At 68.6% G+C, this 54511-nt stretch carries 59 protein-coding genes, 1 tRNA gene and 3 pseudogenes (1 of these 63 running past the window's edge); 25 read left to right on the top strand and 38 right to left on the bottom strand.

The annotated features are described in order from the left end of the window. The first annotated feature begins 48 nt into the window (after nucleotides 1-48). The 3 genes from J7E87_RS21050 (at nucleotide 49) to J7E87_RS21040 (ending at nucleotide 1656) form a co-directional block, all read left to right on the top strand. Nucleotides 49-636 carry a TetR/AcrR family transcriptional regulator gene (locus tag J7E87_RS21050; RefSeq protein WP_215096016.1) on the top strand — a complete coding sequence of 196 codons (588 nt, stop codon included), beginning with the start codon at nucleotides 49-51 and terminating at the stop codon, nucleotides 634-636. Beyond that, nucleotides 633-1013, top strand: a complete 381-nt coding sequence (locus J7E87_RS21045; RefSeq protein ID WP_215096015.1) for a hypothetical protein — start codon at nucleotides 633-635, stop codon at nucleotides 1011-1013. Before J7E87_RS21050 ends, J7E87_RS21045 begins: the two co-directional genes overlap by 4 nt. A gap of 160 nt (nucleotides 1014-1173) precedes the next feature. Further along, a complete protein-coding gene (locus tag J7E87_RS21040) occupies nucleotides 1174-1656 on the top strand; it encodes a hypothetical protein (RefSeq protein WP_215096014.1) in 483 nt (160 codons plus the stop codon). Between the two features lie 669 nt (nucleotides 1657-2325). On the opposite strand, the gene J7E87_RS21035 is transcribed toward J7E87_RS21040, so the two are convergent. After that, on the bottom strand, nucleotides 2326-2514 hold the full coding sequence (locus tag J7E87_RS21035) for a hypothetical protein (protein ID WP_215096013.1): 189 nt from the start codon (nucleotides 2512-2514) through the stop codon (nucleotides 2326-2328). Nucleotides 2515-2591: 77 nt separating this feature from the next. Between J7E87_RS21035 and J7E87_RS21030 the strand changes: the two genes are divergently transcribed. Further along, nucleotides 2592-2894, top strand: coding sequence for a histidine phosphatase family protein (locus tag J7E87_RS21030; protein WP_215096056.1), 303 nt, complete (start codon nucleotides 2592-2594; stop codon nucleotides 2892-2894). Nucleotides 2895-3066: 172 nt separating this feature from the next. Here the strand turns inward: J7E87_RS21030 and J7E87_RS21025 are convergent, their stop codons facing one another. The 8 genes from J7E87_RS21025 to J7E87_RS35920 form a co-directional block, all read right to left on the bottom strand. Further along, entirely contained in the window at nucleotides 3067-4245 is a 1179-nt protein-coding gene (locus tag J7E87_RS21025; protein ID WP_215096012.1) for a hypothetical protein, read from the bottom strand. 412 nt (nucleotides 4246-4657) lie between these two features. Beyond that, the gene (locus J7E87_RS21020; protein ID WP_215096011.1) at nucleotides 4658-5005 is read right to left on the bottom strand and encodes a hypothetical protein; all 348 of its coding nucleotides are present in this window, start codon (nucleotides 5003-5005) and stop codon (nucleotides 4658-4660) included. Between the two features lie 53 nt (nucleotides 5006-5058). After that, nucleotides 5059-5349, bottom strand: a complete 291-nt coding sequence (locus J7E87_RS21015) for a hypothetical protein (RefSeq protein ID WP_215096010.1) — start codon at nucleotides 5347-5349, stop codon at nucleotides 5059-5061. Beyond that, on the bottom strand, nucleotides 5349-6398 hold the full coding sequence (locus J7E87_RS21010) for a major capsid protein (RefSeq protein WP_215096009.1): 1050 nt from the start codon (nucleotides 6396-6398) through the stop codon (nucleotides 5349-5351). Before J7E87_RS21010 ends, J7E87_RS21015 begins: the two co-directional genes overlap by 1 nt. A gap of 14 nt (nucleotides 6399-6412) precedes the next feature. After that, nucleotides 6413-6829, bottom strand: a complete 417-nt coding sequence (locus J7E87_RS21005) for a head decoration protein (protein ID WP_215096008.1) — start codon at nucleotides 6827-6829, stop codon at nucleotides 6413-6415. 102 nt (nucleotides 6830-6931) lie between these two features. Further along, nucleotides 6932-7327 (bottom strand): hypothetical protein, encoded by a 396-nt coding sequence (locus J7E87_RS21000; protein WP_215096007.1) that lies wholly within the window; start codon nucleotides 7325-7327, stop codon nucleotides 6932-6934. Between the two features lie 30 nt (nucleotides 7328-7357). Continuing rightward, nucleotides 7358-7585 carry a hypothetical protein gene (locus tag J7E87_RS20995; RefSeq protein ID WP_215096006.1) on the bottom strand — a complete coding sequence of 76 codons (228 nt, stop codon included), beginning with the start codon at nucleotides 7583-7585 and terminating at the stop codon, nucleotides 7358-7360. Nucleotides 7586-7662: 77 nt separating this feature from the next. Continuing rightward, on the bottom strand, nucleotides 7663-9696 hold the full coding sequence (locus tag J7E87_RS35920; RefSeq protein ID WP_215096005.1) for a hypothetical protein: 2034 nt from the start codon (nucleotides 9694-9696) through the stop codon (nucleotides 7663-7665). On the opposite strand from J7E87_RS35920, the gene J7E87_RS20985 reads away from it, so the two are divergent. Beyond that, a complete protein-coding gene (locus J7E87_RS20985) occupies nucleotides 9695-10108 on the top strand; it encodes a hypothetical protein (protein WP_215096004.1) in 414 nt (137 codons plus the stop codon). The genes J7E87_RS35920 and J7E87_RS20985 overlap by 2 nt on opposite strands. A 111-nt stretch (nucleotides 10109-10219) precedes the next feature. Here J7E87_RS20985 and J7E87_RS35195 read toward each other — a convergent pair. The 5 genes and pseudogenes from J7E87_RS35195 to J7E87_RS20970 all read right to left on the bottom strand — a co-directional run. Next, a pseudogene (locus J7E87_RS35195) lies at nucleotides 10220-10408 on the bottom strand (IS256 family transposase); the annotation flags it as partial. Beyond that, nucleotides 10409-10516, bottom strand: a pseudogene (locus J7E87_RS35190) (XRE family transcriptional regulator); the annotation flags it as partial. Nucleotides 10517-10768: 252 nt separating this feature from the next. Continuing rightward, on the bottom strand, nucleotides 10769-11731 hold the full coding sequence (locus J7E87_RS20980; RefSeq protein ID WP_215096003.1) for a peptidase: 963 nt from the start codon (nucleotides 11729-11731) through the stop codon (nucleotides 10769-10771). 4 nt (nucleotides 11732-11735) lie between these two features. After that, complete coding sequence (locus J7E87_RS20975) at nucleotides 11736-12281, bottom strand: hypothetical protein (protein WP_215096002.1); 546 nt, start codon at nucleotides 12279-12281, stop codon at nucleotides 11736-11738. 48 nt (nucleotides 12282-12329) lie between these two features. Next, the gene (locus J7E87_RS20970; RefSeq protein ID WP_215096001.1) at nucleotides 12330-12872 is read right to left on the bottom strand and encodes a WxL domain-containing protein; all 543 of its coding nucleotides are present in this window, start codon (nucleotides 12870-12872) and stop codon (nucleotides 12330-12332) included. A 142-nt stretch (nucleotides 12873-13014) separates the two neighbouring features. Between J7E87_RS20970 and J7E87_RS20965 the strand changes: the two genes are divergently transcribed. Both J7E87_RS20965 and J7E87_RS20960 read left to right on the top strand, forming a co-directional pair. Continuing rightward, nucleotides 13015-15069: a S8 family serine peptidase gene (locus J7E87_RS20965; RefSeq protein WP_215096000.1), complete on the top strand. Its 2055-nt coding sequence runs from the start codon at nucleotides 13015-13017 to the stop codon at nucleotides 15067-15069. A 986-nt stretch (nucleotides 15070-16055) separates the two neighbouring features. Then, nucleotides 16056-16697, top strand: coding sequence for a carbonic anhydrase (locus J7E87_RS20960; protein WP_215095999.1), 642 nt, complete (start codon nucleotides 16056-16058; stop codon nucleotides 16695-16697). Nucleotides 16698-16800: 103 nt separating this feature from the next. On the opposite strand, the gene J7E87_RS20955 is transcribed toward J7E87_RS20960, so the two are convergent. Then, nucleotides 16801-17778 (bottom strand): L-threonylcarbamoyladenylate synthase, encoded by a 978-nt coding sequence (locus tag J7E87_RS20955; RefSeq protein WP_215095998.1) that lies wholly within the window; start codon nucleotides 17776-17778, stop codon nucleotides 16801-16803. Nucleotides 17779-18458: 680 nt separating this feature from the next. On the opposite strand from J7E87_RS20955, the gene J7E87_RS36525 reads away from it, so the two are divergent. Then, nucleotides 18459-18644 (top strand): helix-turn-helix domain-containing protein, encoded by a 186-nt coding sequence (locus tag J7E87_RS36525; protein WP_374195200.1) that lies wholly within the window; start codon nucleotides 18459-18461, stop codon nucleotides 18642-18644. A 16-nt stretch (nucleotides 18645-18660) separates the two neighbouring features. Further along, the gene (locus J7E87_RS20945) at nucleotides 18661-19011 is read left to right on the top strand and encodes an STAS domain-containing protein (protein ID WP_215095997.1); all 351 of its coding nucleotides are present in this window, start codon (nucleotides 18661-18663) and stop codon (nucleotides 19009-19011) included. Nucleotides 19012-19089: 78 nt separating this feature from the next. Here the strand turns inward: J7E87_RS20945 and J7E87_RS20940 are convergent, their stop codons facing one another. The 4 genes from J7E87_RS20940 to J7E87_RS20925 all read right to left on the bottom strand — a co-directional run bounded on the left by J7E87_RS20940 (nucleotide 19090) and on the right by J7E87_RS20925 (nucleotide 21117). Continuing rightward, complete coding sequence (locus J7E87_RS20940) at nucleotides 19090-19452, bottom strand: ANTAR domain-containing protein (protein ID WP_308312992.1); 363 nt, start codon at nucleotides 19450-19452, stop codon at nucleotides 19090-19092. Between the two features lie 201 nt (nucleotides 19453-19653). Then, nucleotides 19654-20070 (bottom strand): CBS domain-containing protein, encoded by a 417-nt coding sequence (locus tag J7E87_RS20935; RefSeq protein ID WP_215095996.1) that lies wholly within the window; start codon nucleotides 20068-20070, stop codon nucleotides 19654-19656. A gap of 70 nt (nucleotides 20071-20140) precedes the next feature. Beyond that, nucleotides 20141-20701: a hemerythrin domain-containing protein gene (locus tag J7E87_RS20930; RefSeq protein ID WP_215095995.1), complete on the bottom strand. Its 561-nt coding sequence runs from the start codon at nucleotides 20699-20701 to the stop codon at nucleotides 20141-20143. A 212-nt stretch (nucleotides 20702-20913) separates the two neighbouring features. Then, nucleotides 20914-21117 (bottom strand): cold-shock protein, encoded by a 204-nt coding sequence (locus tag J7E87_RS20925; protein ID WP_037908938.1) that lies wholly within the window; start codon nucleotides 21115-21117, stop codon nucleotides 20914-20916. Nucleotides 21118-21716: 599 nt separating this feature from the next. Between J7E87_RS20925 and J7E87_RS20920 the strand changes: the two are divergent. Together J7E87_RS20920 and mihF are read left to right on the top strand one after the other, a co-directional pair. Continuing rightward, nucleotides 21717-21844: pseudogene (locus tag J7E87_RS20920) on the top strand (XRE family transcriptional regulator); the annotation flags it as partial. Nucleotides 21845-23133: 1289 nt separating this feature from the next. Then, complete coding sequence (gene mihF / locus J7E87_RS20915) at nucleotides 23134-23448, top strand: integration host factor, actinobacterial type (protein WP_215095994.1); 315 nt, start codon at nucleotides 23134-23136, stop codon at nucleotides 23446-23448. 20 nt (nucleotides 23449-23468) lie between these two features. Here mihF and J7E87_RS36520 read toward each other — a convergent pair whose 3' ends face one another. Continuing rightward, nucleotides 23469-23828 carry a DUF5133 domain-containing protein gene (locus tag J7E87_RS36520; RefSeq protein ID WP_215095993.1) on the bottom strand — a complete coding sequence of 120 codons (360 nt, stop codon included), beginning with the start codon at nucleotides 23826-23828 and terminating at the stop codon, nucleotides 23469-23471. 437 nt (nucleotides 23829-24265) lie between these two features. On the opposite strand from J7E87_RS36520, the gene J7E87_RS20905 reads away from it, so the two are divergent. Then, entirely contained in the window at nucleotides 24266-24685 is a 420-nt protein-coding gene (locus J7E87_RS20905; protein WP_215095992.1) for a CBS domain-containing protein, read from the top strand. A gap of 340 nt (nucleotides 24686-25025) precedes the next feature. Here J7E87_RS20905 and J7E87_RS20900 read toward each other — a convergent pair whose 3' ends face one another. Next, a complete protein-coding gene (locus J7E87_RS20900; RefSeq protein WP_215095991.1) occupies nucleotides 25026-25352 on the bottom strand; it encodes a plasmid stabilization protein in 327 nt (108 codons plus the stop codon). Between the two features lie 737 nt (nucleotides 25353-26089). Here J7E87_RS20900 and J7E87_RS20895 point away from each other — a divergent pair. The 5 genes from J7E87_RS20895 (at nucleotide 26090) to J7E87_RS20875 (ending at nucleotide 29430) form a co-directional block, all read left to right on the top strand. Further along, entirely contained in the window at nucleotides 26090-26407 is a 318-nt protein-coding gene (locus J7E87_RS20895; RefSeq protein WP_215095990.1) for a hypothetical protein, read from the top strand. Continuing rightward, on the top strand, nucleotides 26404-27633 hold the full coding sequence (locus tag J7E87_RS20890) for an NRAMP family divalent metal transporter (RefSeq protein ID WP_215095989.1): 1230 nt from the start codon (nucleotides 26404-26406) through the stop codon (nucleotides 27631-27633). The genes J7E87_RS20895 and J7E87_RS20890 overlap by 4 nt, the downstream gene beginning before the upstream one ends. Beyond that, nucleotides 27633-28058 (top strand): hypothetical protein, encoded by a 426-nt coding sequence (locus J7E87_RS20885; protein WP_215095988.1) that lies wholly within the window; start codon nucleotides 27633-27635, stop codon nucleotides 28056-28058. Before J7E87_RS20890 ends, J7E87_RS20885 begins: the two co-directional genes overlap by 1 nt. After that, on the top strand, nucleotides 28045-28437 hold the full coding sequence (locus J7E87_RS20880) for a hypothetical protein (RefSeq protein WP_215095987.1): 393 nt from the start codon (nucleotides 28045-28047) through the stop codon (nucleotides 28435-28437). The genes J7E87_RS20885 and J7E87_RS20880 overlap by 14 nt, the downstream gene beginning before the upstream one ends. Nucleotides 28438-29025: 588 nt before the next feature. Then, entirely contained in the window at nucleotides 29026-29430 is a 405-nt protein-coding gene (locus J7E87_RS20875) for an actin depolymerization factor/cofilin-like domain-containing protein (RefSeq protein ID WP_215095986.1), read from the top strand. A gap of 12 nt (nucleotides 29431-29442) precedes the next feature. On the opposite strand, the gene J7E87_RS20870 is transcribed toward J7E87_RS20875, so the two are convergent. From J7E87_RS20870 to J7E87_RS20830, 9 genes are all read right to left on the bottom strand, one after another. Next, on the bottom strand, nucleotides 29443-29904 hold the full coding sequence (locus J7E87_RS20870) for a helix-turn-helix domain-containing protein (protein ID WP_251017719.1): 462 nt from the start codon (nucleotides 29902-29904) through the stop codon (nucleotides 29443-29445). Between the two features lie 91 nt (nucleotides 29905-29995). After that, nucleotides 29996-31489, bottom strand: a complete 1494-nt coding sequence (locus J7E87_RS20865) for a terminase large subunit domain-containing protein (protein WP_215095985.1) — start codon at nucleotides 31487-31489, stop codon at nucleotides 29996-29998. Further along, complete coding sequence (locus tag J7E87_RS20860) at nucleotides 31486-32019, bottom strand: hypothetical protein (protein WP_215095984.1); 534 nt, start codon at nucleotides 32017-32019, stop codon at nucleotides 31486-31488. Before J7E87_RS20860 ends, J7E87_RS20865 begins: the two co-directional genes overlap by 4 nt. 26 nt (nucleotides 32020-32045) lie before the next feature. After that, nucleotides 32046-32948 (bottom strand): hypothetical protein, encoded by a 903-nt coding sequence (locus J7E87_RS20855; RefSeq protein WP_215095983.1) that lies wholly within the window; start codon nucleotides 32946-32948, stop codon nucleotides 32046-32048. 2 nt (nucleotides 32949-32950) lie between these two features. Then, a complete protein-coding gene (locus tag J7E87_RS20850; RefSeq protein ID WP_215095982.1) occupies nucleotides 32951-34285 on the bottom strand; it encodes a hypothetical protein in 1335 nt (444 codons plus the stop codon). A gap of 130 nt (nucleotides 34286-34415) precedes the next feature. Beyond that, nucleotides 34416-34829 carry a DUF488 domain-containing protein gene (locus J7E87_RS20845; protein WP_215095981.1) on the bottom strand — a complete coding sequence of 138 codons (414 nt, stop codon included), beginning with the start codon at nucleotides 34827-34829 and terminating at the stop codon, nucleotides 34416-34418. A 221-nt stretch (nucleotides 34830-35050) separates the two neighbouring features. Beyond that, on the bottom strand, nucleotides 35051-35230 hold the full coding sequence (locus tag J7E87_RS20840; RefSeq protein ID WP_215095980.1) for a hypothetical protein: 180 nt from the start codon (nucleotides 35228-35230) through the stop codon (nucleotides 35051-35053). A gap of 213 nt (nucleotides 35231-35443) precedes the next feature. Continuing rightward, nucleotides 35444-36565, bottom strand: a complete 1122-nt coding sequence (locus J7E87_RS35915) for a ParB/RepB/Spo0J family partition protein (RefSeq protein WP_215095979.1) — start codon at nucleotides 36563-36565, stop codon at nucleotides 35444-35446. 456 nt (nucleotides 36566-37021) lie between these two features. Continuing rightward, entirely contained in the window at nucleotides 37022-37213 is a 192-nt protein-coding gene (locus tag J7E87_RS20830) for a hypothetical protein (RefSeq protein ID WP_215095978.1), read from the bottom strand. Between the two features lie 533 nt (nucleotides 37214-37746). Between J7E87_RS20830 and J7E87_RS20825 the strand changes: the two genes are divergently transcribed. Next, entirely contained in the window at nucleotides 37747-39375 is a 1629-nt protein-coding gene (locus J7E87_RS20825) for a helix-turn-helix domain-containing protein (RefSeq protein WP_215095977.1), read from the top strand. A gap of 93 nt (nucleotides 39376-39468) precedes the next feature. Here the strand turns inward: J7E87_RS20825 and J7E87_RS20820 are convergent, their stop codons facing one another. Together J7E87_RS20820 and J7E87_RS20815 are read right to left on the bottom strand one after the other, a co-directional pair. Continuing rightward, complete coding sequence (locus J7E87_RS20820; RefSeq protein WP_215095976.1) at nucleotides 39469-40428, bottom strand: recombinase family protein; 960 nt, start codon at nucleotides 40426-40428, stop codon at nucleotides 39469-39471. Between the two features lie 122 nt (nucleotides 40429-40550). After that, on the bottom strand, nucleotides 40551-40811 hold the full coding sequence (locus J7E87_RS20815; RefSeq protein WP_308312989.1) for a DNA-binding protein: 261 nt from the start codon (nucleotides 40809-40811) through the stop codon (nucleotides 40551-40553). A gap of 125 nt (nucleotides 40812-40936) precedes the next feature. Here J7E87_RS20815 and J7E87_RS20810 point away from each other — a divergent pair, with 125 nt between their 5' ends. After that, nucleotides 40937-42499, top strand: coding sequence for a tyrosine-type recombinase/integrase (locus J7E87_RS20810; RefSeq protein WP_215095975.1), 1563 nt, complete (start codon nucleotides 40937-40939; stop codon nucleotides 42497-42499). A 95-nt stretch (nucleotides 42500-42594) separates the two neighbouring features. Here J7E87_RS20810 and J7E87_RS20805 read toward each other — a convergent pair. After that, nucleotides 42595-42669: transfer RNA gene (locus J7E87_RS20805), tRNA-Val, on the bottom strand. Between the two features lie 203 nt (nucleotides 42670-42872). Here J7E87_RS20805 and J7E87_RS20800 point away from each other — a divergent pair. From J7E87_RS20800 to J7E87_RS20780, 5 genes are all read left to right on the top strand, one after another. Further along, entirely contained in the window at nucleotides 42873-43664 is a 792-nt protein-coding gene (locus tag J7E87_RS20800) for a DUF4097 family beta strand repeat-containing protein (protein ID WP_374195204.1), read from the top strand. A 140-nt stretch (nucleotides 43665-43804) separates the two neighbouring features. Next, a complete protein-coding gene (locus J7E87_RS20795) occupies nucleotides 43805-45103 on the top strand; it encodes a hypothetical protein (RefSeq protein ID WP_251017718.1) in 1299 nt (432 codons plus the stop codon). Nucleotides 45104-45610: 507 nt separating this feature from the next. Continuing rightward, a complete protein-coding gene (locus tag J7E87_RS20790; protein WP_215095972.1) occupies nucleotides 45611-46177 on the top strand; it encodes a DUF4383 domain-containing protein in 567 nt (188 codons plus the stop codon). 62 nt (nucleotides 46178-46239) lie between these two features. Beyond that, a complete protein-coding gene (locus tag J7E87_RS36185) occupies nucleotides 46240-46884 on the top strand; it encodes an FCD domain-containing protein (RefSeq protein ID WP_308312988.1) in 645 nt (214 codons plus the stop codon). 165 nt (nucleotides 46885-47049) lie between these two features. Beyond that, a complete protein-coding gene (locus J7E87_RS20780; RefSeq protein ID WP_215095970.1) occupies nucleotides 47050-47259 on the top strand; it encodes a zinc ribbon domain-containing protein in 210 nt (69 codons plus the stop codon). Between the two features lie 33 nt (nucleotides 47260-47292). Here J7E87_RS20780 and J7E87_RS20775 read toward each other — a convergent pair whose 3' ends face one another. The 3 genes from J7E87_RS20775 to J7E87_RS20765 all read right to left on the bottom strand — a co-directional run bounded on the left by J7E87_RS20775 (nucleotide 47293) and on the right by J7E87_RS20765 (nucleotide 52121). After that, on the bottom strand, nucleotides 47293-48069 hold the full coding sequence (locus tag J7E87_RS20775; protein WP_215096053.1) for an HAD family hydrolase: 777 nt from the start codon (nucleotides 48067-48069) through the stop codon (nucleotides 47293-47295). A 137-nt stretch (nucleotides 48070-48206) separates the two neighbouring features. Then, on the bottom strand, nucleotides 48207-50957 hold the full coding sequence (locus J7E87_RS20770; protein WP_215095969.1) for a phosphoribosyltransferase: 2751 nt from the start codon (nucleotides 50955-50957) through the stop codon (nucleotides 48207-48209). Then, nucleotides 50958-52121: an HpcH/HpaI aldolase/citrate lyase family protein gene (locus J7E87_RS20765; protein ID WP_215095968.1), complete on the bottom strand. Its 1164-nt coding sequence runs from the start codon at nucleotides 52119-52121 to the stop codon at nucleotides 50958-50960. Nucleotides 52122-52298: 177 nt separating this feature from the next. Between J7E87_RS20765 and J7E87_RS20760 the strand changes: the two genes are divergently transcribed. Beyond that, nucleotides 52299-53132, top strand: a complete 834-nt coding sequence (locus J7E87_RS20760) for a TerD family protein (protein ID WP_215095967.1) — start codon at nucleotides 52299-52301, stop codon at nucleotides 53130-53132. Between the two features lie 7 nt (nucleotides 53133-53139). Here the strand turns inward: J7E87_RS20760 and J7E87_RS20755 are convergent, their stop codons facing one another. Both J7E87_RS20755 and J7E87_RS20750 read right to left on the bottom strand, forming a co-directional pair. Continuing rightward, a complete protein-coding gene (locus J7E87_RS20755; RefSeq protein ID WP_215095966.1) occupies nucleotides 53140-53877 on the bottom strand; it encodes a Tellurium resistance in 738 nt (245 codons plus the stop codon). Between the two features lie 109 nt (nucleotides 53878-53986). Next, a protein-coding gene (locus J7E87_RS20750) for a DUF475 domain-containing protein (RefSeq protein WP_215095965.1) crosses the window boundary here: on the bottom strand, nucleotides 53987-54511 show its 3' portion. 609 nt of this gene lie beyond the right edge of the window; 525 of the gene's 1134 nt are visible here — the last part of the coding sequence; its start codon lies off the right edge, out of view — the gene reads right to left on this strand; it ends in the stop codon at nucleotides 53987-53989.

Below are 54511 nucleotides of genomic sequence, written 5' to 3'. Positions count from 1 at the left end.
ATCCGCAACCCTTGATAAGCAAACGGGTCGACCCGTAAGGTAAATGCCATGAGCTCTTCTCCGCCCTCCAGGGGCCGCCCCAGGGATCCCCGCTCGCACGAGGCGATCGTCAGCGCGACCGCGGAGCTGGTGGTCGAGGTCGGCTACGCCGCGGCATCCATCGGGGCCGTGGCGGCGCGCGCCGGTGTCGGCAAGGACACGATCTACCGGCGCTGGTCGGGCAAGCCGGAGCTGGTCTTCGAGGCCGTGTTCACGACCACCGACCGAGCTCCTCTACCGGACACCGGAACGCTTTCCGGGGACCTGGCCGTACTGCTGCAGGGCCTGGTCGAGGAGTTCCACGCGCCTGCCGCCGCAGCGGCGCTCCCGGGGCTGCTCGCTGACTTCGCCGCCGACCCGGTTCTCAAGGCGCGCATCCGCAGCGAGTTCCTGGCCCCGTCGAAGGAACGGCTGCTGAGCATCTTCGAACGCGCCATGCTGCGTGGGGAGATCGCGGCCGGAACACCGGTGGACCTGGTTCTGGACACCCTGGCCGGAGCGGTGTTCTTCCACATCGGGCTGGTCGGAGAACACCCGACCTCGCAGCTGGCCGGCCGGCTGGCCGCTGTCGTAGCCAAAGGAATCGAGATCCGATGAACAGCTGGCTTCTCGCAGCAGGCGTCACCGCATCCGGCGTGGCCGCAGTACACATCATTGCCGGGAGGCGGGACGTCGTGCGCCCACTGCTTTCCTGCGGGCTCGCAGACGAACCCAAGCGCGTCCTGCACGCCGTATGGCACATGGTCACCGTGGACCTGGTGCTCTCCGCATCCGCCTTGGTCTACCTCGCGCTCGCGAACGGTACGTCAGGGACCGACCTGGTCGCGTGGTTCGTGGCCGCGCACTTCCTCGCCTATGCAACGGCCTTCCTGGTCATCACGCTGTCGGTCGGCTGGTCCAAGCCGCTGCTCCGGCTGCCGCAATGGATGCTGCTCCTGCCGGTCGCACTGCTGACGGTGGCGGGCGCCGCATAGCAACACCGTGAAGAGATTCCCGCGATGCGCGCAGGGGGTACAGCGGCGATGCGCTGCCCGTTGGGGTTGTTCTGGCCGAAAGCGGCCCCCGCGAGCGGAGACGAGCCACCCCGACCGCACCACCGAACCGGATCGCGCACATTCCCCCGAGCAGGAGACCATGCCATCCAACTCTCGACCCCGTGCGCGAGCACTCGTCCTGGCCGGATCGCTGAGCCTGGCCGCCGGCGTCCTGCACGCCGTGCTGCCGCTCTACGACGGCGCAGGCTTCCGCTACTTCGGTGCCGGCGAACACCTCGCCCAACTGGCAGAACAGGGTTCGCCCATCCCCACCGCCACCGCGATCGGCATAGCCGTACTTCTCACGGTCGCGGCAGCGTACGCATGGTCGGCAGCCGGCCTGCTGCGTCCCTTGCCCAAGCTCGCGCCGGTACTGATCACGATCGCCGCGATCTACCTGCTCCGCGGCCTCGCCCTACTGCCCGAACTTCCCCTCATCGCATTCTCCCCAACTACGCTCCCTGCGCGGGAACTCGCCTTCTCGGCCTTCGCCCTGGCCACCGGACTGCTCCACGCCGCAGGACTGCGCGGCAGTCCGTCCCTGCTTCCCGAGCGGATCCAGCGGCGCCTCGCCCCCACGTAAGAAGGCTTGGCACCCAGGCTGACGCCGCAGCGGAGACGCGCAGGCGAGCACCGGTACGTAGGACAGCACACGGGCAATGACATGGCTCGGCCTTCCTAGTTCGTGATCGCGCCACAGGTCAGTTTGACGATCGCGCCGATCATCGCGCCGGTGGTCCGAGGCCACGGACGCGGCCGTGTCGGCGACCTCCGCCAGCCGGGGCAGACGACCAAGCCGAAGACACTTCCTGACCTGGGACGATGAACCTTGCTGAGGGGTTCTGTCGGTCCAGGCGGAGGGCACTTTCTACGTGCAGCCGCGTCCGGGCATCAGGATCCGGAAGGTAGACGATGCCGCGCGGCTTCAGGCCAACAGCCTGCAAGCGCCTTTCGATTGCTGGCCTCTGGGACTCCAGGTCGATGATGGAGTATCCGTCTATGTGACCGGACCTGACGGCGTCATGAATGCATGTCAGGTACTTATTAGCGACGATCTCATCGAAACCGACTCAGGGTGATGTTCATCCAGGCCAGGGGCTGGCGGGTGGATGATGTGGCACAGGTCGGACATCGCGACCGGGGCAGTGGACTCGTCGATCAGGCGCAGAAGCTCACGCTCGTCGTTACTCAACGTCATGAAGCCAGAATAGTGCCGCCGGGTATTCCGGTGGCGTCGGCCACGATCTGTACGTCACCCTCGACTGTGACCATCTTCTACCTGGTGCAGCATGCGGAGAAGGAACGCCAACTCGGCGATCCTGGCTTGACCGTCCTCGGTCTTCAGCATGCTGCCCGAACAGCAAAGTGGCTGCAGCACGTTGGGATCGGGGCCGTGTTTCAGCAGCCCGATGAGGCGGGGCCGCGAGACGGCGCCGTTCATCACGGTGGCGTCCGGACTCCAGGTCCAGGAGGATGCTCGGCTGCAGGAACGGATGAAACTGGGCCGACGACCAGCCCATCGAAGAGTTTCTCGCTGACTGGGCAGCAACGGTCCAGGACCGGGACTTCGTCCCCCGGTCCGGAGACTCATCGCTTCACGCCGGCGCGCGATTCCTCTCGTGCTTGACCGACTTGGCTGCGGAACGCGGGCCGGTTGCGATTGTCACCCACGGCGGGGTCACCGTGGAGCTGCTTCGCACACTGGTCGGTGACGAGGTGTTGCCGGACAGCTTGCTGCACGACGGAGTCCCCTCCTGCGCGATCACCACGCTCGACGACACGGCCGTCGTGGACATCGCATCGCAGGCACACCTTCAATAGGGCTTCTACTGCGGTTGAATGCGTGATGTCGTTATGGCGGTGTAGGGATGAGTCCGGTGCTCGCGAGGCTGCCGTCGAGAACGTCATGGCGGTACTGGATCTGGCGCAGGTGGGCCGTGTGTCCTGGGAACCGGCCTCTCCCCGGCGTCGCACGGTCCGGCGGTGGTTCGGGTCAGACCTTCGACCGCTTCCGGACCCGGCGCACCCGGCTGTCAGCGCCGGCGCTGACCGTGCGCGCGTCACGGCCGACGTGCGTGTTCATCGCTGACCGCAGCCGGTGCCGGAAGGTGAAGCCCGGGGCCGGTCCTGCTTTCGCGGATCGCGCCCGCACGTCGGCCTTCGTGCACAGCACGTCCCACACCCGGTCCGGGCACGCCCCGCGCCGCCAAAGGAAGTCGCAGTACGGGACGTGCGTGATCTCCAGGTCCAGCCAGCTGTCCTTCGTCAGCACGCCCTCCCACTCGGACAGGCGGAGCTTCAGGTAGCCGCGCGGCCGACCGGACTTGTCGACGCTGGTGATGCCGAGCACGCGCACGAAGCCCGGGGTGCGTTCCAGCACGACCACCGGACGCTCCTTGTACGTGTTGTCGTCGTAGGTGAGCTCGGCCGTCCACACATCGCCGACGGCCGGTGGCCAGGAGGCCACACCGGGGGGCGCGGGACGGGTCGGCGGCCCGGTCCTCAGCCAGCGCACCAGCCGGACGGCCGCGGCCACCGCGCAGCCGGCGGACAGCCCCACCAGCGACCACCACAGGGCGGCGAGCAGCAGCGTCCCCGCGGTGGCGTCGTCCGGGACGGGGACGAGGGTGCCGCCGGTGCGGTGGATCCAGTACCCGGTCACGACGGCCAGGAGCGCCTTCCACAGGGCCGTCCGCAGCAGGATCAGCGGGAAGTAGCCGTGGTCCACGATCCGCATCAGACCCAGTACGGCGGCGGTCGTCGCGTAGACCACGGTCATCCCTGCCATGGGCTGCTTGTCGACCTGCGTGTCCAATGGCGCCATGACGCCCGCCACGACGCAGCAGAGGCCCACCGCGCGTGCCGCGACCAGCATCCGGTTCCCCTTGAGCCGGGCGGGCGCCGCCATCCGGACCATCGGCCGGGCGACCAGTACGCACAGCACGATCAACGCCACGCATATCCAGGTGTTCCTGGTGCCGGTGAAGCCGACGCGGAGCACCGGAAACATCAGCAACCACATCGCCCAGGAGCCGAGCCCCACCGCCAACGGCGCCCCTACCGAGTATTCGGGTGTCAGCCGCTTCGACCTCAGCCGCGGCGGCTGCATCCCTCCCATCAGCGGCGTGCTCAGACACACCAGAAGTACGGCCCCCGCCAGAATCGCCTGCACGTTCCCCCGCTCTCGTCGCTGGGAGCAGCATGGCCCGCAACCGGCGTGCCCGGCGTCGTTTCGCTCTTGCGGGCCCGCGCGGCAGGTCGGTCTGGTAAAGCGCCTGGGTCGGCCCGCGCGGGGCTGTCGTCGAGCATCCCGCAGGGACCCATGGACCGTCAGCCCCGCCGACACCACGCTTTCAACGTCCGTAAGCAGTGAACCGCTTGCAAGGGCCGAACTGCGCCTTGCTGTGGACAGGCTCTTGCCCGTTGCCTCCTGTGACCACGCCGCCCTGGTAGACGGCCGGCCACGCTACCTCCGCAACGGCACCTCCCCCTGTTAGCCCACCTGGCCGAGACCTCCGACAGCGGCGCGCAGCAGGGGACTGGATTGAGTGCCAGCCCATAGGGAGTGAGACTGACGGCTGTGACTACCGGTAGCGGCGCTCCGGCACCAGGCATGTCGTGGCCAGCGCCTCCTCCCCATCGTCCTCGCCCGAGGGGTCGCCCGGCGCTGGGCTCTGCCGTATCCCTTCAATCTGCCGCTCGATGCCGCGCAGGTTCTCCTGCAAGTCCATGGTCACCACGCCATCGACGGTGACCTTCAGCGGATCGCCGAGCAGCTTCGCACGCCGCTCGCCGAGCACCTCCAGCGCGACCGCCCGCACCGACCGCAGCCGGAAGAACCGGCGCTCCAGGTCAGCCGGGTCCGTGTCCGGGCCGAGCTGCGCCAGCAGCCACGACCGCTGGAACTCGTCCACCTGGTCCTCCTTCTCCATACGAGGTACGGCCCGGCACCGGGGAGCCTCCTGGTGCCGGGCCGTACGAGCGATCACGCCGACGCCGACGAGCGAGCCCGCCGCGGTGGCGACTTCTTCGCGCCGCCACCCCCGCCGGCCTCCTCCTGTTCCGGCTCCTGGTCGCTGTTCCCTGCGGTGGGGTCGGGCTCCGCCACCGCTATCGGCTCCGGCTCGGAGTCGTCGGGCGGCGCGTCCCAGGCGTCCGGGTTCGTCACCAGAGTGGCGACTTCCGGATCAGGGCACTCACCGGGCAGCAGGATCAACTCCTCCCGCGTGGACGGGTCCTGTAGGTACACGGCAGCGATCAGACGAGGCACCGGCATCACAGCACCTTCGCCACGATGTGCGCGTCCGGGGTATGCAGCACCGGCATGCCGACCGCGCCACCCTTGGTGTAGATCTGCACCGGGTCATCCTGAACACCGCGGGTGATGATGATGCCCGGCGCGTCCTCCCGGATGATCTCCGGGTTCGTGCCGCGCGACAGGACCAGCGCCTCGGCCGTCACACCGAGCTGGGTCTGCCCCCACTTCTCACGGTCCGGCGGCACCAGAATCCACAGGTCCTCCGGCAGCACCTTGCGCGGCTTGCCGTCCACCCGCACCTGCGCCTTATAGAACGTGATCGGCGGCAAGCTGTAGTTGCCGCGCACCACGTTGATCTGCTGCGGGGTGAGCGTCGCCGTCGGCGTCGTCGAGGGGTTCACGCTGCCGTAGTACGCCGCCCGGTAGGCGTTGTTCGCCGCCAGGTACGAGAACGCCTTCCGCGAGGACACGACCATCTCCGGCTCCGGAGCACCGATGTCGTCCAGGTGCTGAATCCACCGCAGCTCGTCCGCGATCGGATCCGAGGCCGGATCAGACCACGGCCTCGCGGCGACCGGCATGTTCTCTACCGGTACGTTCCAGTCCACCTCCAGCGTCAGCCCGTTCTCCTGCACCAGCTCGAACTTCCCGTCCGCCAGCACGTCGCCGGCCGCCAGCTCCAGCCGCGACCGGATCGCCTCCACATGCCTTTCGACATCGTCATACAGCAGCTCGATCAGCCGGTCCTGGTCCGAGCCGTGCGACGCCTCCAGCAGGATCTGCTCCTGCTCGGACACCACGAGCTTCTGGCCCAGCGCGGGCAGCGCCCCCTCACGGGAGGTCTGCCACGCCTCACGCGTCGCAAAGGGCACCGAGGCGTTGAACGCCCGGTACTTCGCCACGTTCACATACCGGCCCGAGTCCTTGGTCCGCCACTTGACCTCCCGCAGCTCCAGCGTCGGAAAGATCGTCTGGGTAAGCAGGAAGTCCTTCGGCGACGGGATCGCACGGGCGAACGTCGTCAGGTCCGCGACCGCGACATCCTTCAACAGGTCCTGAATCGTCACAGCTCAGGCCCCGCTCACACGAACCGGATCTGCGCGGCGCGCGGGTGCCACGTCAGCTGCGACACGTCGAGGCCGCCCGGGACCTTCGATGCCTTCACCGCGCCGTGCCACAACAGCGCCGCGGGTACGCGGGTCTGGCCCGGAGCGAACGGGGCCTCGGCGACGACGAAGCCGCGCAGGACCTGACGGCCGCAGTGGGCCTCCGGGTCGTAGGCGCCGTACAGCTTCGACTCGGCAACCTTGCCGACCGCCACACCCGAGAAGACCCGGCCGTACGGGTCGCAGCCGTCACCGCACTGGTAGTGCACCCCCTCGGTGAACAGCGAAAGGTCGAGGGTGATCGTGTCGGTCGATTCCGTGCCGTGCAGGGCCGCCAGCCACTCGCGGTTGGCGGTCACGTACTCGGACGTCGTAACAGGCTGAATGGTCACGCTGTGTCTCCATGGACGAATGCGGTAACTGTCCGCACACCGCCCATGAGGGCGATGCCGTCCACGAAGTTCCGGGGGCGTGGTCCCCCAACTGCACGTGCGTCAGCGGGCGTCGCTGAACTCGGCAGCCGGTACGAGCCCGCGCCGACGCGCCATCTCCAAACCGGCTGAACCCGGCCGACTCACGGGCGTCTTACGCTGCGGGCCCCGCCCGGCCGGAGCACCATCCGGGGCCGCCGGCACCTGCATCCGTACCTCGCCGAACAGCTCCGGGCGCCGCGACCGCAGCGCCTCGGCCGCAGCCGATATCTGCGACTCGTCCGCATCTTCGTCATCGACAGCAAGCAGCCGCTCGGCATCCACCAGGTCATTCCCCTCGGCGCCGAGAGATACCAGTGCCGCCCGGCGAAGGGCCGCACGTTCACGTTCGGCCGCCAGTTCCTCGCGCCGGGCCGCCTGCAACTCCCTCTCGGCAGCAGCTTGTTCCCGGCGTTTCACCTCGGACAGCGCGGCCTGCTCGGCCTCGCGCTATAGGCGCTTGATCGCAGCGCGTTCGCCCTGGGCCTTTTCCCTGGTCAGCATCTTCCCCAGGCGGTCCTGGGTCACCGTGACCTGCTGCTCCTGACTACCGCCGTCATCGGCGTCGTCCAGGTGCTCGTTCGTCTCGTCCTCCGACGAGGCCCCAACGATGGGGAAGATCGGCCGCCCATCACGGCGATAACCGACAGGGCTGCGAGTCGGCAGGGGCCGGGCCATACAACTCCTCCAGTGCGCGCCCCCGCGCTGCCGATCAGTGTAGCCATCAGCGCCGACACTGCCACCGGCTCCGGTCCTCAGCGCCCAGCGGCCACCGGCTCCCGCTCCTTCTCCTCCTTCTCCGCGCTGCCGCGCAGTGACGCACCACCGTCCTCGTCCTCTTGGTCCTCGTCGTCCTTGCCCTGGCGCGCCGCAGCCTCCGCCATCCGCGCCGCAGCCTCCTGCTCGGCCTTCGCCCGGATACGGGCCACCTCCTGCGAGGCGTCTTTGATCGGGTAGCCCGCGTCCATCAACATCGCCACCGCCGTCTCCAGCGATAGCACCCCGGCCCCGTAAGCCTGGGCGACCTCCTCCAGCACCGCTGCACGGTCCGTCGGCGTGTGCGGCGCCCACGACAGCCGCGCCGCGAACGACTCCCCAGCCGTCCATCCCTCAGCGCGACCGGCCTGGTACAGCCGCTGCATGAACTTGAACAACAGCCGGTACTTGTGCTCCCTGGCCAGCCGCATCGCTCCCACCAGCGCATCCAGCGGTCCCAACGCCAGCTTCAACGCGTAGCCCGACGGCACCTCCGAGGCATCCAGCGTCCCCAGCCCGGCCGCCGTCACTCGCGAATTCGACGCGATCCGGTCCAACAGGTGCTCCACCCGAGAGCGCAGCTCCGCCAGCTGAGGCGACGTATCCAGCGCATCCATGCGCCCCGAGTCGCCCAGTTGCCACACCGCGCCGGCCTCCACCTTCAGCTGCTGCGGCTTTCCCGTCGACCGGTCCACCGGCAACCGCGCCCCCGCAAGCCCGATGATCGGCGTGCCCGTCGTTGCGGACGCGGCCGAGCTATCCGAGTCGGTCGCCGCCAGCTCATCCAAGCCCTGGAGAACCCGGGCGATGGACGACCGGCCCCAGTGCTCCCCGCCGTCCGGGATCGTGTTCGTGATGTGGATGACCGGCACAAAGTCGATCATCAGATCCAGCCGGTCCAGCTCGGTGCCGTCCCGCCTTACCCGAAACGCCGCCTCATCCATCGGCAGCCGGTCCAGCGTCTCCCCGCGCTTCAAGTCCTCCAGCAGCCATTCCGCATCAGTCAGGTAACACGTCACATTCGACGACCGCCCCGGCTCCCACGGATAGACCCGCACCGCGCTCTCGTCGTCCTCGGATATCGGACCCAGCTCATACGTCACCCGCCGAACCCTTGCCTTCAGCCCCGCGTCCTCGTCCTCCGGCAGCTCCCACGCCAGATGCACCCGCGTCGGGAAGTCGGCGTCCTCGTCCTCCCACTGCGGGAAGTAGAACCCCGGATCGTACGTACGCAGCGTCGGCCGCTGCTTCTGCGGATTCCACGCCAGCACGAAGACGCTGTCGCCCAGCAGCACCGCGGCACGCTCCGCCTGCTGAATCCGAAGCGTCAGCAGTTCCTTCTCGGCCCACTTCCGCAGCCGCTGCTGCACGGCCGCGGCCTCTGTCGAGCCTGGCTTCGGGGCCCCCTCGTCAGCGTGCTCGGCGTCCTCCACGGCGATCTTCTGCTGGGAGCCGAGCAGGTAGCCCAGTGCAGTGTCCACGAGGTTCGCCGCGTCGCCCAGTTCGCGCCGCTCCAACGCCGCTTCATCACCGCTCGCCGCGGCCAGCTGACCAGCCTGGTTGTTGTCGTAGGCCGCCAGCACCTTGTATGCGGCCAACCGCCGCAACTCATGCGGCGGAAGCCACGACGACGCCAACTCAGGAAACACCCGGTTCCCAGGTCGGCCGACATCAGCCATCACCGGCTTGTACGACAGCCAGGACCAGGCGTCGACGATCAACTGGCGCAGGCCCATCGGGACACTTCCCTCCCGTAGACGGCCCCGCGCCGTGCGATCAGCGTACCCAGGACCAAGGGCGGGCTCATCCAACCATCGTGCGGCTTTCGTGCTACTCCAGAGCCGCAAGGGCCACGCCGGGTCAGCCAGAGGGTCCCCCCGATAAAGGCGATCGTCGCAATCACGGCCGCGACTATCGCCTCCTCGACCGCGCTGGTCGGCTTCGGCCTGAATTCCTGCCGTCTGGGCGCGGCGCTGATCGTCACTGGCGGACCTGATCTCACCACCGGACTGCCGCCTGACCACCGAGATCATGCCGACCTGGCGCGACCTGTGGTGGCAGCGGACGCGCTGGACCCGCGGAGCACTGGAGAACCTGCGCCGCTACGGACTCAACCCCATCACACGGCGTTACTGGGCCCAGCAGGCAGGCATCGCCGTGGGAGTTATCGCCCTGTTGCTGTATCTCCTCCTCATGGCACTGCCTGCGGTCATCGGCGGATGGCACCTGCGGCCGTTCTGGATCGCGGTGGGCCTGGTGTTCGTACTGGAGCGGACCGTCACCGTCTGGAGCGGCGGCTGGCGCGCCCGGGCCCTCGCCTTCCCCCTGGTCATCGAACTCGCCTACGACATCTTCATCCAAGCCGTCTTCGTACGCTCCGTGATCGACCTCCTCACCAGGCGCACACCACGATGGCACCACCCGGGAGAACGCGAGGTGCCCTGACGGCGACCTGTCCGCCAACTCGTGATCGCTGGCCGTCGGGCTGCCTGATGGCCAGCGCCGGCAGGGTCTCAGCGCACCGACACGGCGAAGAAGACACCACAGGCGCGTAAAGCGAGCTGCTGAGAGGCGTCCGCCGAAGGCGATGTCGAACGCCTGCAAGGCTCGCTTCCAGCGGCTGGTCCATCGTTTGCGGCCCTTGCCGCTGGGTTCGAGGCTCATGACGGCGAGGAGGACACACTTCAGCGCGGCGGCCTCGGAGGGGAAGTTCCCGCGGGCCGGCACCGCCCGGCGGATGCGGGCTGGGAGCGCCAGGGTGAGGTGACGCACCCGGGCGTCATCGGTGGTGCTGGGAGCGGCGGTGTAGCCGAACCAGGCGCGGGTGTCCGTGACCACGCCGGTGCTGGTGGCGGTCCTGCTTGGCGCATGCGAGGTGAGCGGCGTCCGTGAGCGGATGTTGGCGGTGTAGCTGCGTCGCAGCAGCGACCACACGCCTTCGACCGGGTTGAGCTCGCCGCACAGGCGGGCAATTGGAAGATGGTCAGCCAGTCCTGGCCATCGATGAAGCGGCGCATGTCTGCCTCCGGGAGGGGGGCCGAGGCGAATGCGGCGTGCCGAGGTGAATGCCCTGAGGCCGCGCTCGGGCGTCGCGGTGTGGCCCGGTCAGCGGACGCGGTTGCGGCGGCGGTATGCGTAGGCGAGCAGCGTTGTCGCGGCAACCGAAAGGAGGCCGCTGACCGTGAGCATGGCCATCATGGTGTTCCCGTCGCGCTGTGGCGTGCCGATGGTGATGCGGCCGGTAGTCTCGCGTGTGACGAGTCCACTGGCGAGGGTCACCCGTGCGGTCCACTTACCGCCCGGCAGCCCCCGGTCGAGTGCGGTGGTCGCGACAGTCGAGTGGCCCGGGCCGATGGTGCCTGCCTTGACGTTGAACGGGCCTGCGAACGCGCCGCCTGGCCCGTCCGACAGGGTGAGTTTGCCGGTAAGGTCGAGGGCCCGCCCGCCGGTGTTCTTCACTCGGGCCGTGACCACCGGTACGCCGTTAGCGGTGCGGGTGCCGGTCAGATCTTCGATGCGGAAGTCGGAGCGCGGTTCCCCGCCGGGCCCGACGGACAGATAGATGCGCACCCCGGCGCGGGCCACGTTGCGTACCTGCTCCGAGAGGTCGTGCTGGGGACTGATCTCCGCCCAGATGACACCGTAGTGTTCGCCGCCGGTCGCATCGTTCGCCACGGTGATCTCGGTCCACACTGTCGCCGTCTCGTCGGGCGCCAGGACGAGTTCGCTGGGCGCGAGCGTCACCCACCTGGTGAGCTCGTTGCCGGTACGACCGTGGGCGAAGGTGAAGCCGTCCTTGTGGACCGCGGCGGCCGCGGGGTAGAGCTGTACGCGGTGACGGGTGTCCGAGTAGTTGGTGACTGCGATGCGCCTGCGAATCTGCTGGGCTGGTTTGATGTGATCGATGATGTAGCGGTGGGCACGGTTGTCTTCGCGGCGGCTGACCGGCGCGTCGACGAGCCGGATGCCGACGCTCAGGTCGTCAGAGGACCGCGGCGGCTCCTGCGCGGCGACGGGCGGCGCGAGTGATCCGATGAGCAGTGATACCGCCAGGAGTAGTCCACCCACGGGCTCATGCCACCGAATGGGTCACCGTCCCGCTGTAGAGACCTCCGACGGCGTCCTGCGGGATGGTGATCTCCAGGGTCGGGTTCCAGCTCGCGCTGTTGTTTCCGCTGCCCGAGGTCTTGGAGAACGCGGTGCGTGGCCGCTCCAGGCTTTGCCGGTCGGCACGCGTGGGCTGGCCGGGCACGAAAGTGCCGTTGCCGGAGGTGGCGGTCGCCTGCCCGGACCAGTAGTCCACCAGGTTCGGCGGGACGACCTCGGTAGGCGAGTCCGTTCCGGTGTCGAACTGCGTCGAGACCACCGACGCCTTCCACGTGGCGTCCGCCGCGGCCCGCTCGTCGATCACCGTCACGGTGCCGAGCTGACCGCTGATCGTCTGCCCCGGGAACCCGGACCCCAGGTTACGCGAGGCGGGCACCTCGATCTTGAGGTTCGCCGTTGCCACGGTGAACGTCACGGTCGTGTCCCCCGACGGCTGGGCGACCGCAGGCAGCGATGCCGCGCCGACCACGGCGACGGCAATGACACACGAAAGCAATACTGTTCTGCGCACCGCACCAACATATTCCGGATCTGACGAAATGTTGGTATTTAGCATGTGTCATGCGACTGAGTGGGTGATTGTACCTGTGTAGGTGCCGCCCACGGCGGTCGCCGGCACCGCGACGATCAGCGTCGGCTGCCAGGCTGTGGTGTTGTTCCCGTTGCCCGACGTCTTGGCGAACGCGGTACGCGGGACGCTCAGGCTCTGCGCCTGCGCGCTCGTGGCCTGGCCCGGTACACGGGTGCCGGGGCCCATGGTGCTGGTGGCCTGGCCCGACCAGTACGAGAGCTGGTTCCTGGAGATCTGCCGGGCGGCGCCGCCGCCCGGCGTCGTGAAGTCGCTCGCCGACACCTTCGCGGTCCAGACCGCGTTCTGCCCGCCCCGCCTGTCCGACACCCGGACTTCACCGATCTGTCGGCTGATCGATGAACCAGGGAAGGCAGAGCCGAGATTCACCGCGGCCGGCACGGTGATCGACAGTGTGCCCGACGGTTGCTCGACGCGTCCCGAAGCGTGACTCTCCACCGGCGCTGCTACGCCGGGCAACACCGTCACCATGACCGCCGACCCAGCGCCCATAAGCGTCCACAGCATGTGCACGCCGCGACTATAGACACCGCTGCGGGTGCTTTTGATCCATCATCACCCATTCGGTCGGTTTCTGTCTGGCTCCGACCGGTTAGCGTTCCTCGACCGGTTTCGCCCATCCGCACCCCCCGGCGGATCTTCGTCCAGGAGCCCCATGCGTAACTCCGCACGCGCAGCGACGTACACCGTCCTCGCCCTGGTCCTCGCCGCCTTCGCCAGCCCCGCCCTGTCCATGTCGGCGCACCACGGCCGCACGGAACCAACCCGGCTCGCAAGCGTCGCCCACGACTCCCTGAATCGAAACGACCGTCCGACATGGAGCCCGACACACCCGGAGCCCACGCAGATCCGGCTGCGCACCCGCACCTTCGATCCGACCACACCGCAGGGGGAACGCACCCGGCCGCGGGGACCCCTACGGTCGGAGGACGGCCGCGCGTACCTGGTCCAGTTCGCGACCACGCCGCTCGACAGCCACCGCGCCGCGTTGGCGGCCCTCGGTGCCCGGATCGGCGCCTACATTCCCGACGCCACCTACGTGGTGCAAATGGACGCCGCGACCCGAGGGCGGGTCGCTGCGCTGCCGTTCGTGCGATGGGTCGGCCCGTACGACGCCGGCGACAAGGTCGAAGGCGGGGCCGTGCCGTCGAGCACCCGCCGATACCTCATCACGCTCGTGGAACGGAACGCCGCCGACCAACGGGCGGTGGTCGAGCGGATCAGGGCGATCGGTGGGAGCGTGCACGTCGCATCGGCGAGCCGGCAACTGATCGAGGCAACCCTGGAGCCGGCGCAGGCGCTTGCCGTGGCGCACCTGGACGCGGTGCTCGCGCTCGACGTCTGGACGGCAGGCGAAGTGGACATGAACAACGCCCGCGTCGCGGGCGGCGCCGACGCGGTCGAGACCGCGCTGGGCTACCTCGGCCAAGGCGTACGCGGTGAGGTGATGGACACCGGGCTGCGCACCACGCACCAGGAGTTCGCGGCATTCCCGCCGATCATGCATACCGCCAACACCACCAGCACGAGCCATGGCACCTCGACGTACGGGCAGATCTTCTCCTCCGGAGTCAGCGCCAATGCCCGCGGTCTGCTCCCTCAGGCACAGCCCATCTTCGCCAACAACCTGGTGTCCGATCGGTGGGCGCACACCGCGCAGCTCGTCGACCCGACGGGCCCCTACCGGGCGGTGTTCCAGTCCAACAGTTGGGGCAGCGCGCTGACGTTCGGCTACAACTCGACGTCGGCGGCGATGGACGACATCGTCTTCGACCACGACATCCTGATCTGCCAGACCCAGGGCAACACCGGTAACCGCTCTGCCCGGCCACAGGCGTGGGCGAAGAACGTGGTGTCCGTCGGTGGCATCTACCACTACGACACCCTCTCCCGCACCGATGACGCGTGGAACGGCGGCGGGAGCATCGGCCCTGCCGCGGACGGGAGGATCAAGCCAGACCTGTCGAACTACTACGACGCGGTCTACACCACCGCGAGCGGCGGCGACGCCGCGTACACCGGCACGTTCAGCGGCACCAGTGCCTCCACCCCGATCACCTGCGGCTACTCGGGCCTCATCTTCCAGATGTGGGCCGACGGGGTCTTCGATGGCGGCCCCGGTCTGGACCGCGACGTCTTCGCGTCCCGGCCGCATGCCGCCACCGCCAAGGCGTTGCTGATCAACTCGGCCGACCAGTACGCCTTCACGGGCGAGTCCCACGACCTGGCCCGAATGAAGCAGGGCTGGGGTACGGCCAGCGCCGGCAACCTTCACCAGCAGGCACAGGGCAACAACTGGCAGCTGCCGATCCTGGTCAACGAGACCGACGTGCTCACGGGGGGCCAGACCGCGACATACACACTGACCACCGACGGCAGCGAGCCGCTGAAGGCGACCATGGCCTACACCGACCCGATGGGCTCGCCGTCGGCGGCCCAGGCACGGGTCAACGACCTGACCCTGAAGCTCACCGCCCCGGACGGAACCGTGTACTGGGGAAACAACGGACTCGCGGCAGGCAACTGGTCCACGCCGGGTGGCTCGGCAAACACCATCGACACTGTCGAGAACGTGTTCATCCAAACCCCGGCCGCCGGCACCTGGACCATCCAGGTCATCGCCAGCCAGGTCAACGCGGACGGACACGTGGAAACCCCCGCGACCGACGCCGACTTCGCCCTGGTCGCCACAGGAAAGGTCACCAGCTGATAGCACCAGTGGCGTCAGTCGTGGCCCGCTGCATCTCCCGAGTCAATCCCCGGTCCTACTCCAGGCGCGGGCACGCGGTTCCGGGCTGCAGCCCCGGGTGCACTTCGCTCAGCGGTGCGGTCGTGCCGATCGGCACGACCGCACCAGCCCGTGTTGACACCATCGTGTCCCTGGCCGGGCGCGGTCGTTGACCAGACGACACGCGGTGCAATGTGTCGGTGGTCCTGATCCGCCCTCCCCCGCGGCGGCTGGAACCGCATCCCTCACCCGGCGAAACGGCCGGTGACAGCGGCCCCGGGACGTCATGGCCGATCACCCGGGGCCGCCTTCGAAAGTGAAGCGGATGAATTGCAGGTGTCAGGACGCGTCCTCCTTCGCGGCATGGGCGACTGGGACCTACCGTCGGTCCGTTTTCCGGGTGAGACGGCCAGACGCCCGCTGCTCGACGCCGGGGCAGGAATCCGACTCGCAGCTCGACGCGCTCAGCAAGCACAACGTCCCCCACGACAAGATCTTCAGCCCCGTCTGTGGCAAGCATCTACCGGGCGTCGCCGAGCGCGCCAAGCGTGAGGCGTACCCCGAAGCCGTCGAAACAGACACACGCGAACTTCGCCGCCCTGAAGGCCGGAGAGGTCCCCGGCCCACGGGCAGCGGACCAGGCCGGCCCAACGCCGTGACGGTCGGAGCATGCCCGTTCCCTCGTATGGTGTACGACGTGTTCATGCCCGGCTTCGTTGTGTGTGGTGTGACGGCGGACGGTGAGCAGCGGGTTCACGATCGTGGTGGCCCTGGGGCCGTGCCGGTCCACGGTGTGGGCTGGCCGTACGGGGGCGACCAGCTCCGCCGCATGCTGAGGAGTCGGGCCGAAGACGCCCTCGCCCGGCGGCTGGGCGTGCCGCCGACTCGGTTCGTGACCACAGCCGACGCCTCAGCCACGGCCTGACCTGGCAGCGCCGGGCCCGGGGCCTGGCCGTAGTCTGCTTCCCATGGCCGACACCCAGACCCTCACGCCCCGTGAAGCCTTCCATCTGCTACTGGACGGCAACCAGCGGTTCGTCACCGGTTCGCCGGAACACCCGAACCAGGACGCCGCTCGCCGCACCGAGGTCGTCCCCGCCCAGAACCCCTTCGCCGTGCTCTTCGGCTGCTCCGACTCCCGCCTGGCCGCCGAGATCATCTTCGACCGCGGGCTGGGCGACCTGTTCGTGGTCCGCACCGCCGGGCACGTCGCGGGACCGGAGGTGCTGGGCAGCATCGAGTACGGGGTGAGCGTGCTTGGCGCCCCGCTGGTCGTGGTCCTCGGCCACGACGCGTGCGGCGCGGTCGCGGCCGCCCGCTCCGCCGTCGAGGACGGCACGCCGGCGGGAGGCTACGTGCGGGACGTGATCGAGCGGGTGACCCCCAGCGTGCTGGCCGCCCGCGCCGCCGGGCGCACCGAGGACGCCGATTTCATCGCCGAGCACATACGGCACACCGTGGACCTGCTGCTGGACCGCTCCCGCGTCCTGGCGCAGGCGGTCGAAGCCGGACAGGCCGCAGTGGTGGGACTGTCGTACCGGCTGACCGACGGAACGGCCCGCCTGGTCACCACCCGCGGCCTCGAGGTACCCGCAGACGCGGTTTCATGATGCCGGGTGCTCAGCGTTCCTGAAGGTCCGGCATGGGCAATCGGGATCGGCGCGCGCATCCGGTAGGCACTCCAGCAGCACCATCGAACGGCGTCGGTGCTGGTCACTCGGAGAGCCGGGGCCCCGCGGCGCGGCGGAGCCGGTTGGCGATCGCCACTCCCAGCCCCTCCTCCACCGGCAAGGACACGACGATGAGGTCGCACCCCCGCTGATCGAGCTCGCGCAGGAACCCGTACAGCCCGCGCGCGTAGGCGGCCATCGAACCGGGGACCGCCACCACGGCGTGCGCCTTCACCGGGGCGCCGGCGAAGGCGGGGGGAAGGAAAACGCCCACCTGGTGCCCTAGCTCCTGCGCGAGCTCCGCTTCGGCGACGACCTTCTCGGGCTCGACGAGGACGACACGCGCCCGCGGCGCGTAGTGCGACGGATGCTGGCCCGGCACCCGAACCCGGCTCGTCGAGTGGACCGCAAGCGGGCACCCCAGCACCGCTTCAAGGTCCTCGCGCGTCACCCCTCCAGGCCGAAGGACGCTCGGGGCATCGCCCGTGGCGTCGACGATGGTCGACTCGACACCGACCGCGCAGGGGCCGCCGTCCAACACGAAGTCGACGGCATCACCGAGCTCCGCACGAACGTGGTCCGCCGTCGTGGGGCTGACCGAGCCGAAGCGGTTGGCGGACGGGGCCGCCACACCGCCACCGAAGGCCGACAACAGCGCAAGTGCGATGGGATGGTCGGGCACGCGCACGGCCACCGTCTCCAGCCCACCAGTCGCTTCGAGGGGCACCCGGCGACCGCGCCGCAGGACCAGCGTCAGCGGCCCCGGCCAGAACCGTTCGGCCAACAGGCGCGCGGCCTTGGGCACGTCTTCGACCCAGTCGCCCAGATGCTCCGCACCGCCGATATGGACGATCAGCGGGTGAGAGGGCGGGCGCCCCTTGACCTTGAAGACGCGCGCGACCGCGGCGGCATCCTCGGCGTTGGCGCCCAGACCGTAGACGGTTTCGGTCGGGAAGGCCACCAGGCCCCCGGCGCGCAGCACACCGGCCGCCTTCTCGATGTCACTGGTTCTTGCCGACACTCTCGCAATCCTCTCACTGCTCCGCTCCCCACGGTCCCCCATCGGCGCATAACGACGGACCAAGGCCGACGGCACCGCGTGAGCCCGGACGAGGTACTTCCTGCTCGAAGATCCACCGCTGTACAGACCCCCTGCCCTGCCCAGGATCCTGCTCACTGCCCTCTCGCTCGTGATCGTGCCGTTCCTGTCTGCGGCCCAGCGCAAGGCGGGCCGCGAACTCGGCTCCGTCCTCCCGATCGCCGCCCTGGTCATCGCTGCCCTCTCAGTCAAGAAGGCCGCGACGCCTGGCAGCGCAAAGGCTGCTGGGTGCCGTCTGCTGCCCGCACGCCCACGACGGCCGCAGCAGACACCTGCCGTTTGTTCCAGGGGCTTCACCTGCTGCTGATCGCGCCGCGACCCCCGGCGCGCCACCAGACCACGGCCCAGCGAAGGCTCTGCACCTTGCTGCCACCGGCGGGCGCCAGCACGGAGCATGCCAGCACCCCGCTCGCCGGGCTACGAGGCAACCCCAAGGCCGCGAAGACCGCACTGGAATAGGGCATGCACGTAACTCTCCACGGACTAGAGACCTTTAAGGGTGTGGGTTACGTGGGGTCGTGACGGCTGTCGTGGGCCGCGCTATGCCGGAGGAATGAGGTATCCCGACGGCGGAGGGCTGACGGCTGAGGAGCGGGTTCGGCGTGAGCGGGTCCGGTTTGGCGGCCGCTGATCTGATCGAGGCCGGGGCCAGTGACCGGGAGGTGGCCCGGCGGTTCAGGGTGACCCGGATGTCGGCGAACCGCTGGCAGCGGGCGTTGGCTTCGGGCGGTCGGCAGGCCCTGGTCTCCAAGGGTCCCGGTGTTCGGTTGGATTGTCGGCTGCCGTAGTGGAGAGGCTCATTCTATGGACAGCTTCTCGGAGGAGAGGTCCGCCCGGCGGTTGCGCGTGTGCAGGGTGACGGCGAAGGGCCGGACGACGGTGCCGGTCGCGGGCGAGGTGGATTACCTGACCTCGCCTCGGCTGGGTGATGAGCTGGAGGGCGCTGTCGCCAGCGGCGTTGAACGTGTCGATGTGGACTTGCGCGAGGTGTCGTTCTGCGACTGTTCGGGGCTGAATGTGCTGCTCGATGCCTGCGAGCATGCCCGCGCGGCGGGGGTGTCCTTCGGCGTGTCCGGACCAGTTGCGCCGGTTGTCGAGCGGTTGTTCCAGGTGACGGGGGTGGAGCAGGTGCTGCCCGTGCGGATGGCTGCCTGAGCGTGGCGCGCTCAGGCGGTCAGGCGAGCTGCGTGGCCGCCGGCTTCAACGCCCAGGCCGTGCGGGCGCTGCTGCGCGTCACTTGTCCGGGCCGCGGCGCGGTGCATTCACCGGGTTTCGGGGCGTCGCGTGCTCGCACAGGGCTTGCTGCAGCTCTGCCCGGATGTCGGCTGCCAGGTCGCCGGTCTGCGCCCAGGTGATGACGAGTTCGGCGACGTGCCACAGTTTGATGTTGGTGTGCTGGGAAACTTTCTGCAGCACCGCCCAACCCTGCCCCGCGTCCATGTGGCCCAGGGCGATGAGTGTGCCGATCGCCTGATCGATCACCGCATGGGAGACCAGGGCATGCTTCAGCTCGCCCACCTCCTGCTCCAACGCTGCCATCGCGTCGGACGGATCGGCCTGGCCCGCCGCCCCGTCATCGTCTTCCAAACCGCTCACGCTCCAACCCATGCCCGCACGGGTTACGCGGCAACCAGTGTTCTGCCTGGTCACCCAGCCTGCGCTGTCCGGCCCGTCAGCCGAACTCCATGGCATTCGCAAGGCCCTGTGCACCGCTCGGAACAATCTCAGCTTGCGGAAGCGACAAAACGGGCCCCGGTCGCGGGGAGGCAGACCGGGGCCTTGCAATGGAGTGCCGGGTCAGTCGGTGGACAGGGCCTGGAGGAGGTCGCCGACCTTCGGGTCCGGCAGGGCGCGGGCGACGTCGGCCTGAGCGACCATGCCGACGAGGTCGTGTCCGTCGATGACCGGCAGACGGCGCACCTTGTGCTGGGTCATCGTGCGCAGGATCTCTTCTGCGTCGTCGTCGGCGCCGATCGTGACTGCCTCGCCCTGCGCCAGCTCGCCGGCCTTGACCGAGGAAGGGTCCTTGCCGGCGCCGAGGACCTTCACCACGATGTCGCGGTCGGTGAGCATGCCCTTGAGCCTGTTGTCGGTGCCGCAGATGGGCAGCGCGCCGACACCGAGCTGCTTCATTTTCTTCGCCGCTTCCAGAACGCTCTCGTCCGCGCCGATACATTCGGCGCCCTCGGTCATGATTTCTCGTGCGGTGGTCATCGTCTTCTCTCCTTGTCTCTGCTCCTGATCCGGCCGGCGGCCGGAGGCATCACGCTCTGGGTGAGGCGTGTCAGCTCTTGCCGCGGCCGCTCAGCAGGTCCCGGACTCGGTCCACCAGGCCCGCGCCGGGGGCCAGCAGCTTGTTGCCCGGCGGAGTGTCCGGTGCGGAGGGATGGGGACGGGTGGGCGCGATCTTCTTCGCAGTGCGGATCTTGTCGCCCAGCTCGTCCAGCGCGTCGGGCGTACAGGCCGCAGCGAGGAGGGGGAACAGCCGGTCCTCCTCGTCGCGCACGTGCGCGCTCACGTCGAGCTTCAGCTTGGCCACCAGGTGATCGAACTGCGGATCGCCCGCATCGAGCCCTTCCAGGACCTTGAGGAGCCGTTCCACCGCGGCGTGATCGGCGAGCTCCTTGTCCGCGATCTCATCCCCGCCCTCGACGTGCTCGCGCACCGCCGGATACAGATACTGCTCCTCGGCCACCGAATGCCGCACCAGTTCCGTGGTCAGCTCGTCGGCCAGTTCCCGGCGCCGCTTGTCGCCGACCGGCTGGGTCTCGATCTTGGCGAACAATGCCTCGACCTCGCGGTGGTCGGTGCTGAGCTCCACGATCACATTTCCGCCGTGTCCCATAAAGAGAGTTCCTCCGCTTGTGGCGTGAGCCGAAGTCAGCTCACCGTTCCACAGCGCGTACCCCTGGAGCCCTTCAACACGCGCAGCACACCGGGTGGCCCGGTGCGCCCCGCGGTTGCGAGCAGTCCGGGTTTCAGTGGATCGGGGCCCGACGCACGACGCCCGCCCGGCGAGCGTCGCGGGCGGGCGGGCGGGCGTTGTGCGGATGCGGCTCAGGCGGGTGTGATGTTCTCCGCCTGGGGGCCTTTCTGGCCCTGGGTGACGTCGAAGTTCACCTTCTGGCCTTCCTGAAGCTCACGGAAGCCTTGGGCTGCGATGTTGGAGTAGTGGGCGAAGACGTCGGGGCCGCCGCCGTCCTGCTCGATGAAGCCGAAGCCCTTTTCCGCGTTGAACCACTTGACGGTTCCGCTGGCCATTTCGTCCTCCAAGGGGACTCGAAGTCGGCCCCCGCACCGTGCGGGAACCGGAGGTGATCGCCCTGGCCCTCAGGGACTTGAACAGCAAAATCGCCCGTGTGTACGCTCACGGGCGACCGGTACCTCGGAACCATGACAGCTGCCCCTGACGCTACACGGACAGTTCCACCCTCATAGCGGAAACGCTCAGGTGGGAAGAGGCCCAAGTCCTCCGTTCGGCGGCGTGACGTGGCGACCAGGGGGCGCGTTGAGCTCGGCGACACGTGCACGTGTTCCGGCGCCCCCACGGCGGGACTCGTCTGAGTGGACGGCTCCGACTCCCGCCTGGCGTCGGAGCCGTCGTCGTACTCAACTCGCCACTCACTGGTCGCGCTCACCGCCGTCATACTCGCAGTCCCCTGCGCCTGTCGGTGGGTACGGAATGTCAGGGCACCGTCCGCTGTGGGCGCCTGCGGCAGCACGATTGACCTCGAAATTCGTATCGAGTTCTATGGCGAGCCGGTGAAGCTGGGCGTCGAGCCGCACCGCGGCCACATAGAACGCTCTACCGTGACGAGGACTATGCGCTCGCGGTGCCGGCGGTGGGCACCAACTCCAAAGACCTCGCCGCCCGGCTGGAGGCCGAGGTGAAGAGCGGTGGCAGCCGCAGATCCGGGCGAAGGCGAAGAAGACGGCGGCCACCACGGGCGGCATCGTCATCGACACCCGCGCGCGGCTCGGCTACACAACCACTACTGCAACCTTCCGAAGAGGAGAACTCGATGATCTGGGGAAGAGGTCCTTGTATCAGGTGCTCGGGTCGGCCGGCGGAGGCTCACCTCTCCACGTGCGACGGCAGCGCCGCGTGAGAGCCGAATCGGCTGCGCCCGGGAAACTTTGCCGACGGCCCGTGGGGCCCGCGTCCATGCCCAGCGCGGCAGCCAGAAACGAAACGCACGAGTAGCACTGCTCGAAGCAGATCCGCCCGCACCAGGGCCACGAACCCGGTTCCCTGACGGGAGATCACAAAATTACAAAGTGCGGCATCTGGTCACACAACCCTCACCTTGCAGGGTGCTGGGCCGCCAGTATCGGGCAACCCGGACAGGACCTGTCTTCCCGGGGAGCCCTCGTGATAGCCATCGCCCTGCTCATGCCGCCCTTCATGCTGGGCCTGCTGCTCCTCCTGGACCGTTACGAGGACCACATGTTTGCCCGCACCGAACCGGCACGCCACGCTCGCCCGACACGACACCTGCGCCTCGCACCGGGTAGCCCCAGCCACCGCGCAGAGCGCGCTGGCGAGCCGGCCCTTCCGCGACGCAAAGCAGCGTCATGACCGCCGGCGGCGAGGATGGTCGACAGACCCGGCTTCCTCCGCTCGACCCCTGCCGCCCGGTTAGAGGAGGGGACCACGCCGGCGGCTGGTGGGCAGCGACGGCCCTCGTCGCTGCCCACCGTGGGGAGCTGCCAACGAGATGGGCTGCTGCTCGCTGATAGCTCCCCATGCGCCCCGAGATCCCTCTCAGTGCCCCGGCATTTCGCCTCATCGAGCCTCGCAGTGTGGCCTCTTTGACTGCGCGATCGCTGCTTCGACGGTGCTTGGGCCGTTTGTGTGGCCTGGTGACTGTTGGGTTGTAGGGCCGGAGACCGCCGTTCCGCGTGAGCGAGTTGCTTCGTTGGGTGGGTATGGACACCGTCGGCGTGGAGCTGATTCCGGTTCCCGACGCCCGGCCAGCCGGCGCCTGCTGGATGGGTTCATGGGTGCGTGACCAGGACAACGGCTGGCCGCAAAGGGTGACCCGTGCTTGCTGCGCGCCTGCAGTGAGTGAACGTTCCTCTGCGGTTTGGGTGGTTCCTCCGGGACTGCCTCCCCGTCCGGCAGGGACCGGGTGAAGTTTGTACTCAGTCCGGATGGCTCGCGCAGCTGGTTGGCCCCGCAACCGGTCGTAAACCCCGTATACCCCTTGGTCGACTGGCCTGGGCGGGGTGATGATGAGCGCCTCATCCGGTACTGGACGAAGGGGTGCCACAGTCATGGCTCTGCCCGCACTGACCGCCGAGGCCCGCGCCGAGGCGCTGAAGAAGGCGGTAGCTGTCCGCAAGGAGCGCGGTGAATTGATGGCGGCGCTCAAGGCGGGAGATCTGCCGCTCGTGACCCTGCTCGCCCGCGAGGATGCCGTGGTCGGCAAGATCCGCGTGCGCCGCCTTCTCGAATCGCTGCCCGGCATCGGCTCGGTCCGCGCCGGCCAACTCATCGCCAGCCTCGGCATCTCCGAAAGCCGCCGCGTCCAGGGCCTCGGCTCCGCCCAGCGCACCCGGCTCCTCGCGCTCTTCCCGCCCCAGAGCTGACCGGCGAGCACCCCTGTCGCCTATGGGCCCACACCCGGCACGGGAAGATCGACCGCTGCACGATCACTGCGCCGGACTCCGGCTTTGGGCGCCGGCTGGCACTGCGGCGGCATGACACATCGGCGGGTGGGGTTAGCGGGCGGGGTGCGCCAGGACGTCCGACATTGCGGCAGTCCTATCGAAGGCTGCTGCTGCCTGCTCTCGGCGCTCGCGGAGCACCGCAAGGTATCGCGGGTGGGCCGCCCCATCAAGACACACAGGGAGTAGGCGGTGTCTTGGAAAAGGGCCCTGATCTCGGGGTCGGCCGGGTCGCGGAGCATCCCGCGTTCCAGCAGCCGGTACTTCCTCAGGATCTCGGTGATCACCGACTCGCTTGGCATCAGCGTGGCGTCTTCCTCAAGAAGTGGGCCGCAGGGCGGTGCCCAGGACGGATGCAGCGAGGAGACAGGGGCGGATGACCGGGCACACAGGAAGGGTGCCCGCGCCTCGGCGCCATTGTTCGTCCGAACCGTTGATTCGCGCCCGTTGGCGAATCAACAATTCGGAGTACGCCACAATGCGCCGGCCGCTGGGCAGGGATCTGTAGTGTCCGCCGGACACGGGAGCGGTGACTCCCGTCGGTCTCTCCCGTGCTGAAGGCCCTGGCTCCCTCCATCGGGAGCGGGGCCTTCTCCTTCCTCCGCTCGCCGCGGACTTCGTGCTGGGCTCCTCTCGCTGAGTCCGGGATTGGTACCGGAACGCGTGGATTGCGTGGTGGGGGTACCTGAACCTGTGGGCTCGCTTGTGCGGGCTGGATTGCCTTGCCCTAGGAGGAGTGATGGCTCGGCAGGTTCGCGAGATCATGACGGGTACTCCTGCCGCGGTGGGACCGCAGACGTCGGTGGCGGAGGTGGCCCGGCGAATGCGTGAGGAAGACATCGGAGCGGTCCTGGTCGTCGAGGGCGATCGGCTGCGCGGTCTGGTCACCGACCGGGACCTGGTGGTGCGGGCCCTGGCCGATGGAAGAAACGTCGACGAGACCACCGTGTCGGCGGCGTGCAGCGATGACCTGGTCGCCGTTTCCCCCGATGACGACGCGGAGCGCGCCGTGCAGCTGATGAGAGAACGGGCGGTGCGCCGGCTGCCGGTCATCGAAAACGGGCACCCGGTGGGCATCGTCTCCCCCGGCGACCTGGCCATCGAGCGCGACCCCGGCTCCGCGCTGGGCGACATCAGCTCGGCCGAACCCAACCAGTGAAACGCCACAGCGCCGGTGCGGGACCCGGCTTCGACTGCTGACACGTTTCGTCCCAGTCGCCAAGGGCACCCGCGGGGTGCGGCTGAGCGGCCGCGGTGGGATGAGGGACAAGGGCACGGAGTCCAGGGACTCCGTGCCCGGCCCGCGGACCGCCTGGGCGAGGGTCGAGCGGTCTCGGCCCGCCCTACCTGGATCCTCAAGGCAGCAGCTTTTTGCTGCGTGAGACCAGCGAGCGAGTCCAGCGCACGGGTTCGCAGGGCCCGCCACTGACAGCCTCTCCGGCTGCGAGCTGAGTTGCGTTCCTGCTGCCGCGGCCTCGCAGCAGGTGGCGCGCCGGAGTTCAGCGGCCCAGGGCTTTGCGCAGTTGCTGCTTGTTCATCGAGGAGCGTCCGTCGATGTTGCGCTTCTTTGCCTCCTCGTACAGCTGGTCCTTTGTCGGTCCTTGCGCGCCGCTGTGGGAACGCTCGCCGCCGCGTTGGGATGCGGACTTCTTGTCCTGAGTGGAGGTCTTGCTGGCGGACTTCGCCTCCCCCGATCTGGCCCGCTCCTTGTTGACTGTCCGCGCAGCCATCTCCTTCGCGCGCCCGGTGGAGGCGCCGCGCTTTTCGGCGCTCTCCTTGATGTGCTCGTACTGACGCTCCCGCTTGGGGCTGGAACCTGCTGGCATGACACCTCTCCTCAACCGTGGGACAGCTCGGCAGACCGAGTGGTCTGACCTCGCTCTGCGTCTGCCCGCGACCGACGAATGCATACAAACGACCACAGCCCCCACCCCAGCCGGGACCCGTTCCGTCCGCGACACCAGGGCGCCAACTGGGTGGTGCACGGCACGCTCGTTCCTCGGTCACGGACGTGTGGGCGCCCCGAGGGGGCCGATGCCGGTCCGAGGTCCAGCGCGAGAGGGGAGCCGCCGTCGGGCGGCGATACCCAACTTCCTGAACGCCGTCCTGCGCAGATCGCCACGCTTGCGGCATGGCACCAGATTTCAGCGGAGCCGCGAACATTTAGGGGGTACGGCGCATCGGCACGATCGCCCGGACGGGCCGGTTTCCAAGTGGGCGATGGGCCATTTGGCCTGCAGCTCGGGCGGCTATGCGGGGGTGGGCTGCGTGGCGCTTCCGGGTGCAGTTTGGGGGTAGCAGATCATCTGCGAGCAGGGACGGTGAGGTGGCGCGCAATGGATCAGGGTCTGGTGCTGCTGGCGGCGTGGGGCCAGTTGGGCGTTTTGCTGGCTGTGGGGTTCTATTTCGTGGTGAGGGGCCGATGAGCGGCCGACCGCCGGGTGCGGGTCTGATCGTGGCCTTGGTTGCCTTGTTGCTGGTGGCAGGGTGTGCGGGTTCGTCGCGTACGGATGAGGATTTTCGGCGGAAGGCGGCGAATACGGCGGAGGCTGCCGTGTCGGCGGTGAACACCGCACGGATCGGGGTGCAGGCGGCCGGTGAGGGGCGGGTGACGGGCCCGTACCTTTCCACCCTGCTGGGGGAGGCAGAGACGGATCTGCTGGACACGCAGAGCAGCTTCGAGTCCCGGCAGCCACCGAGCACGGCCGCCGACGATGTCCGGGACCGGCTCGGTCGAATTCTCAATGACGCGGCCGACGCTCTGGCTCAGGTGCGTATCGCCGCCCGCCGCGGACAGGTGCAGGACCTTCCCACAGCGGGCCGTGATCTGCCAGTGGTGGCTGACCGGTTGGACCGGCTGGAGAAGGAGTTGTCTGCGTGAAACGCCTCCTGGCCGTCACCCTCGGGATCCTGACCGCGATCGGCGGCTTCGTCGACATCGGTGACCTGGTCGCCTCCTCCCTGGTCGGGGCACGGTTCGGGTTCTCGCTGGTGTGGGTGCTCATCCTGGGCGTCATCGGCATCTGTGTGTATGCGGAGATGGCCGGCCGCGTCGCGGCCGTCGCGGGACGGCCGACGTTCGACCTCGTACGCGAACGCCTGGGCCCGCGGATGGCCCTGGTCAACCTGGCCGGCTCGCTGCTGGTGACGCTGCTGACGCTCGCCGCCGAGCTCGCGGGTGTCGCGCTGGCGATCGAGCTCATCACCTCGGTCGCCTACCTGCTGTGGATCCCCGCGGTCGGACTGGTGGTGTGGCTGGTGATCTGGCGCACCCGCTTCGAGACGATGGAACGGGTCTTCGGTCTGGCCGGTCTGGCGCTGATCGTCTTCGTCGTCGCCGTGTTTCACCTGAGCCCGGACTGGGGTGGGGTCCTGGAACGGGTCACCCACCCTGATGTCCCTGGCGGTGAGGGGATGCCGACGTACTTCTACTACGGCATCGCCTTGTTCGCGAGCGCCATGACCCCCTATGAGGTGTTCTTCTTCTCCTCCGGCGGCATCGAGGAACGCTGGGGCCGCAAAGATCTGATCACCGCACGGATGAACGTGTTCATCGGCTTCCCGCTCGGCGGACTGCTGGCCCTGGCCATCATGGCCGCCGCCGCCCTGGTCCTGCACCCGGCCGGGATCGCGGTCGACTATCTGTCCCAGGTGACCCTGCCGGTCGCTGTCTCCCTCGGCAAAATCGGCCTCGGGCTCGCCCTGCTCGGCGTTTTCGCGGCGACCTTCGGCGCCGCGCTGGAGACCGCCCTGTCCTCGGGGTACACGGTCGCGCAGTACTTCGGCTGGACGTGGGGAAAGACCGCGGCGCCACGCACCGCCTCCCGCTTCCACGCCGTCATTATCGTCGCCCTGATCGCAGGCATGATGCTCATGCTGACCGGCGTGGATCCCATCAAGGTGACTGAGTACTCCCTGGTGTTCGCCGCCGTGGCGCTGCCGCTGACCTACCTCCCGATCCTGGTGGTGGCCAACGACCCCGAATACATGGGGGACTCCGTCAACGGCCGGCTGGCCAACGTCATGGGCGGCACCTACCTGATCGTCGTCCTTATCGCCGCGATCGCCGCCATCCCGCTGATGCTCATCACGAAAGCAGGACTCTGATGTCTCCAGCCCAAGCCGCCGAACCCACGCGACGTACAGCAGGCCGGGGCTACAGCGCCCGGTTCCATCTCCTGGACCGTCAGGTCGTCGACCCGGACGGGAAACCCGTGTGCAACGTCGATGACCTGGACCTCGCTCACGACGAGCACGGCCGTCTGTGCGTGACCGCCATTCTGGTGGGGCCGGCCGCGCTCGCACCGCGACTTCAGGGACTGCCGGCTCGCTGGCTCGCCGCGGTAACCCGGCGGATGAGCATCAGCCGCACCGAGGACCCCGCCCGCCTCAGCATGAATCATGTCACCCACATCGGAGCCGTCCTCACCGCAGCCCTGCCCGAAGGACACGACCACGTACACGCCCTGGAGGACTGGATGCGCGACAACGTGATCGGCCGACTGCCGGGAGCCGGTCATGCGTCTGGCTGACCTAATGGGAGCCCGCGTCCTGGAACCCACCGGCACCGAGATCGGCCACGTCAGCGACGTCCGCCTGGTCGAACAACCAACGCCGGATGAAACCGGTGCGACGGTGCTACGGATCGAGGGCTTGGTCGTGGCCGCCAAGCGCCGCACCCAGTTGCTCGCCTACGACCACCGCCCTGTCGACGGCCCGTGGCCACTGGCCCGGCTCGCCCGCAGAGCTGCCCGCCACGCTCGCTGGGCCCCGTGGGAAACCATTGCCTCGCACCAGCTGCCCGAACGGCTCGGCGACGCCGCGACCATCCGCCTCAAGTGCCCGGCCACAGAACTGTCCCTCCTTACCGACGTACATCACCAATGGGCGTCAGAGCGAGCCCGAGCCTGATGCTCCTCGGCCTGCTGCCGTCGGCCCGCAGGTTGCTCGGCGGGCGCCGTCGCGGCCGCACATGGGTCGTGACGATCCGTATGCGAGGTGCCGGGGCCGACCTGGCCGCGACGCCCGGCTGGCCAGACTTCAGCCGCCGGCCGCAGTCCCGGGGGTGGTTGGCCTCCTGCTGGCTGGCGACCACCCGCCCACGCTCGTGTGCGTCCCTGGTTGCGCTCCGAGGGCCCCGCCGCCTTCCGCCAGCACGCCGCCTTCGACGGGGTCAGTTCAATGTGTCACGCGAGACGTGAGGCGAAAGAGGATGGACGGCAGATGAGCGACGACCATCACCCAGGTACTCCGCCGTTCATACTGCTCTCGGATCTCCCGACGGCTCGACGGGCAGGCGATCACCAGCCACCGGACTTGCCCAATTGGGCAAATATGATCTTGAAGCCTCGGCCAGATCGCGGGCGAGCGGGTTTACGGTGAGCCTCCCCCACCTGCGCCGAACGGTGGACGTGCCTCAATGCCGGCGCCTCGGAACCTCCCGGGGACCATTTCGTTGAGCCGCTCGACCTGCTCTCCCAATGATCGGAAGGACTCGTTGTGAGCAGTGGTATTCCAGTGGACGACAGCTGTATCAGCGCATTCCAGGAGCTGAAGAGCAAGCGGGACATCAACACAGTGATCTACCGGCTCAGCGACAACCTGGAGACCGTTCTCCCCGACTTCAAGGGGAATCTGACGCACGACGAACTGCTGGAGGCACTGCCGGCCACCGAGCCTCGGTTCGTCGTTTACGACCTGGTCTTCGCGACGGCGGACGGGACCCGGCAGGACAAGGTCGTGATGATCTCCTGGTGCCCCGAGGGGACGAAGGTCGAGCAGCGCATCGCGCACTCCTCCAGCTACCGCACACTCCGGAACCTGCTCGACGGTGTCCAGGTCTACGTACAGGCCACGGACCGGTGCGACGTGGAGTACGACGAACTCGTATCCCGTGCCTCTTGACCCAGCCTGCCCTCATCGGCTGTGACCGTCCAAGGACAGCAGCTCGGTCTCCCCAACCCGCCACCTACGGCGCCCAGTCACAACCTGGGGTTTGCTGAGCTGGTCCACCCCGGCCAGGGTGTACTCGGCGCCGAACCGGCGTCGCACGACCTCGGCGATCCTTGCCAGAGTCCAGCACTGGTCGCTCCAGCCGGCGGCGGCCGGGCCGGCATCCAACACGGCCTCCAGCAAACGCAGCTCACCCGCATCGAGCTTGCAGCGGGCACCACCGGGACCCTTGGAGACCAGGGCCTGCCGACCGCCTGAAGCCAGCGCCCGCCGCCAGCGGTTCGCCGACATCCGGGTCACCCTGAACCGCCGGGCCACCTCCCGGTCACTGGCCCCGGCCTCGATCAGATCAGCGGCCGCCAACCGAACCCGCTCACGCCGAACCCGCTCCTCAGCCGTCAGCCCTCCGCCATCGGGATACCTCATTCCTCCGGCATAGCGCGGCCCACGACAGCCGTCACGACCCCACGTAACCCACACCCTTAAAGATCTCTAGTTGCACTTGATCTGCCATCCACTACCGCCGTCCAACCAGCCGCTGGTCGTCACCGGCGCGCGGGGGCGGCATGGTCGGGTCGAGGAACAGGTCCCACAGGGCCCACACCGCCGAGTCCAACAGGTCCGGAGAATCCTCTGTTTCGCCCTGCCCAACGAACGTCGTCATCTGCTCCTCCAGCTCCGCGAACACCCGCGCCGACCCCACGTGATGCACACGCGCCTGCTCATACAGCTGCGCCGCCGGAGCCGCCCGCGCACGCTTCCCTCGCGTCGCATGAACGATTCTCCAGTTCACCGTCGGATCCACCTGCTCCAACAGCGCGGGCAGGTAGTCACCGCCGTTGTTCGCCTCGATGACCACGCAGTCCGCCCGGTGCTCGTGGTACAGCTTCGCGGCCCGCTTCATCGCCTGTGTTGGCGTGTGCCGATCCTGCTCCGCGTGCAGCAGATACCCACGCGGCCGGTCGTCCCCGAACATCGACTCCACCGCGTAGCCGCGCCCAGCCACGGTGAAGGCCGTCATATCCGCGTTCTCATGCGACTTCGTGGCCGGATCCACTGCGACCACCAGGCGCTGCATGTCCGGCAGATGCTCCGGCCTCGCCCGGAAGCCCTCGACCTCCAGCATCCAGCCCTGCCACAGCGCGCCCTCCACGTCCTCGAGTAGCTCGCCCGACAGCTCCTGCCGCCCCAACCTGGTGCCGGCGTACTCCTCCTCCAACTCCGCGCGGGCCGCCGCCGACAGATTCGCGTCGTTCTCCCGCATGTGCCCACGCGTCAGCACCACCCGCGGCGGCGCCCCACCTTCACGGTGTGCCTTCTCCATCGAACGGCCGCGCTCGACAAGCCGCTTCACGTGCGGGAGCGGCTTCGGTGTCGTGGAGATGACCACCTGCGGCATGTCCGCTTCGCGCAGGCAAAACCAGATCATGTCGTAGACCTCTTGCGCGGTGTGCCGCGACCAGGCCGCGTACTCGTCCAGCCACGCCTTGTCGAAGGCCCAGCCACGCAGGTTGTCCGGCGTCTCCGCACCGAACCCACGGATCAACGTGCCGTTCTTCAACCGGAGTGTCGTCTCACCCAGGCTGGAGTTGTACTTCGCGACCTCCTCGGGCGGAAAGACAGACAGCAGCCCGGACTTCGGGGAGTCGAAGCAGATGTCGCGCACCAGCGTCGCATTCTTCGCTACCACCGCGATCTGCAACCCAGGCGTCTTGGCCCACACTCGTACCGCCTCCGCCGCCGTCCGGCTCTTCCCCCAGCCACGGCCGGTGAGCAGCATCCACACCGTCCACAGCCACGACGGCTGCCGCTGCGCCGCACGGGCGTGATGGTGCAGCCAGCCCTCGTGCGGCAGCCCGTCGCAGTCCGGCACCTCGCATGCCCACCTGCGCGCCGACAGCTCATCGGCGCGGAGCAGCGCGGTGACCTCGGCCTTGAGCTGATCCAGGCTCATCACATCCGGATCAGCCAGACCCTCAATCGCACGCCGCTTCGCCCACCCGCGGCTCATCGACCGTCCTCCGCCAAGCGCCGCTCCAGCTCACGGCGCAGAAGATCCATGCGAGTCCTACGATCCTCATCGCTCAGCGACCCGAGGTCAGGTCCATCGGCGCTGTCCTGCGCCACCACGCCCGCCGGTTCCTCGCCGGCCGCCCGACGTTCGATCTCGGCAGCGACCTGGAAGTACCGCAACAGCTCGCTCGGCGACAGCTCGCGCGGGTCCAGACCCTGAAGCCGGGCGACCGCCTTACCCATAAACGCCTGCGCCAACTTGGCGTGGCGACGGGCGATATCGCGGCGTGCCTGCTGCTGTTCCGCCAGGAACAGCCGGTCCTGATCGCGGTCGTACGCACTCGCCCGCATCACCCACGCGTACTGCTTCGACCAGCGACCCAGCAGGGTCCGGGACTTATCCAACTCGCGTGCCGCTTTCGTCAGACTCCGTGCGGGGCCGAGATCGCGGTATGCGGCGAACGCCTCGAACGCCTGGGGGGACTCACCGCTCTGCCGCTCCCAGGGCTCAACGGGGCCCTCAGCCACCGCTCACCTCCTGGCCAACGGCCCTACTAGTGCCCCTGAGCAGCAAGGATTTCCAGGGCACGCCACGGCTCGGCCTCCGGCACGCTGCCGTCCTTCACCAAACGGTCGATCGCAGTCCGTACGGTGGCCGCCGTCTCCACTGGGATCTCCCGCACGCCGAACACCGTCTCCAGCGGAGCCGTTCCAGCGCGGTTCGGCTCGCCCGAGGCGGCGTCGAACCAGCCCTCGGCCAGCTCACCAAGGTGCCGCTCGAACACTGCGAGGATCACGCCGAGGGCGGTGGCCGAGTTGCCGATCTTGTACGCGGCCCGCGACGTCTCCAGCGCATCAAGCACCGGCTCGTACTGCTCCAGCCCCGCCACCCACCGCTGGTCCGCCGTCGCCGCCGACCGGGCAGCGTCGAACGCGGCCTCCGCCCGCTCCAGCTCATCGGGCAGGAACATGAACTGCACACTGGCGAAGTCGAGGTTCGCCTCACCCAGGGAGGCGACGTCCACCTTCTCCAGCAGATCCAGGGTCTTGTCGTCCAGGCCCGTGTACTGCCGCCACTCCACGTTCTCCAGCTCGTCGTACAGCTCCTTGAGGATCGCCGGATCGTCCTGACCCGCAATCGCGTTGTGCGAGAGCTGGAGCGCGATCTGCCGCTGGCGGGGAAGCGGCTCGTCTATCTGCATCCACCAGATCGTCGGCAGGCCGCCCTCGATCGCCGCGAGCGTGCGATGGTTACCCGACAGCACGACCAGACGCCCGGACTCCGCGTCGTTCCACACCAGCGGCGTCGAGGTCAGATGCCCGTCACGCTCGATGTTCGCCACGAGCTGCCGGAACTGCTCGTGCGGCAGGAACCGCGCGTTCACGTCCAGCAGCGTCAGCGTGCGCGGATCACCCTGCACCATCTGCGGCGGGGCAAGCCGATTGGTCTCCTCCATGGTCAGACTCCCGTCTTCGTCGTCGGGGCGCCCCACCGCTTCGCCCACATCTGAAGGGCCTCGGCCAGCGTGTGCTGGCCCATGACCCCCTGGTACTGGAGCTGGAACTTCCAGCCGTCCTCGTTCGACGGGCTGCGCTTGGTCAGCCGCAGCAGCCCGCGGTACTTCATCGACACCGGGTTGTTGCTGAACGCGGTCGTCGCCACCCGCCGGATGCGCCGCGAGAACGCCCGCTGACACAGCAACTGCGCCTCGGCGCTGGTGGCCGCCAGCACGATCAGCTTCGACAACCGCGGATAGTCGGTCGGCGCGACCGCGAAGTCCGAGAGCACGTACGCCTCGTCCGGCGTGAACGTGCTCGGAGCCATGGCAAACACACCGAGCAGCCGCCCACCCCCGTCCCGGACCGCGACGGCCAGGTTCGCCGCGCCCGGCGCGATCTTCGGGTTGAGGTACCGGGAGCGCAGCGCGTTGAACTGGCCCGGCTTCAACAGCGACAACGTGAGCGGGCCCACCAGTTCATCTCCCTCACGCAGGCGGGGAGCCTTCACCGGCTCAATCGCCTGACGCGGGGCAACGATCCGCGTCGGAGCCTCGCTGGCGTACACGTAGAAGGGAGCGGCGCGCGGCGTCGCCTTGATCACGCCGCGCAGATACGAGTGCAGCTCGGGCACGTTGTGGTTGGAGGCGGTCAGCCAGTACGGCCGGTCCGTGATCGCGCCGAGCACGTCGACCACGTCCGCGTCCGACAACGGCTCGTACTGGGGCGCATCCCAGGTGAAGTGGGCTTCCAACGGCTCGTACAGCTTCTCGTAGCCGCCGCCGTAGAAGGGAGGGAAGGAGCACACCGGAGCGTCGCGGGGAACCTTCTGGAGCCAGGAGCGCACGTCCTCCACCTCGTAGGAGGCCAGTTCGATGTCCGAGCCGGACAGCCGCTTGGCCGTCTCCGCGTGCTTGGCCTTCCACTGCTCCCGGTAGGAGCGCACCACCCGCTCGTGCCACAGCCCGTCTCGGCCGACGCTGGCCAGGAACCGTGTGCCCAGCATCAACGCCGCGACCGTGCCGACACCGTCGTCCAAAGAGTCCGCGAGCCAGCCGAGTTCGTCTCGGCTCTCCTCGCGGAGCCGGATGCCGACCGGCTGCCGGGTGAGCCATCGGCCGACCGCGCTCGAGTAGATGGACACGTCGGAGGAGTGCAGGGCGAAGCCCATACCGGCCAACGACCGCTCGATGGTGAAGTTGCCGCAGCACGGCACATACACCGGGCCGCGCGGCCACTGGTTGGCCGTCTCGCGCACGATCGAGCGCATCGGGCCCGGAATGGTGCCCTGGAACATCTCGCCTCCCGACGAACGACAGCGCCCGGCCTCGGCGGGTGCCGGGCCGGGCGCTGCGCTGGAACCTTAAACAAGGAGCGCACAGCTCCTTGGAATCATGTCACCTATCTTTAGGTAGTGGTTCCGACGCTCATATCAAGGTTCCCTGCTGATAGTGGTCGTCCTCCATGGGGGACAGTTCCCGCACTTCATCCCCAGTGCGTTCCTTCCACCAGGAGGCGAACACCCTGCGGTGACACCACAGGCCCGGCTTGGCCAGGTCCTCGAAGCAGAGCAGCACCAGGCGGTGATCGCCCTCGACCCCTGCAATCTGGTGAAGCCGCGCCGCGATCCGCTCGGGCCCGAGCTGGTCGAGGTCGGCCCGGTACGCCGTGGTGAACTCGGGCTCAGGCAAGGAGAGGTAGTCCCGACGCGGCGCGAGCTCCCGCACCGAGTGGGTGAGGGAGTAGGGGAGCTTGAAGCGGACGCCACCCAGGGTGATACGAACCGGCACCCCTTGCGGGGGCCGGTACGCCTGGTAGCGGTTGGTGAACAGGGTGAGCACTTGGCCATTCCTTTCGTGGTGCTCAGACGCCGGGCCCGTCGACGCTGCCGCCGGCGGGCCCGGGTGACCGATGATGCCGCCCCGCTCGGGCCAGCAAGGACCTGAGCGGCACCGTGCGCGCAGGGAGAGCGCGCCGCCGTGCGCGCACGGCTCGACGCCCACCGGAGCGGGCACTGCTCCGGAAGTGGTGGGGGCGCGCAGCGCCGCGCCCCCACCGGCGCTCATTGGCCGGACGCCTCGCTGGAATCCGTTATCCAGAACCCTTCCAGCATCCAGTTCGCGGCGTGGGTCCAGTTCACGCAGTCCAGGTGCCGCCGCTCCTCGTGGGCCTTTTTGGCCTCGCTGACCGCCTCCACGGTGAGCTGGGCGACCGGGCCCCCGGGGGTTGGCGTAGCCGTCATCCGATGCGAGGGTCCAGACCTTGCCCTGAAATTCAATCGCCACCGTAATTCCTTTCCGTTACTCTTGCTTATATCTTATGACAATTACTGCTCTATTAACATGGAATTCGGAGGCAAATTGGAAATAAAGCGGGCGCCGCCGGAAGCCCGGCCGCGCCCACGCTTCGCCCTGGAGGGAAGAGAGGGCGCGGCCACCGCCGCGCCCCCTCTGCTCTACTTCGCCGCAGCTTCGGCCTTCTTGGCGGGCGTCCGCCGCGCCGGGGCCTTGGAGGTGGTGGCCGCCGCGGGCTTCGGGGCCGCGGGCTTCGCAGCTGCCTTCTTCTCCGTGGGCTGCGGCTTAGCCGCCGCCTTGGCCTCGGGCTCCTCAGCCTCGGCCGCCTCGGACTTCGCCGCCTCTTCGCCCTTCTTCGCCGCCGCCTCCTGCTGGACCTCGACGGCCGCCTTGTTGAACTCCTGCTCCATGGCCCGCTGGATGCCCTGGGCCTTGCTCAGCAGGTTCCGAACCATCTGAACCTTGGCGTGGAGGCGGCCGACGACCCGCAGGTGGCGGGCGAGGTCGTCGCCCAGGATGACGGCCAGGTCTTCGGGCTTCTTCTCCGCCAGCTCCTCCAGCAGCGGGATCAGGACCTCCTCGGCCCTGCCGAGCCCATCCTTCGCCTTGGCCTTGGCCTTCTTGCGCTTGTCCTCCTCCTCGGCCGTCGGTGCCTTCTCGTTGGTAAGGGAGGTCTGCTGCTCCATCATCTTGAGGCCGTTGGCGAAGTGCTGCGCCTCGGCCTCGCTGTCGAAGTCGCCGCGCACGTACCGCATGGCCGCCACCATCTGGTTCGCCGGGCTGAGCTGGGCGATGTGCCAGGCCAGGTTGTTCTTGATCTGCCCCTTGTCGACCATCTCCGCCACTTCCGGGCGGAGGGTCAGCAGACCCAGCCGCCACGTGATGTGCGTCTCCGTCTTGCCGAACTGCTTGGCGATCTTCGCCGGGGTCCATCCGGCGGCCTTGAGGTCGGCGTACGCACCGGCCTCCTCCATGATCGTCATGTCCGCACGGTTTACGTTCTCAGCGATGCTGAGGACGTACGCCTGCTCCTCGCTGGCACCCTCGATGACCTTGGCCGGGACGACCTCCAGGCCGGCCGCCTTGCAAGCCCTCCACCGGCGCTCGCCCGCGATCAGCATGTACGGGACCTTGGCACCCTCGACCGGGCGAACAACGACCGGCTGAAGGAGGCCGTTCTCCGTGATGCTGCCCTTCAGCTCCTCGTGCGCCTCCTCGTCGAAGAACTTACGGGGCTGGTCGGGGTTGGGGGCGATCTCTTCAATCTTGAGGTTCGTGAACATTTCTCCCGCGCCTTCCTTAATTCCGAGGAAAACCGTCCTGTGTGGTTTTCCCTTTGTTCTTACACTTATATCTTAATCGCATACACCTCTAAAGCAAGTGGGAATTCCTTTTAATTTCCGAATTCCAAATTTGGAATTCACCGGACTTCTCCGGCGACTCGTCCGGCCGCCGGGAGGGGAAGGCGGATGCAAGGGCGCCGGGAGCCGCACGGCACCCGGATACGAGTCGAGCCCGCCGCGGTCTCACGACCGCGACGGGCTCGACTCCCATCACGCACCCCAACGACCGCACCGATTGCGGCCAGCTCCTCGCGGGCGGGGCGCGGGGGGTCGGCCACCCGCGAGGAGCAGGGAAGGGCGCCGCCGTACAGCACGGCGCTGCCGGTTGGGACGCTGCGACAGATGTCCCCGGCCGGCGTCACGAACGTACATCACGCCTTCAACAATGTCATCTATCTATGGGGAGGAAGCGCCATCGTCCTCACCTGCCAGCCTCCGCACGGGCTTCTCCGAGTCCGGCATCACGGCGAGCAGGTCCACGGCCATGCGCGCAGCTCTCGCCGCATCCGCCGGCGCCATGTCGGGATTGAGTACGCGCGAGGGCTCCTTCGACAGTGCGGCGACGCGTTCCAGATCGAGCTCGGCCATGCCATTCCTCCCGTAAGAGACCGGCGTCCGCGCTCCACGTCAGCCGGTCATCGCGTCGTCGGGGTGGTCTGCGCGTGCGTGCGCAAGCTGACCTGCGCGGTAAGCGGAATCCGCGCTTCGACGGCGTAGGCGACGCTAGCCAGAAACCAGCCATGGTGCTGACTCCCGGTGCACAGTGCATGGACCACTCCTTATCGCGGCGCACACCAGCAAAGACGACCGTTGTCGGTCGAACGTGGAGGCTCCCCGCCATGCGTCGGCTCTCCGAACGTCAAGTGGCTTGATGTATCTATGCAGGTAAACCGGCCCACCTACCCTCTGACGCGTTCGTCACGCCCTCAAAGCCCCGTGGTTTTGGTGACGTTGACATGTACTCGGGCAAATATTTTGATGATGGCGCAAAGTTGACGTTCAATCTGCCGCTGGCGCCACCCCACTGGCGCCGCCCGCGCGGGTGCACGGCGCTTACCCCACGTGGGCCCCGCCGCACTGCTGCTCGGTCCAAGCGGCGTCTGGGGGTGCCCGCGGTGTGCATGGTCGGCCATGAAAGGCGACAGGAACGGCTGGAGCGCAGGCTCCTTCAGCAGATCCGGCGCCAAGCCATAGCTCCCAATCTGCGCCGCCTGGTCGGATGGCTGGCGGAGGTTGTCGATGGCCACGTGATGCTCACCAATTCCGACGGCTTTCCTCTCGCCGCCTCATCAAAGGCTGCCCACGAGGTCCTTGCCCCAGCAGCGGATGAGATCTCGCGTGTGGCTGCCGGGGAGCTGAAGTCGGCGGTACTGGACGAGAGGGCGTTGAAGGCCCGGCTGTTCGCCATCGGACCCGAGGCCCCCCATGCCGTCCTGGCGGCGGCCCGGACCAAGCCATATCCGCCAGAAGCAGCCGAGGCGGTTTCCCGCGTTGCCGATGTCCTGGCGCTCCTCCTGCCAGCCCTCAGTCTCGAGCATGCCTGGCACCAGGTACACGAAGCCGCCGCAGAAGTGCATGTGGCGATCTTGCAACTGCTGATGAGCGGCCAGGCGACGTTTGCTCGCCGTGCGGCCGCCAGCCTCGCATCCGGCGCGCTGGCCGACACCGTCCGCGTCTACATCGTGGACTGCTCCACAGGAGACCGCCATTACACGGCAGAGATCATCCAGCAAGAGATCAGGAATCCATCGCCGCCGGGGGTGACAATGCCCACTCCGGAACCGGCACTCATCGACGGGGCTCTGCTGGTCCCATGCCCGGCTTACGACAACCATCTCATCGTTGTCGCGCCCGCAGACAACGAACCCCCGTCGGCACAAGGCAGCGAGTCGGTCGACGCCACACTGCGCAGGGTCACAGCGGCCCTGTACGGCCATTATCTCGGGATCAGTGAGGCCGCAGCTCTCGCGCATACGGCCGACGCATATCGGGACGCGGCCCGCGCTCTGAGCGTCGCTCAGCACCTACCGGAGCGAGCGTGGCAGTACAACAGCCACGCACAGCTCACGGCCGTAATCGATCAGGAAGAGGCGTACCACTGGGCAGAGGCATTCCTGCAGCCGCTCATCAACGCCTCTCGGGCAGAACGAGACGACCTCTTCACCACCGTCCGCCTCGCCCTGGCGTTTCCCACGACCAAAGTGGCCAAGGTCCTCGATGTGCACCGCAACACCGTCGCCAGCCGCTTCAAGAAGGCCGCTGAACTGCTTCAACTCGACCTCAGCGACGTGCAGGCCTGCGCCGTACTCGACCTGGCGCTCCAGATCGACGCGGCAGCTCCAGTTGGTCGCCGCAAGAACTCGGACCAAGCCGAGGCAGGCCTCCAAGAGTTGCTGTCCACGCCCTCGACCAAAGCGTGGGCTGAGATGACGCTCGCTCCGCTGAACCAGGATGACCGGAACCTGAGGCGAACTCTCCGCGTGTGGTTCGCCCACAATGCCAGCGCCGACTGCGCAGCAACGGAGCTCGGCATACACCCACAGACCGTCCGTGGACACTTGCGAAGCGCGGAACGGCTGCTACAGCGAACCCTCCTGGCGGGCGCTTCGGGAGGCCATGACCTGGTCATCGCCCTGTTCATTGCCGGTGACATCCCGACGCCCCCACGCGCGTGCGGCATCTCTCACCAAGGCTTCTTCGATCGCTTCCTGGATCCGAGCGCGGAGACACACCTCCCGCCGGCTGGATAGAGGACTACCCAAAGGACTAGACGGGCGCGAGCCCGGGTTCACTGTGGAACCCGGGCCCACCTGTACGAACTGGACCTAATAGACCTGCGGCAGCTACGCCGGGACCTGGGTCCAGCTACGCCAGTGCAACGCCACGCGATCGCTGTCCACCGTGCGCGACCCACGGGACGCAGCCGGATACACCACCACCTGCTCCAGCATCAGCATCACCAGCCCCTTCTTGGAACGCAGCGGCGCATGCTTCCACCACCGCACCAAGTCGGGCACGCCGCCCAACGGCGCGTTCTTGACCTGCTCCAGGATCCGTACCCGCACCTCGGCATCCCGGATACTCTTCGACAACTCTCGGTCGGCCGTCTTGAAAGACTCCTTCGAAATCTCCCGCCGGGCATAGTCCTCCCCGAGCTCCTTCTGCTGCGCACGGGCCGCTTGGATGTCCTTGCGCAACTGCTCAACCTCAACGAGCACCTGATCCCGCGCCGCTTCCAGAAGGGCATGCACCTCAGGCTTGGCCAGCTCCGCCAGAACGTGCTCCGCCACGTACGTTTCCAGCAGGTCAGCATTGATCCGCACCTTGCCGCAGCCGCCAGGATGCTGCCGCGTGCTCGGGGTGCACCGGTAGCCCCGGCTCCCACTTCCCGAGGGCGACGCGTCGAGCCACTTCGTGCACAGGCCGCACACACTCGCGCCGCCCGTCAGGAGGTACTCACGCTGCTCCGCCCGGTCATTGGCGGGATCGTTGGACGGGCGGAGCGCGCGGATGGCCAGGAACTCCTCGGGCGTGATGATCTGCGGGCCACCGCTGCTCACCAGCTCACCGTTCTCGTCCTCAGTAAGGCCAGCAATCGCCGGGTGGTCCAGCACGTTCGCCAAGGCGGCCGGCCGCCACACACCACCGCGCGTCGTCCGATGCCCCTCGGCGTTCATCCAGTCCGTGATCGCCGGATACGACTGCTCCTCCAAGCGGCGGCTAGCCGCCTGTCGGAGAGCAGCCGCCTCCGGCTCGCGCAGCCGCCGGTACGCCATGTCCTCGAACCCGTACAGCCGTGGCACCTGGCAGCTCCCCTCGCGTTGGACCGACCCCCAGTGACACATATAACTGTAACCAAGGTAGGTCACATTGCTGCAAAGGTTGCCTCACACCATGAGGCGGGCATATGCCACCCGCTAGGCGTTCACCCCCGCGCAGCCGTCAGCGCCTCAACACCCAGCGCCTTCCACAACGCCGCCGTCGGCACACGCACCGTGTTACCCAGCGGCAGCGTCTTGACCGGGAACTCACCACTCCTGATCAGCGCATACGCCTTGCTCGGCCCAATCCCCAAAGCCCGCGCAGCCGTTACCACATTCACCGTCGCCGGCAGCGCCTGAAGCTCCTCAAGCCCCATAGCGCCGGGCTGCGCCGCAGCGTTCTCCTCAGGACCCTGCTCTGTCATCTCCAGTTGCCGCTTCTCCCCCGCGCCAACTGACCACGCAGCATACGGCACTGTCCGACAGCCCAAGCAAGATTGATAACGATCACGCAAGCCAGCAACGCATAGTCGTCGAAGGGGTATATCGGGTGTTCGAGGACAAGACCTACAAGCGATGCACCTGCAAGGGGCCACTGACCTACAAGAGCGGCCCGAAGAAGGGACAACCGGTCCTCAACGCCGACGGCACACCAAAGATCGGCTACCTGGAGACCGCCTGCACTCTCCTCAAGAAGCGCGACCACGGCTCCTGGTACTACAGCTTCGAACTCCCAACCGGCCCTGGCGGCAAGCGCAGGCGAGCCAAGAAGGGCGGCTACCGCACGCAAAAGCAAGCCGCCGACGCAGCGAAAGAGGTCTGGGAAGCCGCACAAGACGGCATCGATGTCCTCTCTGACGAGACCGTGGCCGACTACCTGCGCCGCTGGATCGCCACCCGAGTAGACCTGAAACGGTCCACCCGCCTCGGCTACGAGGACTACATCGAGCGCGTCTTCATCCCCGCAATCGGCCACATCAAGCTCCGCGACCTTCGCACCCGCCAGATACAGGAAATGTTCGAAGCCATCTGGGCACGCAACGAACAGCACGCGAAGAACATCGACGCAGCGAGGGCGGCACTGGCTGCCGAGCGGACCACCCACGAGAAGTGGCGCCAAGCGGCCAAGCCGCAGCGCCGGGAGCTGCGACAGGCTTGGAACAAGGCCAAGGAAGCACTACGCGAAGCCAGGAAGAAGCCCCGCCACATCACCGGAGCAGGCACACAGCTGCGGATGAACAACACGCTCAGTGCCGCTCTCGACGACGCAGTGAAAGCCCGCTTGATCTCGCAGAACTGGACCAAGGACGTTGTCCTGCCGAGCTACCGCAAGCCCAAGCCGCACGTCTGGACGCCCGAACGTGTCGAAGCGTGGCGGAAGACCGGTAAGAAGCCCGGCAAGGTCATGGTCTGGACGCCCGAACAGACCGGGCAGTTCCTCGACGCCGTAGCCGAGCACCGCCTCTACCTCATGTTCCACCTCATGGTCTTCCGGGGAGTACGCCGCGGCGAGGCATGCGGCCTGCCCTGGAGCGAAGCCAACCTCGATGCAGGCGTAGTGCACATCAGCGAGCAACTGGTCGCGCTGTCCTACGAGGTATGGGAGGACACACCCAAGAGCGACAGCGGCGCCCGCACCGTCTCGCTGGACTCCCAGACGCTCGAGCTGCTCCGACTCTGGAAGGATCGCCAGCAGGAGGAGCGCAAGGAATGGGAGGAACATCAGCAGGCTAAGCGCAGGAACGGCGAGCAGCCGAAGATCTGGCATGACACTGGCCGGGTCTTCACCTGGGAGGACGGTCGGGCCTACCACCCCGAGTACCTGCGTCAGGTCTTCGACCGCCTCCTGAGCAAGCACGGCCTTCCCCCGATCCGGCTGCACGACCTGCGCCACTGCGCTGCCACGCTGTCGCTGGCAGCCGGCGTCCACATGAAAGCGATCCAGGCGATGCTCGGGCACTCGTCGTACCAGCTCACCGCGGATACCTACACCTCCGTACTCCCGCAGTTCGAGAAGGCGCAGGCTGAGGCCCCGGTGCAACTGGTGCCGCGCAAGAGCACGGCCCAGCAGCCGAGTGGGGAGACCGATGTTCCCGATGAGGCGGCTGCCTGACGCCATGTTCCCAGGACGTTCCCAGCACACATGAAAACAGCCCCTCGGAAGATCATTCCGAGGGGCTGTTCGAATTATTTTGCCTGGTCAAGCGTTGGTGGGCGCGGACGGTTTCGAACCGCCGACATCTGCTTTGTAAGAGCAGCGCTCTACCACTGAGCTACGCACCCGTGGATGAAGCAACAGGGTACATGGCGCAGGGGGCCGCCCTGCAAACCCGTTACCGCCGCCTCTCCCTCACCCTCCCCTGGTACGGGGGCTACCCCCACCCCCGAGACGGTGGTCGCCCGGATCGTTCCCCGACCTGCGGGCTCCTACCTTGGGGGCACATCGGCAGAAAGCGGAACTGCTCTGCCTTACTACCTGGGGGACGATCACTGTGGCCGCATTCCGTACCCACCACGCCACCCGCGCCCGTGCGCTCGTCGCCGCCGCCGGCGTCGCCCTCCTCGCCGGCGCGCTTGCCGGGTGCGGCAGTGCTGATGCCGGGGAAGCCCCCGTCGAGAGCAAGTCGTTCCCCCTCGCCGGAAAGTCGCTCACCATCGACTCCGACGACTCCGTCATCGAGCTCGTGACCGCCGACGTCAAAGAAGTGCAGGTGACCCGGCAGGTCGACGGGTGGGTATTCATGGGGAACGGGCCCGAGGCATCCTGGAAGATGAAGGACGGGACGCTGACCCTGCGGGTGAAGTGTGATGCCGTTGCCAGCGACTGCGAGGCGCGGCACACCGTCAAGGTGCCGCGTGGGGTCGCCGTGACCGTGGAGGACGACAACGGGAGCGTCACCGCCACTGGGTTCGACACCGCGCTGAAGATCCGGTCCGACAACGGCGCCGTGACCGTGCGGGACTCCAGCGGGCCGCTCCGGCTCGTCAGCGACAACGGGGCCGTCGTCACTGAGCGCGTCAGCGCCAAGACCGTGAGCGTCCGGTCGGACAACGGGTCTGTGCGGCTCGGGCTCGTCGCCGTGCCCGATCGGGTGGAGACCGTCAGTGACAACGGCGGGATCACCATCGAGCTGCCGGGCGCGGGGGCTCCGTACGCCGTGACTGCCAAGAGCGACAACGGCGGTGTGGACATCGACGTGCCGACCGACGACAGCAGCTCTCACGTCGTCAGGGCCCGCAGCGACAACGGCAAAGTCACGGTACGAAGCGCGAACTAACAGGCCCGTGTGTTCGTCATTACCTGGTGGGAGAATGAACCGGGCAGGGCGACACGGCACGGGAGAGGGATGTGACGGCGAGACACGCGCGGCCTCATGCAAGAGGGCAGGCGAGTGCCGTCCGGGATGTCCTCGCGCTGATGCTGCTGCCTGTGCCGTTGATCGTCGCTGCGCTGCCGGGCGCGTTCGCCGGCGGGGGGACTCGGCGCTGGTTCGGCGGGCGCGGGGAGAGTCAGCGGGCCGATGCGCAGGCCGCGAAGGACGCCGCCGCCGCGGCCTTCCTCGAGCTGGACACCGCCCAGCGCGATCTGCGGATCTCGATCGAGACGATCTCCGCGGTGGACAGTTCGCCGGGGGCGCACCGCGCCGTGGACGACTTCGCCGCGCTGGGGCAGCGGATCGACGAGGTGAGCCGTCGGTACATCACCGCCGTCGACGCCCACGACCTCGACCGGGACGGCCTCGAAGCCTCCGTTGCCGCGCATGCACGCGGTGAACTCACCAGCGCCAAGGACGAGCTCGTACGGGTCAAGGCGGACCTCGACCGGTTTGCGCAGGGGCTCGGGCCGCTGCTCGACAAGGCCGAGACGCAGCTCGCCCGGCTCGCCCCCGCCGTGGAGCGGGCGAGACAGGCGCTCCTTGCCGCGAGCAACGCCCTCGATTCGGCGCGAGGCTCCGGCTTGCGCGCGGACGATCTCGCGGCTCGCCTCGCCGCCCTCGCCCCCGAGCTGACCATGCTCAATCAGGGCGCCGGGCGGCACGGCGTGGCCGAGACCCTCCAGCGCGCCGACCGCGTGCTGCGCGACGCCGAAGCCGTACGCGCCGAGGCCGAGCGGCTGCCCGAGCGCGCCGCCGAGACGGACAAACGCCTGGTGTCCCTCCGTACACGCGCGGAGGCCCTCACCAACCGCGCCGGATCCGTCGAGCCAGTCCTGAGCGAGCTGCGGCGGCGTTTCTCCGCCGCCTGCTGGCAGGATCTGCAGCCCGTCCCCGAGCAGGCGGCGATCAGCGTCCGCCAGGCCGAGGAGAAGCTCCGGGAGGCGGCCAAGGCGCGCGACGAGCAGCGGTGGGCGGACGCGACGGCCCTGCTCAGTACGGTACGGGCGCTGCTGAACGCCACCGATGAGGCGGTCTCCGCGGCCGGCGACCGGCTGCGGCAGCTCAATGCCGTGGCGAAGGATCCGCAGCAGGAGATCGACCGGACCCGGTTCGCCATCCGCGACGCGCAGCGCCTCGCCATGGCCGGGCGCAACACCCCGGATCCGCGTCATGCCAGGCCGCTGGACGACGCGGTGGCCCGACTGGAGCGGGCAAGTGTCGGGCTGGAGGGCCTGCACCCCGACTACTGGCACTTTCTGATGGAGACCGAGGCGGTACGGCGCGCGGCGGCGCGCGTGGTCGAGCAGATCCGCGAGGACCGCGGCACGGGCGGCGCCTGACACCGCCCCCGGGCCCGCCCGGCATGGGCGGTGCCCCCGGACGGGCCGGACCTCCGCCACCGGGGATCCAGCCCGGTCGGTCCGGACCTCCGCCGCCGGAGATTCCGGGGCGCTGCCCCCCAGCGGCTCCCCCGGCCCGGCTCCCCCTGAGGCCCGGAACACGGCTCCCCCGAGCCCGCCCCCGGACGGCATGACCGCGCCGCCGAGCAGCCCGGGCCAGCCAGCCCCGCCCCCAGACGGGCCTGAGACCCCGCGCCGCCGAGCAGCCCGGGCCAGCCAGCCCCGCCCCCGGACGAGCCTGGAACCCCGCGCCGCCGAGGGCCAGCCCCCGCCCCGGACGGGCCTGAGCCCCCGCGCCGCCGGGCACCCGGGATGCGGCCCATGAGCCGCGGCCCCCGGACGGGCGTGGGCCCCCCCGCCCCCAGCACCCTGGACGTCTCCCTGGTTGTCCGGCCGCGCCCCCGGGCGGATCCTTGGGGTACGAGTACGCACAAAGGGAGCCCAGACATGGCAACACACGCACCGCGCCACGAAACCCGCCGCATCAGGCTCGACGAACATCTCCCCGTCGACCATCGCCTCAGCCAGATCTACCGCGTGGGCGCAGGTCTCATGGGTCTCGTGCTGCTCGCTTTCGGCATTCTGGGTCTGGTCAACAAGGTCGGCTTCTTCGACATCAGCGGTGACACCGTCGCGGGGCTCAACACCAACGGCTCGCTGAGCGTCCTCTCCATCTGCGTCGGGCTGCTGCTCTTCGTCGGGATGATCATCGGCGGCAACTTCGCCTCGACCCTGAACATGGTCCTCGGCGTCGCCTTCATCCTCAGCGGCTTCCTCAATCTCGGCCTGCTGGAGACCGACTTCAACTTCCTCGCCTTCCACATCCAGAACGTGCTGTTCAGCTTTGTGGCGGGCGTGATGCTGATGTTCTTCGGCATGTACGGGCGGGTCAGCGCGACGCTGCCGCACGACAACCCTTACTGGAGGGCCCGCCACCCCGACGAGGCGGACCAGGAGCAGCGCGCCCAGCGGCGCGAACGGGGTGAGGTGCTACGAAAGGGAACAGGCGAGTAGAGGCCGACACGAGCAGCGCCGTATACGCCGGATACGCGGGCCGCGGGGTGCACGGCGCCGCCGTGGAGGGTCTTGCCCGCCGGATCTTCGACGGCACCTGCGCCGAGGGCGACGCTCTCGATCTGCCGGAGCTGACGGCCGAGCTGGACGTCAGCCACAGCGGGCTGCGCGAAGCGATCAAGGTGTTGACGACGAAGGGCCTGGTCGGCGCCCGCCGGCGGCGCGGCGCGTTCGTACGGCCCCGGGACGACTGGAACCTCCTGGACGCCGACGTACTGCGCTGGACGCTTGCCGCCGGTGCGCCGACCGACTTCTTCGCCGACATGCTGGAGCTGCGCCGTTCCATCGAACCGGCCGCCGCCTCACTCGCCGCCGAACACCGCAGCGAGCAGGACCTCGCGGCACTCGACGCGGCGGTGGACGCGATGAGGGCGGCCGGGGACGATCCAGTGCTCGGCGTGCGCTCGGACGCGTCGTTCCACACCGCCCTGCTGGCCGCCTCGCGCAACCGGTTCTTCGCGCAGATGCGCCGGGTGATCATCCCGGTGCTCATCGAGCGCGACCGGCGGGTGCACCTGGCGGGTACGCCGGAGGATCCGGTCGGCGTGCACGCGGTGGTCGTGGAGCGAGTACGGGAGCGGGACGTGGACGGCGCATACATGGCCACGCTCGAACTGCTCGACGTCGCGATGCGCGAACACCCGTAGCGTCGAGCGCCCGCCCTTGATGCGCGACCCGAGGCGCGAACAGCCGTAATCGCGACCCGTGGCGCGAACACCCGCAGCAGCGCGAGCGCCTGTGACCGGCACCCGTGATGCGCCACCTGTCGAGCGCCACCCGGCGGCCGGCGCGCTTGCCGATAACCTGACGCCATGCCTCGTTACGAATACCGCTGCCGCAGCTGCGGCGACTCCTTTGAAGTGAACCGGCCGATGGCCCAGTCCTCCGACCCGGCGAGCTGCCCGGCCGGCCACGAGGACACCGTCAAGCTGCTCTCGGCCGTCGCCGTCGGCGGTACGAAGTCCGCGCCCGCGCCCAGCGGCGGAGGCGGGGGCTGCTGCGGAGGCGGCTGCTGCGGCTGAGGCCCTCACCCCGGCCGCCCCGCCGCCGTCCGGTCAGGCCGGAGGCGGGGCCGCGGCAAGGCTGAACCGGCGCAGGATCTCCTCGCCCGCGACGACACCGGTCTCATCCAGCACCTCGACGTTCGGGGCGATCCAGCCGCTGTCGGCGAGCTCTCCGTGGCCCGGCCGCCAGGCGCGGTCCGCGGCGAACAGCAGATCGGCGTCGAGGAGGGAGTCCCCGGCCGCGAGGATCTGCTCGGCATCCGTGCGGCGGGCGATTTCGCGGACCGCCGCGCTCTTCGTGAGCGGCTGGGGCACGGCGTAGATCTTGCGCCCCTGGAGCGAAACGGTCCAGCCGCGGCCCCCCGCCCATTCGGCGAGTTCCTTGACCCAGCCCTCGGGCAGCAGGCCGCGCTCGACGACGAGGTAGGCGAAGAGCCCTTCGGCGATCCGCTCCTTGAGCAGCCAGGCGGGGTCGGCGGCCGCGAGCAGGTGGTCGCGTACCTCGGCGAGCGAGGCGCACTCGTCAGCGAGGCGGGCGGCGACCTGCCGCTGCCATCCGGGGTCGGACACGCCGTCGACGAGGAGGTGTCCGCCGTTGGCGCAGATCGCGAACTCGGGGGCGGGGCCCGGGAGATGGATGCGGTGGTACTGCTCGCGAGTGCGGGTGGTGCTCGGCACGAAGACGGTGTCGGCGGCGAGCTGGGTCAGCAGCCCGGCCGCGGTCTCCGTGAGATACGACAGCGGCTTGCGTTCGTACACCTCGACGCAGAGCAGGCGGGGTGCGTCCGCGTCCGGCATGGGGAGCTGGAGGGCGGGGGCGGAGTAGATGAGGGTGCGGTCGAGGTCGCTGGCGACAAGCGTCTTCGTCCGAGTACGCGCCTGCGCACCGGTAAGCGTCCGCGTCTGCGCATCCGTAAGCGACTGCCCACCCGTACGCGTCTGCGTTTGCCTCTGCGCTGCGGTGCTCACAGGGCCGACACCGCCTTGCCGTCCGCGCCGGTCGCGCCGCGGGTGTACTGGGGGTGGATCAACCCGACGCAGGTGTAGGGAAGTTCGTCGACCTCCTCGACCGGTACGCCGCGCTGCTCGGCCAGCAGCCGTACATGGTCGAGGTCGGCGCCCGCGCCGCGCTTGGCGAGGATCTTCCAGGGCACGCGACGCAGCAGTACGCGCGTCGTCTCGCCGACGCCCGGCTTGACCAGGTTCACATCGTGGATGCCGTACTCCTCGCTGATCCGCTCGACGGCGGCCCAGCCTTCCCAGGTGGGCACGCGGTCCGCCGACAGGAGCTCCTTGACGTCGGCGTCGACGGCGGTCGCGACCTCGTCGAAGCGGGCGGCGACGGTGTCCAGGAAGTGTTCCGAGACGTCGCTGCCGGCAAGCTCGCGGTAGAACTTCGCGCCGTGGAAGTCGTTCGGCCCGACCAGGTCGGCGCGGAGCACCGTACGCGATATCAGGCCGGAGACCGTGGAGTTGAGGCAGGCGGAGGGGATGAGGAAGTCCTCTCGGGTGCCGTAGGTGCGGACGCAGCCGCCGGGGTCGGCGAGAACGGCGATCTCGGGGTTGAAGCCCTCGAACTCGGCGAGCGCGTCGGCCAGTTCACGGGTGATCGCGCCCTTGCCGGTCCAGCCGTCGACGAACACGACGTCGGCCGGGTCGTGGTGCTGTTGGAGCCAGCGCAGGGCGTTGGTGTCGATGCCGCGGCCGCGGACGATGGACACGGCGTAGTGCGGCAGGTCCAGGCCGTGCCGATGCTGGGCCCAGCGGCGCATCAGCACGCCGACGGGGGTGCCGGCGCGGGCCAGCGAAACGAGTACGGGCCGTGGGGACCGTTCGGCGAGGACCGTCTCCGTTACGGTGCCGACGGCCCGGGCTATCCGGACCGCGGAGGTCTCCAGCGCGGCCTTGAACAGCTGCTGGTACTGGGCGCTGGGCTGGTACTCGACGGGCAGCGACTCGGCGTAGTGCGCGCCGCCCTGGATGGCCTCCTCGCGCTCCTCCGTGGGGGCCTCCAGCTCGGTCTCGGACAGATCCTGGAGCAGCCAGCCGACGTCGTCCGCCGCGTAGGAGGAGAACTCGGGGCCGCGGAGGGGCTCGGGCAGCATGGCAGCTCTTTCGGGTACGTATTGGGGTACGTAGCTGGGGACGACCGCCAGCAAGACGTGCGGGGTGTGCGCGGCGAGCTGGGCCAACAGGCCGTCGGGGGCGTGCAGTTGGGGGGTGTCGGCTGCCGAGTCGACGACGGCTACGACGGCGTCGAAGCCGGCGCCCGCCACGTTGTAGGCGTACCGCTCGCCGGGGCCGTCGGCGGGATTGTCGTGGGCGGGGAAGACGAGTCGGCTGCGAATGGCGTAGCCGGGGTCGTCGACGGCCAGGACGGGCGAGCGGGTGGTGGTGGAGTACCGCACGCCGGCGTCGATGACCTGCTCAAGAGCGGTCCCGAGCCGGAGAGGCGCGTACATCAGCTCCTCGAAGCCGAGTACGAGGACGCGACGCGAGCGGCCCGTGGCGGTCTCGCCGAGCGCGGCGTCGATGCGCGCGGCCATGCCCGGCAGGGCGCCCTCCAACTGTTCCCGGTGCCGGGGCGTAAACCCATGCCGCCCCCCGTCGGGCACCCCACGGGGCCACCCGAGCTCGACGCGCACGGCGCGGCGGGGGGTGGCTTGCGCCGCGGCCTTGCCGGCCAGGCCCGCGTCGCCCGCCGGCACCTCCGCGCCGGGAAGCGAGCCCGGGTCCCCGGCACCCGACGCACCCGCGCCGGGGAGCGAGCCCACACCCGCAGCCGTACTGCCCGTCGGCGGCTGCGCAGTCGGGGCCGAGCCCAAAGCCGAGCCCACCGCGCCCGAAGCCGAGCCCGAGCCCAAAGCCGAGCCCACCGCGCCCGAAGCCGAGCCCGAGCCCGAAGCCGAGCCCACCGCGCCCGAAGCCGAAGTCGAGCCTGAGCCCGAAGCCGAGCCCGCCGCGCCCGGGGGCGAACCCGCCGCCCCGCCGGCCGCCTCATGCTCGGCCACCAGCGCCTGGCCCTTCTCCAGCACGCCCTCCGGGAGCCGTACCGTCCCCGACGCCAGTGCCACCAGGTCCACCCGCGCGCCGAGTTCCCGCGCGAAGACCGACAGGCGGTCGCGGTCGTCGTCCGAGCGCATGTCGACCAGTGCCACGATCACGTACCGGTCGCGCGGGTAGCGCTGATGCAGGTCGCGGATCGTGTTGAGCACGGTGTTGCCCGTCGAGAACTCGTCGTCCACCAGCACCAGCGGGCCGTCCCCCGCCAGCAGCCGCGAGTCCTCGGGCAGCAGCAGGTGTGACGTCGCGTGCGAGTGGGACTCCTCGAAGCCGCCCGCCCGTTCCACGCCCTCGACCGGGCGGCGCGTGGAGTGCAGATACGGCGCGAGGCCCACCCCGTCCGCCACCGAGTGGCCAAGGCCCGTCGCCGTCTCCGCGTAGCCCAGGACCACCGCGCGCGACGCGTCCTCGGGGCCGAGCAACTCCCGCACCCGCTCACCGAGTCCGTACCCCGCGCCATACACCACCGCCGGTGACTGCGGCACATGCTTGCCCAGCACGTTCGACACGAGCAGATGCGCGCGCTTGGGATTGCGGCGCAGGGCCAGCCCCAGCATGCCGCTCAGCGTCGCGTCTCCGACGAGTTCGACGCCGAGCCGCTCAGCGACCCACGTTCCCGACCACACCACGGTGTCTGTCTCTCTCCTCGTCATTCAGCCGGAGATTCCGGCCGTGAGCAGCTCCACGAAGCCGACCTCCTCGTTGGCCACCCCGAAGACCTCGGCACGCAGCAGTGTGCGCTCGGCCCAGGCCCGGTGCGGCTTCACTTCGTTCATCTTGTTCGTGTACGCGGAACGCATCACGCCTCCGCCGCCCCGCTCCGGCTGCAGGATGTCCTGCGCGTCGCAGAACTCTTCGTGACTGACGACGGACAGCGCGTGCACGGGAAGCACATGCGAGGGGTGAATGCAGGTCTTGCCCTGCAGCCCGTTCGCCCGGTCGAGCCCGATCTCGCGGAGCAGGCCGTCCAGGTCGTGCTCGATGAGCGCGGTGCGCAGTTCCTCCGCACGGCTCTCCATGAAGGGGCTTCGGCGCAGCTGGGGCTTGAACATGCGCTCCTGGAGCCGGAAGTACTCCCACACAGGGCCGGTCACCGTGTATCCGGTGCCGTCCGCCCGTCCCAGGACGTTCACCACGTCCGCGATGACCGCGGCGACGATCTGGACGTCGTAGGCGGTCATGTCGGGCGACCGGCGCAGCCCGTACGCCGAGCAGAAGTCCGTGACTCCCAGTCGCAGCGCAAGTACCCGCTCGCGGTATTTGTTCAGCGTGCGGGCGATCCCTGTGAGCGTATCCGTCCTCGTCTCTAGGTGGAGGAGCTCCGGCGATTCCAGCACGGGCATCGCGAAGAGCCGCCGACCGCTCGCAGATTCCGCGGAGGTGAGCGCCTCCAGAAACGGAACGCCCCGCTCCTCCGTGAACTTCGGCAGTACGAATCCGGACAGTCGGCGAACCGAGGGGCCCAGCCGCTCCACCAGGTCCTGAATCTGCCCGGCCTCGCGGACCCGGATGAAGAGCAGCGGCAGCTCCGCGCCCCGCGCGTCGAGTTCGGCGAACTGCCGGACCAGGTTCTCCTCGGCCGCGGCCACATCCGCGTCGTCGATGGAATCCTCCAGGCAGAGGACCATGGAGACGACCCCGCGGCCCACCTGCTTGAGCACGTCGTCGGCGAGCTTCGGCCGGGTGGCCGGGCTGTAGAGGGTGGCTCCGAGCGCGGTGGCGAGCGTGCGGACAGGAGACGCGGCGGTGAATTCGCACGGCTCCCGATGGAACAGATTCTCACGGACAGTAGGCGAGAGATGCCCGAAGTGACGCATTTGTTTCCCCCGTACTGTCTTGGCGGCCCGACTGAGGTGGCCGGTAATAGTACGTACGACTCTGTGTCAAGAGTTCCCCAAGCCCATGAATTCCAGGTAACCCGCTTGCACCATGCCCATGTCCCGGCCGGAGAACAAGGGCCCCCGCGTTGTCCATGCGGCCACCGGGAAGGCAGGATGACGGACATGACGCACGCGATGCTGAAGGGCTCGAACGTCCCTCTCGATGTCACGGCGGTACGGGCCGTGCTGCGCTGGACCCCGGGCGCAGGGGTCCCCGATGTGGACGCCTCCGCCCTGCTGCTCGGCCCCGACGGCCGTGTGCGCTCGGACGAGGACTTCGTCTTCTACAACCAGCCGCGCCATCCGTCGGGCCTGGTGCGCCGGCTCCCCAAGAAGCGTGTCGCCGAGCATCTGACGGACACGGTCGAGGCGGATCTCTCCTCACTCGACGCGTCGGTCGATCAGGTGGTGCTCGCCGCGTCCTCGGACGGCGACACCTTCCAGCATGTACGGGATCTGCGGATACTGCTCTACGACGCGGCCCTGACCGACGGCGAGCCGCTGACCGTCTTCCATGTGAAGCCGGAGACGGGCGAGGAGACGGCGATCATCTGCGGCGAGCTGTACCGGCGCGGGGAGGGCTGGAAGTTCCGCGCGGTGGGGCAGGGCTACCCGACCGGTCTGGTGGGTCTGGCCACGGAGTTCGGCATCTCGGTGGACGAGGCGGAGGCGGCGGCGGAACCGTCGGCCCAGCCCGAGCCGCAGCCGGGCTACGGATACCCCCAGCCCGCGCCCCAGCAGACCGCGTCCCCGGCCCAGGGCACACCGGACAGCGCGCAGCCGGGGTACGGATACCCTCAGCCCGCCTATGGATACCCGCAGCCCGCGGCGACCCAGGCCGCCGCGCCGTCGGCCTACGGCTACCCGCAGCCCGCCGCCGCGGCCGCCTACGCGCCCGACCCGAACTTCCGGCTGCCCCCGATGGGCCCCCAGTTCATACGGCCGTAAGCGCGGGTCAGACCCGGTTCTTGTACCCGCGTCCCCACTGCAGGCCCCACCCGTACAGCCGGTCCAGCTCCGCCTGGAAGCCGTACACGAACTTCACCTCACGGCGCACGACCAGTTCGCCCTTCACGTTCTCCATGGAGAACACGGCACAGGAGCGGGCCTGCGGCGCGCGTTCGTCGAGTTCTATCTCGACCCTCGGGCCGTTGCTGGGGTAGAGCGTCACATGCGCGTGCGTACGGTCGAAGGCCGGCGTCTGGTCGTAGATGTAGGCGAAGAACAGCAGCCGTTTGATCGACTCACGGTGGTCGAGATTGACGTAGATCGTCTCGCCGGAGGGGGAGCCGAACCGGTCGTCGCCGCTGAGCTTCACGTACGGCGCCTCGTTGATACTGCCGAAGAAGCTGCCCAGCGGCTGCACCACGCCCTTGGTGCCGTCCACGAGCTCGTACAGACAGCCGAGGTCGAGGTCCACATTGACCACACCCTGGGTGTGTGCCTGCACCACATCGGGCTGGAAGAGCTTGAAGGGGTGCCGCAGCAGCCTGCCGCTCTGTTTGGACCTGCCCTCGATGTCGGACGTGCGCATCCGCCAGGAGAGGTTGACGCGCAGATTGCCGGTGGCCGCGCCCTGCTTGGTGAGCGAGACCGTCGGGTGCCGTTTGGTCAGCTCGATGGAGTTCGACGCTGCACTGCCCGAGTCGAACTGCGCGGCCCTGCCCCGCCACAGGCTGTCCCAGAAAGCCATGCCCCACCCCCAGTTGCGTCGGTGAACCCCGCTGTGAACCCCCGCGGGGCGGCTCCGAGGCCGTGCCTCGGAGCCGCCCCGCTCAGAGCGTTCCTCAATCCCCGCAGGGTCACACCTTCGCGGAGTCCTGTGGTGCGCCCGGCTGCGCCTCGGCCGCCGCGAGCGCCCTGTTGCGCCGCACCGACGACCAGAACGACGCGGCGATCAGCACCACGCCCACCAGACCGGTGATGATCTCGCTGATCTGGTACTCGATGGTGACCAGGAGGATCACCGCGAGCGCGCCGATCGCGTAGTGCGCACCGTGCTCCAGGTAGACGTAGTCGTCCAGGGTGCCCTGGCGGACCAGGTAGACCGTGAGCGACCGCACGTACATGGCGCCGATGCCGAGGCCGAGCGCCATCAGCACGATGTCGTTGGTGATGGCGAAGGCGCCGATGACACCGTCGAAGGAGAACGACGCGTCCAGGACCTCGAGGTACAGGAACATGAAGAACGCGGCCTTGCCGACCAGCTGGGTCGCGGAAACCTTCTTGCCGCTCTTCCTGGCCTCTTCCTCGGCCTCGTGCTCGCGCTCCTCCTCTTCCTCGATCCTGTTCTCGAAGAAGCCGGAGAGACCACCGACGACCAGATA

This window comes from Streptomyces sp. ISL-1 (genome assembly GCF_018614585.1).
GTDB lineage: Bacteria > Actinomycetota > Actinomycetes > Streptomycetales > Streptomycetaceae > Streptomyces > Streptomyces maoxianensis.
This window is presented reverse-complemented; position numbering and strand designations above follow the sequence as displayed.

What these genes read in the sequence shown, in the direction of transcription:
- J7E87_RS20945 (WP_215095997.1), top strand. Translation starts at nt 18,661, where the DNA reads ATGGACAGCTTCTCGGAGGAGAGGTCCGCCCGGCGGTTGCGCGTGTGC.
- J7E87_RS20795 (WP_251017718.1), top strand. Translation starts at nt 43,805, where the DNA reads ATGCTGCTGCCTGTGCCGTTGATCGTCGCTGCGCTGCCGGGCGCGTTC.
- J7E87_RS35915 (WP_215095979.1), bottom strand. Translation starts at nt 36,565, where the DNA reads ATGTTCACGAACCTCAAGATTGAAGAGATCGCCCCCAACCCCGACCAG.
- J7E87_RS35920 (WP_215096005.1), bottom strand. Translation starts at nt 9,696, where the DNA reads ATGATCTCGGTGGTCAGGCGGCAGTCCGGTGGTGAGATCAGGTCCGCC.
- J7E87_RS20815 (WP_308312989.1), bottom strand. Translation starts at nt 40,811, where the DNA reads ATGACAGAGCAGGGTCCTGAGGAGAACGCTGCGGCGCAGCCCGGCGCT.
- J7E87_RS20780 (WP_215095970.1), top strand. Translation starts at nt 47,050, where the DNA reads ATGCCTCGTTACGAATACCGCTGCCGCAGCTGCGGCGACTCCTTTGAA.
- J7E87_RS20925 (WP_037908938.1), bottom strand. Translation starts at nt 21,117, where the DNA reads ATGGCCAGCGGAACCGTCAAGTGGTTCAACGCGGAAAAGGGCTTCGGC.
- J7E87_RS20885 (WP_215095988.1), top strand. Translation starts at nt 27,633, where the DNA reads ATGTCTCCAGCCCAAGCCGCCGAACCCACGCGACGTACAGCAGGCCGG.
- J7E87_RS20755 (WP_215095966.1), bottom strand. Translation starts at nt 53,877, where the DNA reads ATGGCTTTCTGGGACAGCCTGTGGCGGGGCAGGGCCGCGCAGTTCGAC.
- J7E87_RS20870 (WP_251017719.1), bottom strand. Translation starts at nt 29,904, where the DNA reads ATGAGGTATCCCGATGGCGGAGGGCTGACGGCTGAGGAGCGGGTTCGG.
- J7E87_RS20880 (WP_215095987.1), top strand. Translation starts at nt 28,045, where the DNA reads ATGCGTCTGGCTGACCTAATGGGAGCCCGCGTCCTGGAACCCACCGGC.
- J7E87_RS20790 (WP_215095972.1), top strand. Translation starts at nt 45,611, where the DNA reads ATGGCAACACACGCACCGCGCCACGAAACCCGCCGCATCAGGCTCGAC.
- J7E87_RS20960 (WP_215095999.1), top strand. Translation starts at nt 16,056, where the DNA reads ATGGCCGACACCCAGACCCTCACGCCCCGTGAAGCCTTCCATCTGCTA.
- mihF (WP_215095994.1), top strand. Translation starts at nt 23,134, where the DNA reads ATGGCTCTGCCCGCACTGACCGCCGAGGCCCGCGCCGAGGCGCTGAAG.
- J7E87_RS20900 (WP_215095991.1), bottom strand. Translation starts at nt 25,352, where the DNA reads ATGCCAGCAGGTTCCAGCCCCAAGCGGGAGCGTCAGTACGAGCACATC.
- J7E87_RS20840 (WP_215095980.1), bottom strand. Translation starts at nt 35,230, where the DNA reads ATGACGGCTACGCCAACCCCCGGGGGCCCGGTCGCCCAGCTCACCGTG.
- J7E87_RS20935 (WP_215095996.1), bottom strand. Translation starts at nt 20,070, where the DNA reads ATGACCACCGCACGAGAAATCATGACCGAGGGCGCCGAATGTATCGGC.
- J7E87_RS20760 (WP_215095967.1), top strand. Translation starts at nt 52,299, where the DNA reads ATGACGGACATGACGCACGCGATGCTGAAGGGCTCGAACGTCCCTCTC.
- J7E87_RS20985 (WP_215096004.1), top strand. Translation starts at nt 9,695, where the DNA reads ATGCCGACCTGGCGCGACCTGTGGTGGCAGCGGACGCGCTGGACCCGC.
- J7E87_RS36520 (WP_215095993.1), bottom strand. Translation starts at nt 23,828, where the DNA reads ATGCCAAGCGAGTCGGTGATCACCGAGATCCTGAGGAAGTACCGGCTG.
- J7E87_RS20850 (WP_215095982.1), bottom strand. Translation starts at nt 34,285, where the DNA reads ATGTTCCAGGGCACCATTCCGGGCCCGATGCGCTCGATCGTGCGCGAG.
- J7E87_RS21040 (WP_215096014.1), top strand. Translation starts at nt 1,174, where the DNA reads ATGCCATCCAACTCTCGACCCCGTGCGCGAGCACTCGTCCTGGCCGGA.
- J7E87_RS20770 (WP_215095969.1), bottom strand. Translation starts at nt 50,957, where the DNA reads ATGACGAGGAGAGAGACAGACACCGTGGTGTGGTCGGGAACGTGGGTC.
- J7E87_RS20995 (WP_215096006.1), bottom strand. Translation starts at nt 7,585, where the DNA reads ATGGCCCGGCCCCTGCCGACTCGCAGCCCTGTCGGTTATCGCCGTGAT.
- J7E87_RS21035 (WP_215096013.1), bottom strand. Translation starts at nt 2,514, where the DNA reads ATGAACGGCGCCGTCTCGCGGCCCCGCCTCATCGGGCTGCTGAAACAC.
- J7E87_RS20765 (WP_215095968.1), bottom strand. Translation starts at nt 52,121, where the DNA reads ATGCGTCACTTCGGGCATCTCTCGCCTACTGTCCGTGAGAATCTGTTC.
- J7E87_RS20855 (WP_215095983.1), bottom strand. Translation starts at nt 32,948, where the DNA reads ATGGAGGAGACCAATCGGCTTGCCCCGCCGCAGATGGTGCAGGGTGAT.
- J7E87_RS21050 (WP_215096016.1), top strand. Translation starts at nt 49, where the DNA reads ATGAGCTCTTCTCCGCCCTCCAGGGGCCGCCCCAGGGATCCCCGCTCG.
- J7E87_RS21045 (WP_215096015.1), top strand. Translation starts at nt 633, where the DNA reads ATGAACAGCTGGCTTCTCGCAGCAGGCGTCACCGCATCCGGCGTGGCC.
- J7E87_RS21015 (WP_215096010.1), bottom strand. Translation starts at nt 5,349, where the DNA reads ATGCCGGTGCCTCGTCTGATCGCTGCCGTGTACCTACAGGACCCGTCC.
- J7E87_RS20865 (WP_215095985.1), bottom strand. Translation starts at nt 31,489, where the DNA reads ATGAGCCGCGGGTGGGCGAAGCGGCGTGCGATTGAGGGTCTGGCTGAT.
- J7E87_RS20905 (WP_215095992.1), top strand. Translation starts at nt 24,266, where the DNA reads ATGGCTCGGCAGGTTCGCGAGATCATGACGGGTACTCCTGCCGCGGTG.
- J7E87_RS21020 (WP_215096011.1), bottom strand. Translation starts at nt 5,005, where the DNA reads ATGGAGAAGGAGGACCAGGTGGACGAGTTCCAGCGGTCGTGGCTGCTG.
- J7E87_RS20930 (WP_215095995.1), bottom strand. Translation starts at nt 20,701, where the DNA reads ATGGGACACGGCGGAAATGTGATCGTGGAGCTCAGCACCGACCACCGC.
- J7E87_RS20830 (WP_215095978.1), bottom strand. Translation starts at nt 37,213, where the DNA reads ATGGCCGAGCTCGATCTGGAACGCGTCGCCGCACTGTCGAAGGAGCCC.
- J7E87_RS20965 (WP_215096000.1), top strand. Translation starts at nt 13,015, where the DNA reads ATGCGTAACTCCGCACGCGCAGCGACGTACACCGTCCTCGCCCTGGTC.
- J7E87_RS20825 (WP_215095977.1), top strand. Translation starts at nt 37,747, where the DNA reads ATGGTCGGCCATGAAAGGCGACAGGAACGGCTGGAGCGCAGGCTCCTT.